General features: G+C 64.0%; 63 protein-coding genes and 2 pseudogenes (1 of these 65 running past the window's edge). 16 read left to right on the top strand and 49 right to left on the bottom strand.

Going from position 1 to position 53,627, the window contains the following annotated elements; all coding sequences use genetic code 11:
* Positions 1-792 carry the 3' portion of a Tm-1-like ATP-binding domain-containing protein gene (locus tag F8R15_RS17340; protein ID WP_152845412.1) on the top strand. Its footprint begins 441 nt before the window's first position, so the window shows 792 of its 1,233 coding nt (coding positions 442-1,233); its start codon lies beyond the left edge, outside the window; the stop codon is at positions 790-792.
* Between the two features lie 50 nt (positions 793-842).
* Here the strand turns inward: F8R15_RS17340 and F8R15_RS17335 are convergent.
* The 3 genes and pseudogenes from F8R15_RS17335 to F8R15_RS17325 all read right to left on the bottom strand — a co-directional run.
* A pseudogene (locus F8R15_RS17335) lies at positions 843-950 on the bottom strand (SDR family oxidoreductase); the annotation flags it as partial.
* Positions 951-1,665: 715 nt separating this feature from the next.
* Positions 1,666-3,408 carry a dihydroxyacetone kinase subunit DhaL gene (gene dhaL, locus F8R15_RS17330; protein ID WP_152845411.1) on the bottom strand — a complete coding sequence of 581 codons (1,743 nt, stop codon included), beginning with the start codon at positions 3,406-3,408 and terminating at the stop codon, positions 1,666-1,668.
* A 1-nt stretch (position 3,409) separates the two neighbouring features.
* On the bottom strand, positions 3,410-4,228 hold the full coding sequence (locus tag F8R15_RS17325; protein ID WP_078521205.1) for a sugar phosphate isomerase/epimerase: 819 nt from the start codon (positions 4,226-4,228) through the stop codon (positions 3,410-3,412).
* A gap of 227 nt (positions 4,229-4,455) precedes the next feature.
* Between F8R15_RS17325 and F8R15_RS17320 the strand changes: the two genes are divergently transcribed.
* The 6 genes from F8R15_RS17320 (at position 4,456) to F8R15_RS17295 (ending at position 10,082) form a co-directional block, all read left to right on the top strand.
* Positions 4,456-5,307 carry a transketolase gene (locus F8R15_RS17320; protein ID WP_078571298.1) on the top strand — a complete coding sequence of 284 codons (852 nt, stop codon included), beginning with the start codon at positions 4,456-4,458 and terminating at the stop codon, positions 5,305-5,307.
* Positions 5,304-6,332 carry a transketolase family protein gene (locus tag F8R15_RS17315; RefSeq protein WP_152845410.1) on the top strand — a complete coding sequence of 343 codons (1,029 nt, stop codon included), beginning with the start codon at positions 5,304-5,306 and terminating at the stop codon, positions 6,330-6,332. The genes F8R15_RS17320 and F8R15_RS17315 overlap by 4 nt, the downstream gene beginning before the upstream one ends.
* A gap of 33 nt (positions 6,333-6,365) precedes the next feature.
* A complete protein-coding gene (locus F8R15_RS17310; protein ID WP_078571295.1) occupies positions 6,366-7,121 on the top strand; it encodes an SDR family NAD(P)-dependent oxidoreductase in 756 nt (251 codons plus the stop codon).
* A 143-nt stretch (positions 7,122-7,264) separates the two neighbouring features.
* Positions 7,265-8,239, top strand: a complete 975-nt coding sequence (locus F8R15_RS17305; RefSeq protein WP_078542352.1) for a TRAP transporter substrate-binding protein — start codon at positions 7,265-7,267, stop codon at positions 8,237-8,239.
* Entirely contained in the window at positions 8,236-8,814 is a 579-nt protein-coding gene (locus F8R15_RS17300; RefSeq protein ID WP_152845409.1) for a TRAP transporter small permease, read from the top strand. Before F8R15_RS17305 ends, F8R15_RS17300 begins: the two co-directional genes overlap by 4 nt.
* 11 nt (positions 8,815-8,825) lie before the next feature.
* Positions 8,826-10,082: a TRAP transporter large permease gene (locus F8R15_RS17295; protein WP_152845408.1), complete on the top strand. Its 1,257-nt coding sequence runs from the start codon at positions 8,826-8,828 to the stop codon at positions 10,080-10,082.
* 56 nt (positions 10,083-10,138) lie between these two features.
* Here the strand turns inward: F8R15_RS17295 and F8R15_RS17290 are convergent, their stop codons facing one another.
* From F8R15_RS17290 to F8R15_RS17265, 6 genes are all read right to left on the bottom strand, one after another.
* Positions 10,139-11,128, bottom strand: coding sequence for a LysR family transcriptional regulator (locus tag F8R15_RS17290; RefSeq protein ID WP_083078242.1), 990 nt, complete (start codon positions 11,126-11,128; stop codon positions 10,139-10,141).
* 212 nt (positions 11,129-11,340) lie between these two features.
* Complete coding sequence (locus F8R15_RS17285) at positions 11,341-12,108, bottom strand: DeoR/GlpR family DNA-binding transcription regulator (protein ID WP_078571289.1); 768 nt, start codon at positions 12,106-12,108, stop codon at positions 11,341-11,343.
* Positions 12,109-12,130: 22 nt separating this feature from the next.
* Positions 12,131-13,066, bottom strand: coding sequence for a sugar-binding transcriptional regulator (locus F8R15_RS17280; protein WP_078521221.1), 936 nt, complete (start codon positions 13,064-13,066; stop codon positions 12,131-12,133).
* 95 nt (positions 13,067-13,161) lie between these two features.
* The gene (locus F8R15_RS17275) at positions 13,162-14,094 is read right to left on the bottom strand and encodes a sugar phosphate isomerase/epimerase (RefSeq protein WP_078600709.1); all 933 of its coding nucleotides are present in this window, start codon (positions 14,092-14,094) and stop codon (positions 13,162-13,164) included.
* On the bottom strand, positions 14,094-15,602 hold the full coding sequence (locus tag F8R15_RS17270) for a glycerol-3-phosphate dehydrogenase (protein WP_152845407.1): 1,509 nt from the start codon (positions 15,600-15,602) through the stop codon (positions 14,094-14,096). The genes F8R15_RS17275 and F8R15_RS17270 overlap by 1 nt, the downstream gene beginning before the upstream one ends.
* A 1-nt stretch (position 15,603) precedes the next feature.
* A complete protein-coding gene (locus tag F8R15_RS17265; RefSeq protein ID WP_152845406.1) occupies positions 15,604-17,205 on the bottom strand; it encodes an FGGY-family carbohydrate kinase in 1,602 nt (533 codons plus the stop codon).
* Between the two features lie 529 nt (positions 17,206-17,734).
* Between F8R15_RS17265 and F8R15_RS17260 the strand changes: the two genes are divergently transcribed.
* From F8R15_RS17260 to F8R15_RS17245, 4 genes are all read left to right on the top strand, one after another.
* Positions 17,735-18,376: a DUF2291 family protein gene (locus F8R15_RS17260; RefSeq protein WP_152845405.1), complete on the top strand. Its 642-nt coding sequence runs from the start codon at positions 17,735-17,737 to the stop codon at positions 18,374-18,376.
* Complete coding sequence (locus tag F8R15_RS17255) at positions 18,373-19,923, top strand: sugar ABC transporter ATP-binding protein (RefSeq protein ID WP_152845404.1); 1,551 nt, start codon at positions 18,373-18,375, stop codon at positions 19,921-19,923. The genes F8R15_RS17260 and F8R15_RS17255 overlap by 4 nt, the downstream gene beginning before the upstream one ends.
* A gap of 11 nt (positions 19,924-19,934) precedes the next feature.
* A complete protein-coding gene (locus F8R15_RS17250; protein WP_078521234.1) occupies positions 19,935-20,969 on the top strand; it encodes an ABC transporter permease in 1,035 nt (344 codons plus the stop codon).
* 92 nt (positions 20,970-21,061) lie between these two features.
* Positions 21,062-22,012 carry a D-ribose ABC transporter substrate-binding protein gene (locus F8R15_RS17245; protein ID WP_078542362.1) on the top strand — a complete coding sequence of 317 codons (951 nt, stop codon included), beginning with the start codon at positions 21,062-21,064 and terminating at the stop codon, positions 22,010-22,012.
* Positions 22,013-22,173: 161 nt separating this feature from the next.
* Here F8R15_RS17245 and fba read toward each other — a convergent pair whose 3' ends face one another.
* The 4 genes from fba to F8R15_RS17225 all read right to left on the bottom strand — a co-directional run bounded on the left by fba (position 22,174) and on the right by F8R15_RS17225 (position 25,485).
* Positions 22,174-23,205, bottom strand: coding sequence for a class II fructose-bisphosphate aldolase (gene fba, locus F8R15_RS17240; RefSeq protein WP_152845403.1), 1,032 nt, complete (start codon positions 23,203-23,205; stop codon positions 22,174-22,176).
* A 3-nt stretch (positions 23,206-23,208) separates the two neighbouring features.
* Positions 23,209-24,177 (bottom strand): class 1 fructose-1,6-bisphosphatase, encoded by a 969-nt coding sequence (locus tag F8R15_RS17235; RefSeq protein ID WP_152845402.1) that lies wholly within the window; start codon positions 24,175-24,177, stop codon positions 23,209-23,211.
* A gap of 61 nt (positions 24,178-24,238) precedes the next feature.
* Positions 24,239-24,703, bottom strand: coding sequence for an RpiB/LacA/LacB family sugar-phosphate isomerase (locus F8R15_RS17230; RefSeq protein WP_152845401.1), 465 nt, complete (start codon positions 24,701-24,703; stop codon positions 24,239-24,241).
* Positions 24,700-25,485, bottom strand: a complete 786-nt coding sequence (locus F8R15_RS17225) for a triose-phosphate isomerase (RefSeq protein ID WP_152845400.1) — start codon at positions 25,483-25,485, stop codon at positions 24,700-24,702. The genes F8R15_RS17230 and F8R15_RS17225 overlap by 4 nt, the downstream gene beginning before the upstream one ends.
* Positions 25,486-25,619: 134 nt before the next feature.
* Between F8R15_RS17225 and tkt the strand changes: the two genes are divergently transcribed.
* Entirely contained in the window at positions 25,620-27,626 is a 2,007-nt protein-coding gene (gene tkt, locus F8R15_RS17220; protein ID WP_152845399.1) for a transketolase, read from the top strand.
* A 116-nt stretch (positions 27,627-27,742) separates the two neighbouring features.
* On the opposite strand, the gene F8R15_RS17215 is transcribed toward tkt, so the two are convergent.
* The 15 genes from F8R15_RS17215 to F8R15_RS17145 all read right to left on the bottom strand — a co-directional run bounded on the left by F8R15_RS17215 (position 27,743) and on the right by F8R15_RS17145 (position 41,204).
* Positions 27,743-28,474, bottom strand: coding sequence for a hypothetical protein (locus tag F8R15_RS17215; RefSeq protein ID WP_152845398.1), 732 nt, complete (start codon positions 28,472-28,474; stop codon positions 27,743-27,745).
* On the bottom strand, positions 28,464-29,402 hold the full coding sequence (locus F8R15_RS17210) for a sugar kinase (protein WP_253732720.1): 939 nt from the start codon (positions 29,400-29,402) through the stop codon (positions 28,464-28,466). Before F8R15_RS17210 ends, F8R15_RS17215 begins: the two co-directional genes overlap by 11 nt.
* Positions 29,403-29,414: 12 nt before the next feature.
* Complete coding sequence (locus F8R15_RS17205; RefSeq protein WP_083078229.1) at positions 29,415-30,365, bottom strand: NAD(P)-dependent oxidoreductase; 951 nt, start codon at positions 30,363-30,365, stop codon at positions 29,415-29,417.
* A complete protein-coding gene (locus tag F8R15_RS17200) occupies positions 30,362-31,105 on the bottom strand; it encodes an amino acid ABC transporter ATP-binding protein (protein WP_078542369.1) in 744 nt (247 codons plus the stop codon). The genes F8R15_RS17205 and F8R15_RS17200 overlap by 4 nt, the downstream gene beginning before the upstream one ends.
* A 59-nt stretch (positions 31,106-31,164) precedes the next feature.
* Entirely contained in the window at positions 31,165-31,992 is an 828-nt protein-coding gene (locus F8R15_RS17195) for a transporter substrate-binding domain-containing protein (RefSeq protein WP_152845397.1), read from the bottom strand.
* A 35-nt stretch (positions 31,993-32,027) separates the two neighbouring features.
* Positions 32,028-32,684, bottom strand: a complete 657-nt coding sequence (locus F8R15_RS17190) for an amino acid ABC transporter permease (protein WP_078521256.1) — start codon at positions 32,682-32,684, stop codon at positions 32,028-32,030.
* Between the two features lies 1 nt (position 32,685).
* A complete protein-coding gene (locus F8R15_RS17185) occupies positions 32,686-33,354 on the bottom strand; it encodes an amino acid ABC transporter permease (protein ID WP_078600727.1) in 669 nt (222 codons plus the stop codon).
* 134 nt (positions 33,355-33,488) lie between these two features.
* The gene (locus tag F8R15_RS17180) at positions 33,489-34,478 is read right to left on the bottom strand and encodes a LacI family DNA-binding transcriptional regulator (protein WP_253732728.1); all 990 of its coding nucleotides are present in this window, start codon (positions 34,476-34,478) and stop codon (positions 33,489-33,491) included.
* A gap of 103 nt (positions 34,479-34,581) precedes the next feature.
* On the bottom strand, positions 34,582-36,030 hold the full coding sequence (locus F8R15_RS17175) for a DUF2252 domain-containing protein (protein ID WP_152845396.1): 1,449 nt from the start codon (positions 36,028-36,030) through the stop codon (positions 34,582-34,584).
* A gap of 83 nt (positions 36,031-36,113) precedes the next feature.
* On the bottom strand, positions 36,114-37,049 hold the full coding sequence (locus F8R15_RS17170) for an asparaginase (protein ID WP_368731088.1): 936 nt from the start codon (positions 37,047-37,049) through the stop codon (positions 36,114-36,116).
* Positions 37,050-37,059: 10 nt separating this feature from the next.
* Complete coding sequence (locus F8R15_RS17165; RefSeq protein WP_078542375.1) at positions 37,060-37,605, bottom strand: biotin transporter BioY; 546 nt, start codon at positions 37,603-37,605, stop codon at positions 37,060-37,062.
* 1 nt (position 37,606) lies between these two features.
* Entirely contained in the window at positions 37,607-38,221 is a 615-nt protein-coding gene (locus F8R15_RS17160; RefSeq protein WP_152845395.1) for an energy-coupling factor transporter transmembrane protein EcfT, read from the bottom strand.
* A complete protein-coding gene (locus F8R15_RS17155; RefSeq protein ID WP_253732718.1) occupies positions 38,196-38,942 on the bottom strand; it encodes an energy-coupling factor ABC transporter ATP-binding protein in 747 nt (248 codons plus the stop codon). The genes F8R15_RS17160 and F8R15_RS17155 overlap by 26 nt, the downstream gene beginning before the upstream one ends.
* A 105-nt stretch (positions 38,943-39,047) precedes the next feature.
* Positions 39,048-40,688 (bottom strand): BCCT family transporter, encoded by a 1,641-nt coding sequence (locus tag F8R15_RS17150; RefSeq protein WP_078521273.1) that lies wholly within the window; start codon positions 40,686-40,688, stop codon positions 39,048-39,050.
* Positions 40,689-40,727: 39 nt separating this feature from the next.
* A complete protein-coding gene (locus tag F8R15_RS17145) occupies positions 40,728-41,204 on the bottom strand; it encodes a universal stress protein (protein ID WP_246831750.1) in 477 nt (158 codons plus the stop codon).
* A gap of 155 nt (positions 41,205-41,359) precedes the next feature.
* Here F8R15_RS17145 and F8R15_RS17140 point away from each other — a divergent pair, with 155 nt between their 5' ends.
* Positions 41,360-41,938: a hypothetical protein gene (locus F8R15_RS17140; RefSeq protein ID WP_216644144.1), complete on the top strand. Its 579-nt coding sequence runs from the start codon at positions 41,360-41,362 to the stop codon at positions 41,936-41,938.
* Between the two features lie 91 nt (positions 41,939-42,029).
* Here F8R15_RS17140 and rpmD read toward each other — a convergent pair whose 3' ends face one another.
* The 11 genes from rpmD to rpmC all read right to left on the bottom strand — a co-directional run bounded on the left by rpmD (position 42,030) and on the right by rpmC (position 46,314).
* Positions 42,030-42,215: a 50S ribosomal protein L30 gene (gene rpmD, locus F8R15_RS17135; RefSeq protein ID WP_075773858.1), complete on the bottom strand. Its 186-nt coding sequence runs from the start codon at positions 42,213-42,215 to the stop codon at positions 42,030-42,032.
* A 12-nt stretch (positions 42,216-42,227) separates the two neighbouring features.
* Positions 42,228-42,797 (bottom strand): 30S ribosomal protein S5, encoded by a 570-nt coding sequence (rpsE, locus tag F8R15_RS17130; protein ID WP_078549280.1) that lies wholly within the window; start codon positions 42,795-42,797, stop codon positions 42,228-42,230.
* Positions 42,798-42,911: 114 nt separating this feature from the next.
* The gene (gene rplR, locus F8R15_RS17125) at positions 42,912-43,271 is read right to left on the bottom strand and encodes a 50S ribosomal protein L18 (RefSeq protein ID WP_075773856.1); all 360 of its coding nucleotides are present in this window, start codon (positions 43,269-43,271) and stop codon (positions 42,912-42,914) included.
* An 11-nt stretch (positions 43,272-43,282) separates the two neighbouring features.
* The gene (gene rplF, locus F8R15_RS17120) at positions 43,283-43,816 is read right to left on the bottom strand and encodes a 50S ribosomal protein L6 (RefSeq protein ID WP_078521275.1); all 534 of its coding nucleotides are present in this window, start codon (positions 43,814-43,816) and stop codon (positions 43,283-43,285) included.
* A gap of 10 nt (positions 43,817-43,826) precedes the next feature.
* Positions 43,827-44,225, bottom strand: coding sequence for a 30S ribosomal protein S8 (gene rpsH / locus F8R15_RS17115; RefSeq protein ID WP_152845393.1), 399 nt, complete (start codon positions 44,223-44,225; stop codon positions 43,827-43,829).
* Positions 44,226-44,235: 10 nt separating this feature from the next.
* Positions 44,236-44,541 carry a 30S ribosomal protein S14 gene (gene rpsN, locus F8R15_RS17110; protein ID WP_075773854.1) on the bottom strand — a complete coding sequence of 102 codons (306 nt, stop codon included), beginning with the start codon at positions 44,539-44,541 and terminating at the stop codon, positions 44,236-44,238.
* 19 nt (positions 44,542-44,560) lie between these two features.
* Positions 44,561-45,118 carry a 50S ribosomal protein L5 gene (rplE, locus tag F8R15_RS17105; protein ID WP_078549282.1) on the bottom strand — a complete coding sequence of 186 codons (558 nt, stop codon included), beginning with the start codon at positions 45,116-45,118 and terminating at the stop codon, positions 44,561-44,563.
* Positions 45,118-45,423, bottom strand: a complete 306-nt coding sequence (gene rplX, locus F8R15_RS17100) for a 50S ribosomal protein L24 (RefSeq protein ID WP_078521279.1) — start codon at positions 45,421-45,423, stop codon at positions 45,118-45,120. Before rplX ends, rplE begins: the two co-directional genes overlap by 1 nt.
* On the bottom strand, positions 45,423-45,791 hold the full coding sequence (rplN, locus tag F8R15_RS17095; protein WP_075773851.1) for a 50S ribosomal protein L14: 369 nt from the start codon (positions 45,789-45,791) through the stop codon (positions 45,423-45,425). The genes rplX and rplN overlap by 1 nt, the downstream gene beginning before the upstream one ends.
* 76 nt (positions 45,792-45,867) lie before the next feature.
* Positions 45,868-46,101 carry a 30S ribosomal protein S17 gene (gene rpsQ, locus F8R15_RS17090; RefSeq protein ID WP_078521280.1) on the bottom strand — a complete coding sequence of 78 codons (234 nt, stop codon included), beginning with the start codon at positions 46,099-46,101 and terminating at the stop codon, positions 45,868-45,870.
* A 12-nt stretch (positions 46,102-46,113) separates the two neighbouring features.
* Positions 46,114-46,314, bottom strand: a complete 201-nt coding sequence (rpmC, locus tag F8R15_RS17085) for a 50S ribosomal protein L29 (protein WP_078521281.1) — start codon at positions 46,312-46,314, stop codon at positions 46,114-46,116.
* Between the two features lie 188 nt (positions 46,315-46,502).
* Here rpmC and F8R15_RS17080 point away from each other — a divergent pair, with 188 nt between their 5' ends.
* Positions 46,503-47,138 carry a 2OG-Fe(II) oxygenase family protein gene (locus F8R15_RS17080; RefSeq protein ID WP_078549284.1) on the top strand — a complete coding sequence of 212 codons (636 nt, stop codon included), beginning with the start codon at positions 46,503-46,505 and terminating at the stop codon, positions 47,136-47,138.
* 82 nt (positions 47,139-47,220) lie between these two features.
* Positions 47,221-47,754 carry a flavodoxin domain-containing protein gene (locus F8R15_RS17075; protein ID WP_152845392.1) on the top strand — a complete coding sequence of 178 codons (534 nt, stop codon included), beginning with the start codon at positions 47,221-47,223 and terminating at the stop codon, positions 47,752-47,754.
* Positions 47,755-47,830: 76 nt separating this feature from the next.
* Here the strand turns inward: F8R15_RS17075 and rplP are convergent, their stop codons facing one another.
* The 5 genes from rplP to rplB are packed head-to-tail and all read right to left on the bottom strand — an operon-like array spanning position 47,831 to position 50,473.
* Complete coding sequence (gene rplP, locus F8R15_RS17070) at positions 47,831-48,244, bottom strand: 50S ribosomal protein L16 (RefSeq protein ID WP_078542381.1); 414 nt, start codon at positions 48,242-48,244, stop codon at positions 47,831-47,833.
* A gap of 14 nt (positions 48,245-48,258) precedes the next feature.
* Positions 48,259-48,966, bottom strand: coding sequence for a 30S ribosomal protein S3 (rpsC, locus tag F8R15_RS17065; RefSeq protein ID WP_078521288.1), 708 nt, complete (start codon positions 48,964-48,966; stop codon positions 48,259-48,261).
* Positions 48,966-49,346 (bottom strand): 50S ribosomal protein L22, encoded by a 381-nt coding sequence (gene rplV, locus F8R15_RS17060; RefSeq protein ID WP_078521290.1) that lies wholly within the window; start codon positions 49,344-49,346, stop codon positions 48,966-48,968. The genes rpsC and rplV overlap by 1 nt, the downstream gene beginning before the upstream one ends.
* A gap of 5 nt (positions 49,347-49,351) precedes the next feature.
* Complete coding sequence (rpsS, locus tag F8R15_RS17055) at positions 49,352-49,630, bottom strand: 30S ribosomal protein S19 (protein ID WP_078521291.1); 279 nt, start codon at positions 49,628-49,630, stop codon at positions 49,352-49,354.
* A 3-nt stretch (positions 49,631-49,633) separates the two neighbouring features.
* Positions 49,634-50,473, bottom strand: coding sequence for a 50S ribosomal protein L2 (rplB, locus tag F8R15_RS17050; RefSeq protein ID WP_078521293.1), 840 nt, complete (start codon positions 50,471-50,473; stop codon positions 49,634-49,636).
* Positions 50,474-50,728: 255 nt separating this feature from the next.
* Between rplB and F8R15_RS17045 the strand changes: the two genes are divergently transcribed.
* A complete protein-coding gene (locus F8R15_RS17045; protein WP_088722243.1) occupies positions 50,729-51,034 on the top strand; it encodes an SH3 domain-containing protein in 306 nt (101 codons plus the stop codon).
* Between the two features lie 131 nt (positions 51,035-51,165).
* Here the strand turns inward: F8R15_RS17045 and F8R15_RS17040 are convergent, their stop codons facing one another.
* The 5 genes and pseudogenes from F8R15_RS17040 to tuf form a co-directional block, all read right to left on the bottom strand.
* The gene (locus F8R15_RS17040; RefSeq protein WP_078521296.1) at positions 51,166-51,462 is read right to left on the bottom strand and encodes a 50S ribosomal protein L23; all 297 of its coding nucleotides are present in this window, start codon (positions 51,460-51,462) and stop codon (positions 51,166-51,168) included.
* Positions 51,459-52,079, bottom strand: a complete 621-nt coding sequence (gene rplD / locus F8R15_RS17035; protein ID WP_075773839.1) for a 50S ribosomal protein L4 — start codon at positions 52,077-52,079, stop codon at positions 51,459-51,461. Before rplD ends, F8R15_RS17040 begins: the two co-directional genes overlap by 4 nt.
* Complete coding sequence (gene rplC / locus F8R15_RS17030) at positions 52,076-52,942, bottom strand: 50S ribosomal protein L3 (RefSeq protein WP_078542383.1); 867 nt, start codon at positions 52,940-52,942, stop codon at positions 52,076-52,078. Before rplC ends, rplD begins: the two co-directional genes overlap by 4 nt.
* 10 nt (positions 52,943-52,952) lie before the next feature.
* Entirely contained in the window at positions 52,953-53,261 is a 309-nt protein-coding gene (rpsJ, locus tag F8R15_RS17025; protein WP_036639457.1) for a 30S ribosomal protein S10, read from the bottom strand.
* Between the two features lie 213 nt (positions 53,262-53,474).
* Positions 53,475-53,627 (bottom strand): annotated as a pseudogene (tuf, locus tag F8R15_RS17020) (elongation factor Tu); the annotation flags it as partial.

Here is a 53,627-nt window from a genome sequence, read left to right as displayed (position 1 = left end):
ATCCTCTGGGCGGGCGGGCTTTACGGGCTGAACTCGATCTGCAAAGCCTCGCTCAGTCAGGCGGCGGGCGCGGTTCTGGGCGCGGTCCGAGCGGTGGAACGGCCCGATCGTTCGAAACCGCTGATCGGGATGACGTCCTTCGGGAAATCCTTCCTGAAATACATGGTGACGCTGAAGCCCGAACTGGAAGCGCGCGGCTACGAGGTCGCGGTATTTCACGCCACGGGCATGGGCGGGCGCGCCTTCGAGAGCCTCGCGGCACAGGGCGCCTTCGCCTGCGTTTTCGACTTCGCGACGCAGGAAATCGGCAACCACCTGCATGGCTCTGCCATCAGCGCAGGCGCCGACCGGATGACGAATGCAGGCGCCTCGGGCACGCCGCAGATCGTCGCCCCTGCCTGTCACGATCTGGTCGATATGGTCGGCTGGCAGTCCCTGCCCGACAAATGGAAAGATCATCCGAGTCACGCGCATAACCGGCTGCTGACCTCGGTCGTGCTCGATAATGCGGAGCGCCGGGCGGTGGCGCGTGCGCATTGCGAGAAATTGGCTGGGGCAAAGGGACCGACCGCACTGCTGCTGCCTTTGGGCGGGGTGCACGAACTGGACCGTCCCGGCCACGATCTGCACGACCCTGAGGGGCTGGCGGGCTTTTTCGACGAAATCCGCGCCTGCGCGCCCGACAATGTCGCATTGCACGAGGTAAAGGCCCATATCAACGACCCCGACTTCCCCGCAGCCGCGCTTGAGATCTTCGACGCGTGGCGGGAGGAGGGTCTGATTAAGGGCTGAGTTAGAGCAGCATCCGCCGCAGGTTTCGTGAGATAGCTTCCTGGGTGAGGTCAGACGGACAGGAAACCACCATCGACCGGCAGCACAGCACCGGTGAGCAAACCGGCCTCGTCGGAGAGCAACAGCGCGATTGCATGTGCGACCTCCTCGGCCTCCGCAATAGCTCTCGCCGCTACGGTCATCTATTGGCTATGCGTCCTGAGCCTAATCGGGGAAGCAACATCGAATTGTCGACCCAGAGCGATGTCCAACTCGAGCGGAAACTTGTCGCCTGAAGGCGCGTTCCGGTACCGGTCACCGATCTCAGCCTCGATGCTAAACAGTTTTGCCGGGCGCGATACACCGAACATAGCCGATACCAACCCAATATTCGCTACAAGCCCGGGAGGTTTACAACTCGCCCTTTAAGTCATTGATATTCCAGCAAGCCAAACTCACTTAGTTTACAATAAAATTCAATGAAATCAGCGACAAAGCGCGGATTGCAAATCCGTGTACACCGGTTCGATTCCGGTACTCGCCTCCACTATTCAGCCGAAATTCGGAACACTGCATTGCAGGTTGGTTTCCAGAACCAACCCCGGTTTCCGGGTTTTCCGGCTGACATTTCAGATGCCCAATCGTAACCTGGCGCCGTAGCGGCAGCGGACTGGAATGAGGCGGAAAACGCCGCGATCATAGCGGATGGCTTCGCCATACTCGCAGACGGTCTTTACGGGAAAGCGCGCTCCGCGCCGCTGGTTGCGACAACCTCGCCCACGAAATCGTAGTGGTGGTGATGTGACCCTCGCAAACGGGACTATCCGAAACCGGGGATTTCGGACATTGAACGCGATGACGGGCGGGGCGCCCTTGAGAGCGCCCCGATCATGATCAATCGCGCAGGGCCTCGGTCATCGCGACCAGCATGACATGAGCCGAGGCCGCGCCCGGGTCCATGTGCCCGACAGAGCGTTCTCCCAGTTTGGCTGACCGGCCCCGGCGGCTTTCGATTTCAGCGGTGTAGTCGCGGCCGTTTTTTGCGCCAGCGCAGGCCGCCTCGAGGCAGGCGATCACGTCACCGCCCGATTGCAGGGTCTCGCGCGCTTTAGCCACCGCCGGAACCCATGCGTCGATCATCGTCTTATCGCCGACCTGTGCGCCACCGCGCGACTGGATGCCTGCGCAAATCCCTTCGATCCACGCGACCATCGCACCGGCATCGAGGTTGAGCCGATCGGACACAGCCTCGCCCGCCTTGCGGAAGGCGGTCGCATAAAGTGGCCCGGAAGACGCGCCGACCGCGTCGAGAAACGCCTTGGCCATGCGCGCGCAGGTCTCGGACACGGTTTCATCCGTCGGGTCTTTCAGCTCCTTGCGCACAGCGGTCCAGCCGATATCCATCGTGACGCCGTGATCGCCATCCCCGATGACCCCGTCGAGCTCCGACAGCCAGTCGCGGTTCGCGTGGATCGCATCTGCAATCGCCAGCATCATCTGGCGGAAACGCTCGGGGGTGACGGGGCCGTCGATAGCAAGGTCAGACCGCTCGATCCCGCTCGTGCTGGAGGCGGCGGCATGAGTGCGGCGGGTGCGCTTGCCCACCGGCTCGAGGCTTCCGGCGACCGTGAGTGCAGGCGTCCGGCACGGCATATCGAGCAGCGTCTTGAGGTCGTCGTCGAGCTTGAGCAGCGTGACCGAAGCCCCGGCCATTTCGAGAGAGGTGCAGTATTCCCCGACCCAGCTATGGTGGATTTTCACGTCGCGCTCGCCAAGAATCTGCGCGATCCGGCGGTGCAGAATGTAAAGCTCCAGCGGCCCAGTTGCGCCCAGCCCGTTGACCAGTACCGCGACCTCGTCGCCCTTGCCCAGCTCCATGTCGGTCAGGATGGCCTGCATCAGCTCGTCGCTCACCGCATCGGCGCTTTCGAGATGGCCGCGACGCATGCCCGGTTCACCATGGATACCCATGCCGATTTCCATCTCGCGCGGGCCGAGGTCGAAATTCAGCTTGCCGGTCTGGGGCAAGGAGCACGCGCTCAGCGCGACGCCCATCGAGCGGCAATTGTCATTGGCGTGCTGTGCTGCGGCATAGCAGGCTTCGAGATCGCGACCGGCCTCGGCGGCAGCGCCCGCGATCTTGAAGACGAAGAAATCCCCGGCGATGCCGCGTCTTTCTTTTTCGCGGCCCTTGGGCGCCGAGGCCACGTCATCGGTGACCTGAACCGAGCGGGCGGGAATACCCATCCCCTCGCATTCCTCGGCGGCCATGTCGAAATTCATCACGTCGCCGGTGTAATTCCCATAGAGGAACATCACGCCCGCGCCCCCTTCGACCGCGCGCGCGGCATCCATGATGTGCTCGGGCGAGGGCGAGGCAAAGACGTTCCCGACCGCCGCCGCATCCGCCAGGCCGCGCCCGACATAGCCCGCAAAGGCCGGTTCGTGCCCCGAACCGCCACCGATGATGATGCCCACCTTGCCGTCGCGCGGGCCGTCCTTGGCCACGATCGCGCGGCGCGTGGCACCCTCGACGGTCAGCAGGTCGGGATGGGCGGAAAGCATCCCTTCGATCGCCTCGGGGATGATGTCCTCGGGCGCGTTCATCAGTTTCTTGGTGCGAATGTCGTCGGTCATCTCAGCGCCCCTCGGTAAAAGTTTTCGCGGCTGCGGTGGTCTGTTCGATCCACGGCTGTTCCTTGGCGATCGCCGCTTCGAGGCCGTCACTCTCCAGCATCAGCCAATGTTCGAGGATGACGCTCATGTCGGCGGGGCAATGCGCCAGCTGGTCGAGGGTCCACGCGATCGGCGCGCGGCCCGTGCCTAAGGGCACGCCGTGGATGCGGAAACCGACGCCATAGGGGTCGGGCGTGATCTCGTAATCCTTCAGGTGCAGATTGATCGTCCAAGGCGCCAAAAGGCTGATCGTCTCTTCGGGCCACTCGTTTGCACAGATCGAATTCGCCACGTCGAGACAGACCCCGAGGTGATCGTCGCCGACCGCCTCCAGTAGCTCGACCATACGCGGGCTGGGATAGTTGAAGTGGTTCTCGATCGCGATTTTCATGCCTGCGGCACGCGCACGATCGACCCGCGGGCGCAATTGCTCGGCCAGCTCGGCCACCGGCATATGGCTGTCCTCGGCATCGAGGGCCACGCGCATGATCTTCGAATGAAGGCGCTGGCCGATCTCGATATAGCGGTCGACTTCATCGGCATCGAAACATTGCGTTCCCAGCTCGAGTTGAAGGCCCTTTTGTTGGGCGATCTCGTAGAGCTTGTGATGATCGTCCGCAGTGTAACGGTCCAGCGGCATGTTGTCCGCATATTGCACGACCTCAAGTCCGAGCGCTTCCGCACGATCCAAAAGGTCGAATGCCGTCAGCGGCTTAGAGGGGATCTGATCCTTGATCCCGATGGACCAGCGATAGGCGTAACTGCCCAAACCCAGTTTCATGATGTCCTCCCGTAGTCATGCTCTGCACACGACCTCCTCAGTGTAGCGCGCAGAGCTTCCCCAACAGGAGTAGCGGGGAAGCCACCGCTCGGACATCAAAACCAGCCGGGAAGTTGTGAAGAAATACTAACAACGAGTTTAAGTTTCCTTTCTTTTTTTGGAGCGCTCCTCGCGGCAGTGTTCTGGGCAGGATGCGGCTGATGGAGGATCGCCGCAGGGGAGGAACCATGCCAGAACTTACCGCAAATCTGCGGTCGAACGTCTCGTTGGCGCGCCGCGCCTGGGGCATCCGTCGCAAAGCCCTCCAGATGGGCGAAGTCCAGGGACAGGGCTATGTCGGTCAGGCGCTTGGTGTGGCTGACGTTCTCGCGACCTCTTACTTCCACGCATTGAATCTGCGCGCCGACGATCCCGAATGGGAAGGTCGCGATCGCTTCCTGCTGTCGATCGGCCACTATGCGATCGCGCTTTATGCCGCGCTGATCGAGGCGGGCATCCTGCCCGAGGACGAGATCGGCACTTACGGGATGGACGACTCGCGGATGCCGATGTCGGGCATGGCCTCTTACACGCCGGGGATGGAGATCACCGGCGGAAGCCTCGGCCATGGGCTGGGCATCGCGGTCGGCATGGCGCTCGGGCTGAAGGCGAAGGGCGGCGATCAGTTCGTCTACAACCTGATGTCCGATGGCGAACTGGGCGAAGGCTCGACCTGGGAGGCCGTGATGTCGGCCACCCAGCACCGTCTGAGCAACCTGATCTGCATCGTCGATTTCAACAATCAGCAGGCCGATGGCCCGACCCGTGACGCGCTCGCCGTCGGGGCCGAGGCACCGAAATGGGAGGCCTTTGGCTGGCACGCGCAGGAAGTCGACGGCAATGACCTCGATGCGCTGGTCGCGGCCTTTGACGCTGCCCGCACCTGCCCCGAGCCAAAGCCCCGCGTGATCATCTGCAATACCAAGATGTGCAAGGGCGTGCCGTTTCTCGAAGAGCGCGAGATCACCCATTTCGTCCGCGTCGAGCCCGATGAGTGGACGCGCGCACTGGACATTCTAGACGCAGAGGTGCCCGCATGACCGCCGCAGCCCGTGCCCGCAAATACGAACCCCGCCGCGTGCCCGAAACGAAGGTCGCGACGAGCGCGATGATCGCGTCGCTGGCGGCGGAAGGCTATGACACCGTCGCGGCCCCCTTCGGGCATGCGCTGGTCGAGGCCGCGAAGGATGATGCCCGCATCGTCGGCCTGACGGCGGATCTGGCGAAATATACCGATCTGCATGTCTTCGCGCAGGCTTATCCCGACCGTTTCTATCAGATGGGCATGGCCGAGCAGCTTCTGATGTCGGCCGCTGCCGGGATGGCGCATGAGGGCTTCATTCCCTTTGCGACGACCTACTCGGTCTTTGCCTCGCGCCGGGCCTATGACTTCATCTGCATGGCGATCGCGGAGGAGAACCTGCCGGTCAAGATCGTCTGCGGTCTGCCGGGCCTGACCACGGGCTACGGGCCCAGCCATCAGGCGACCGAGGATCTCGCGATCTTCCGCGGTTTGCCCAACCTGACCATTCTCGATCCCTGTGACGCGACCGATGTCGCGCAGATGGTGCCTGCGATGATCGCTCATGACGGACCGGTCTATGCCCGGCTTCTGCGGGGCAAGGTGCCATCGGTGATCACCCGCTATCGGCCCGACTACCAGTTCGAGCTGGGCCGCGCGCAGATGATCCGCGAGGGGCGCGACGTTTTGGTGGTCTCCTCGGGGATCATGACCATGCGCGCGCTCGACGCGGCGGAGTTGCTGGCCAAGGACGGGATCGACGTCGCCGTTCTGCACTGCCCGACGATCAAGCCACTCGATACCGAGACGATCCTCGCCGAGGCAGGCAAGGGCCGACTTCTCGTCACCGCCGAGAACCACTCCGAAGTCGGCGGACTGGGCGAAGCGGTTGCCCGCTCGCTCCTGCGCGCAGGGGTGACGCCGGCTTTCCGCCAGATCGCGCTGCCCGACCAATTTCTCGAAGCGGGCGCGCTGCCCACGCTTCATGACCTCTATGGCCTGAGCACCGCGAAGATCGCCCAACAGATCCGCGGCTGGCTCTGAGCGCCGCGCCAACGACACCAAGAAAGGAACACAATGGGACTTCTGGACGGTAAATTTGCCATCGTGACCGGGGCGGCCAGCCCCCGCGGGCTCGGCAAGGCGACGGCGACGCTTTTCGCACAGCATGGCGCGACCGTGGCGATCCTCGACCTCGACGCGGATCAGGCCGCTGCCGCTGCCGCCGATCTGCCCGGCGAGGGGCATGTCGGGCTTGCCTGCAACGTCGTCGACAAGGCTGCCTGTCAGGCCGCCGCGGACGAGCTGATCGCGAAATGGGGCGCGGTGGATATCCTCGTGAACAACGCGGGCATCACCCAGCCGCTCAAGCTCATGGACATCATGCCGGAGAATTACGACGCGGTGACCGATGTGAGCCTGCGTGGCACGCTCTACATGACGCAGGCGCTGACTCCGCATTTCCGCGAGCGCAAGACCGGTTCGATCGTGAACCTGTCCTCGGTTTCCGCGCAGCGCGGCGGCGGCATCTTCGGTGGCCCGCACTATTCGGCGGCGAAGGCGGGCGTGCTGGGGCTGACCAAGGCCTCGGCGCGCGAGCTTGCCCCCGACGGCGTGCGCGTGAACGCGCTGTGCCCGGGCTTCATCGCCACCGACATCACCGCAGGCAAGCTGACAGAAGAGATGCGCACGCAAGTCCTCGCCGGAATTCCGATGGGACGCGCGGGCACGGCAGAGGATGTTGCTGGTTGCGCGCTGTTCCTTGCCTCTGACCTCTCGGCCTACTGCACCGGCACCGAAGTCGACGTGAATGGCGGCTCGCTCATTCACTAGGCCGACCGAATAACGCCTGTTCGCGGTTGTGCCTGACCGCAAGGCAACTAATCTCCGGCCCGCAGTGAGGTGGGCCGGATGAAGCCGGAGCCAATCCGGCGGGACGGTGAGGAGACCGTCCGAACCAATCGGGAGAGAGACCAATGAAATCTATGTTGACCATCGCACTTCTCGGCGCGACGGCCCTTGCAGGGGCCTCTTCGGCGCAGGCTGACGAAGTGATCTTCGCGCATGGTGCGAACCCTGGAAACCCGCGCTACATCGCGGCGGAAAAATGGGCTGAAATCTTTACCCAGTGCACCGACGGCAAGGATACGGTGAACGTCGCGGCCTCGGCCACGATGGGCGACGACTCTGAGATGCTGACCTCGACCGCGGCGGGCGTGATTCAGGTCACGGCCAACAGCCAGGGTCCGATGGCGCAGATCGTGCCGCAGATCGGCCTGCTGGGCCTGCCCTTCCTGTTCAAGGATCTGCCGACCGCGTGGAAAGTGCTCGACGGGCCGGTGGGCGACTCGCTCGACGCGGACGCACAGAAAGCCGGGCTCAAGATCCTTGGCTTCTGGGATAACGGCATTCGCAACATCACCACGGTCAACAAGTTCGTCAAAGAGCCTGCCGACCTCAAGGGCCTGAAAATCCGCACCCCGCCGGATCAGATGACGATCGACATCTTCGACGCGCTCGGCGCATCGCCCGCGCCGCTGGCGTGGTCCGAGCTGCCCTCGGCGCTGCAATCGGGCGTGTTCGACGGTCAGGAAAACCCGCTGACCAACATCAACTCGGCCAAGCTGCAGGAGATCACGCCCTACATCACGATGACCGGGCACAAGTATGAAAGCACCCCGGTCGTGGCCAGCCTGTCGTGGTGGGAAGGCCTTGATAAGGCGACACAGGATTGCGCGCTCAAGGCGACCTCGGAAGCGGGCGCGATGGAACGCGACATGTCGCTCAAGGCGGACAAGGAGCTGATGCCGAAGATGGAGGCAGACGGCGCCAAGTTCGCTGAGGCGGACCGCGCGGCCTATATTGAGGCGACCAAATCGGTCTATGACAAATACGCCAAGGACTACCCCGATACGGTCGCCGAACTCAAAAAGGCTGCGGGGCTGGAATGATCGACTCTGACCGCAGCGACGCCGCGGGATCAGGCGAAGGGAGGGGGCGTACGCGCCCCTTCCTGCGCCTCGCGCAAGGCGTGATCGACCTGCTGGAATGGTCGGGAAAGCTGATCGCTGCGGGCACGCTTTCGGTGCTGTTCGTGGCGCTTTTGACAAACGTGATCCTGCGCTACGGGGCCGGCAAGGGCATCCCGTGGGCCTATGAAATCCATGCGATCCTGCTGCCGTGGCTCGTGGCTGGCGGCATCGTCATCGCCACCGCGCGCTCGCGCAACATCGCGATCACCCTGCTGCCGGAGTTGGCCGGAGCCCGGGTTCGGCGCGCCTTCATGCTGTTTGTCGAAGCCGCGATCATCGTGATTTCCATCTCGGTCCTCTGGTCAAGCCAGCCGATCCTGCGCGCCTCGACCTTCCAGACGCTGTCCACGCTCGGGGTCAAGGCGATCTGGGGCTATTCCAGCATGGTCTATTCATTCGGAGCGATGGCCATCATCGCCGCGCTCGACATCGTGTTGCTGCTGGGGGGCAAATCCGTGATGGATGACGATCCCGCCCATGCAAGCCTGAGCTGAGGAGACCCGCAATGGCCGGTGTCATGATCTTCGTCTTCTTCGTGCTGCTCGCGCTTGCCGTGCCGGTGGCACATGCGATGCTGGGCGGCGTCGCCGCTGCGCTGTGGCTCGACCACAAGCCGCTGGCGGTCATCGTTCAGCGTCTCTACACGCCCACCCAAAGCTTTCCGATGCTCGCGGTGCCGTTCTTTATCCTTGCCGGCAACCTGATGATGGCGGGGCGGTTCGGCACCTATCTGGTGAATATCGCGCGTCTGGTCGTGGGGAATTTCAAGGGCGGCCTCGGGCAGGTTTCGATCCTCGGATCGGTGATGTTCGGCGGTGTCTCGGGCTCGGCCGTCGCGGATGCAACCGCGATGGGCAACGCGCTGATCCCGGTGCAGAAAGCCGAGGGCTACCCGGGCGGTTTCTCGGGGGCGATCAACTCTGCCTCCTCGACCGTATCGGTGCTGATCCCGCCGTCGATCCCGCTCATTCTGTATGGGCTGGTCTCGGGAACCTCGATCATCAACCTGTTCGTGGCGGGTATTCTGCCCGGGGTGATGCTGGGTGTCGGCATGTTCATCGCCGTCGCGATCGTGGCGCGCCGCCGCAATCTGCCGCGCTCGCCGCTGGAAGGAGGCTTTTCCGCCTTCCGCAGCCAGATCTTCAGCGCGATCCCGGCCCTGCTGATGCCCGTCTTCGTGATCGGCACCCTACGCTTCGGCGTGGCGACCCCGACCGAGGTCAGCGTCATGGCGGTCGCATATGCCCTTTTGGTAAGCGGTGTCATCTACCGTGACCTCAACCCGAAATCCCTGTGGGAAGCGGTGGTCGACACGGCGATGATGACCGGCGCGGTCATGTTCATTATCATGGCATCCTCCACGATCCAGTGGCTGCTGACCGCAGAGCGCGTGCCGCAAGAGCTCGCCGCATGGGTGGCTGCGACCATTCAGGAGCGCTGGCTGGTGATCCTCGCGCTGAACGTGGTGATGTTGATCGTGGGCGCGTTCCTCGATCTGCCCGCAGCGGTGCTGCTGCTTGGGCCGCTCTTCGTGACGATCGGGCATACGATCGGTCTCGATCCGGTGCAGCTTGGCCTGATGATGGTCGTGAACCTGTCGATCGGTCTTTATACACCGCCTGTAGGGACGACGTTGTTCATCTCAGCCGCGATCGCACGGGTTGGCGTGATGGAGGTGGTGCGTTCGCTGGCGCCTTTCTACCTCGTGGCGATCCTCGTGCTGGCGCTGATCTCATACGTGCCAGCGCTGACGATCTACTGACCCGCATCCGGCATCAGCATCCATTGCGCGCGCCTTGGCAACGGGGCGCGCGCGTCTCATTCGGGCAGGTACTCTTCCCCCGGCAGCTGTCGCCCGCGCTGCTCCCGGATGCGGCAGCCCAAGCCAGTGATAAGCGCCGAGGCGCGCGCATCATGGGCAGCACCTTCCTCCCGCATCCAGTCCGAGAAGATCCGCACGATCCGGCGGCTGGTATGGCGCGCAGGAGAGACGAGCCAGTAAGCAGGAAAGCGGATCGCTTCGAAAGCGGTCGACAGCGGCACGAGGGCCCCGCGCTCCAGCTCGTTCAGGGCGAGCGTCGTACTTTCCAGAACGACCCCTGCCCCGTCGGTCGCCAGCTGAATCGCCATCGACGAGCGGTCGAACCGCATCGGGTAGATCATCCGCTCTCCCATGATGCCATGCCGCGCCAGCCAGAAATCCCAGCGGTAATGCGTCTTCACCGAATCGATCAGCCGCGCTTGTCGCAACTGTCCGATGGGATCGTCTGACAGGGTGTGCAACTCTTCCAGATAGCCGGGCGAGCACATCGGCAACACGAGGTCATGGACAACGGCTTCTTCGTGCAGCCCGGTCCAGCCGCCTTCGCCGTAGCGCAGGTCCAGATCGACGACCTCCGTCTCGAAGTCGGAGAAATCGGGCGCGGCATCGATCCGCATGTCCCAGTTCGGCGCAAGCTCGAGAAACGACTTGAGCCGCGGAGACAGCCAGCGCACCGCGAAAGAGGGCGACACCCGCAGGATGAAATGGCGCGTCTCGCGCTGGCGCTGGATCGCGGAGCGCACGTCGCGCATCATCCGGAATGCCTGCGTTGTCGTCTGGAACAGCCGTTCGCCATCCAGTGTCAGTGATAGTCGCCGCTTCTCCCGTTTGAACAGGCGCACACCCATTTGCTGCTCGAACTGACGGATCTGTTGGCTGACGGCGGAAGGCGACACGCCCAGCTCCTCGGCCGCCTTCGATATGCCGCCGAGCCGAGCGACGGCCTCGAAGTGGTTCATCGCGTTGAGATTGATGTCTTTGAGCATGTCCTGCGCCTTGGAAATACGACCGTACCGGATGCGATTGCGCGCAAGTCGTGTGGCGGAAGCCGTCACGGATGCTGCCCGGCATCGTGGCAATTCTTTCCATGATGTTTAATGGCAGATGCAAATCCTGTGAAGCGCTGCTTCAATTCACTGCGCTTTCCCAATGGCGCAACCGACCCGCCGTCGTGACAAAGGTCGCAAAAAGCGGTGCCCTACCCGCTCTTCGCCACTTTGAGCGCGGCCCCCGTGGCTTCGATCTGCGCCCGGGCTGCTTCCGACGGTTCGGCGTCGGTGATGACCGCCGCGAATTCCGAGAAGTCGGCCAGAACGTGCAGCGCCGTCCGGTCGAAACGCAGATGGTTGATCAGCAGCACCGACTGCGCGGCGGCGTCCATCATGCCCCGCTTCGCGCGCGTGATGTCGTCGTCCATGTGGTAGACGCGCCCATCCCCCGCCGCCGGCGTCGAGATGAAGGCCAGATCGGCGCGCAACGTCGCGAGCGCGCCTTCCGTGACCCGACCGATCCATGCGTTGTATTTCGCCGAATAGCGTCCGCCCAGCGCGATGACCGTCATCCCCGGCTCGGCTTTCAGGGCCTCCATCACCGCGTCATTGTTGGTGATTACCGTCAACGGACGCTTCTCCGGCAACAGGCTGCCCAACACGGACGCGGTCGAGCCATCGTTGACCATCACGGTCATTCCCGGCTCCACCCATTCGAGCGCGGCGCGGGCCATTCGTTCCTTGAGGTCATGACCCTGCAACTGACGGAACCGGAAATCGCTCTCGAATTGCGAGCCGGGCTCGATCGTGGCGCCGCCCCGGATCTTCCGCAGCAGCCCTTCCGTTTCGAGATCGTCGAGATCGCGGTGGATCGTCATCTTCGAGACACCGAACCGTTCGGCCAACTCGTCGAGCTGCACCGCCCCGTCGCGCACCAGTGCGTCGAGGATGCTCTGCCTCCGGTCGTCTCGTTTCATCAGGGTCGTCCTTTGCGTGCCGTCAGCTCAGTAGCGCGCGCGCGGTCCGCTCGTCGGTGATCAGCCCGGCCACCCTGCCAGACCGCAGAACCGCCCGGATCGCTTCGACCTTGTCCGGCCCGCCCGCGATGGCGACGATATCCTCTTCGCGCTCGGGATCGTAGCCCACTGCGAGCGTTCGGGCCGAAAGCGTGGTTTCTACAACATTCCCGGAGGCATCGAAGAAATCGCCAAGCATCTCGCCCTGCGCGCCCGCAGCCGCGATCGCCTCGATCTCTCCCGGTTCGATCATCCCCGAGGAGACGAGCTGCGCATCCGCCGTGGCAGTGCCGATACCGACGATCTTGAGCGTCGCGGATTGCGCCATGCGGAAAACCTCATCGACGCCGCGCTGCGACAGCAGCACCTCGCGGTCCTCGACCGTATTGGCGAAGAACGGCACCGGCATGACATAGGCGCGCGCGCCGGTCTTCTCCGCGATGCGATGCATCACGTCATGCGGGTTGGCGGCGAAGTTGCGGGTCAGCCCGCCCAGCAGCGAGACGAAATGCAGCCCCTTGGCATCGGTGCGCGGCAGTTGCCGGGTCACTTCGGCCAAGGTTCGGCCATGTCCCAACCCGATGATCGAATGTTCGCCCGCTTCGAACTGACGCTTGAGATAGGCCGCGCCCGCCAGTGCCAATGCGCGCAGCGGCAAGCCCTCTTCGCCGATATCCGGCGCGACTTCGCAAAGCTTGAGATCGTAGGTCTCGAACAGCCGCGTCTCCAGCTCGACGCATTCGACGATATCGCCCTCGATCGACACTTTCACCCGACCGTCGGCCACCGCCTTGGCGATCAGCCGGTGGGCCTTGACCGACGGCAGACCGAGCCGCTTGGCGACCTTGGCCTGCGTGAGCCCGCCCACGTAGTGCATCCACGCTGCGCGGATGGCGAGTGTTTCATCGGTGTCGTTCATGCTGTCCTTCGGTTCGGGCCGCGCAAGATCGTTGCGCGGCGTTATTGATAAGGCGCAGGCGAGACCTAGGGAAGCCCCGCCGCATTGCCCGGACCTCAGACCTTGAGGTCGGAGGCTCCGGTGTCGATATGCGGCGCCCAGAACGCCACGCTTTCGGCGATCTGCGGGATCACCTCGCGGTCGTTGGGCTCGCGCTCCTTGAAGGACAGCTCGAGGCAGATCTCATTGTCCGCCGCGCCACCCTCGGCAAAGGCCTTGAGCAGCGGCTCGGGCTGGATGCGGCCGCGCGCGTTGAACTCCGCCGTGAAGGGCCGATGCCCGCCCTTGTCCATCAGGCTTTGCTTGATGTGGATGATCGGAGAAACCTTCGGCACGGCCCGCGCCCAGGCGTAAGGGTCGAAGTCGTCCGGGTTCTCGGAGGTCACGTCGCCATGGTCGATATCGGCCATCATCCACATCGGGATCGCCATATTCGCCGCGGTCAGCCGGTCCTGCAGCGCCATGCATTCGGAGATGGTTTCGCCGAATTCGCGCGCCACGCTCATCGGCTCCCAGAAGACATAGTCCAGCCCGGCGGCTTTGCCGTGCTCGGCCACTTCGGCCCAGCAGTCGATGGCGATCCGGATCATCTCTTCGCGCTTGGCCGGGTCGTCCTGCTCGCGATAGGTCAGGATGGCGAACTGGGTGCCCACAGACGTTCCGCCGAGATCGGCGGTGATATCCGCGAAGGTCTTGAACCAGTCGACATAGTAGCGCCGCACGTCGCGGTCGGGATGGCCGAAATGGTTCAGCCGCCCGTAAGGCCCCGTCATCCCAGAGGTCACACGCACCCCGGTCCGAGACAGCGCCGCAGCCATCTGCCGGGTCAGGCGCCGGATCACCGGCGCGGGCCAGGACGGGTTGATGAATTCGTGCGTCAGTTGCAGGTCGCGGATTCGCAGATCGCGGGCGACGCAATCGATCAGGTCGTCCGGATCGGCAAAGCGGTTCACCAGCGGATTGGTGTTCAAAGACAGCGTCAGTCCCATCAGGCAGCCACCGCATGCGCCGTGTCGAACCATTCGGTGAAGGCCGCGATCTCGGCCTCGGACATGGTCAGCCGGTGCTTGGTGCGCCGCCAGAGGATATCCTCCGCCGTGGCCGCCCATTCGTTCTCGACCAGCCACGTCACCTCGGCCTCGTAGAGATGCCCGCCGAAATGGCGCCCGAGACCTTTGGGGTCATTGGCCGTGCCCACGATCCGATGCGTGAGGGTCCCGTAGCGACGTCCGTAATATTCGCGCAAGTCCCGAGACATCCACGGATATTCGGCCTTCAGCGTCTCGCGGAACGCGTCGTAATCCGCCCCCGGCATGTCGCCGCCCGGCAGCGCCGCCTCTTCGGTCCAGTCGCCGCCCATCTTCGGGAAGACATGGCGAATCTCGTGCATGCCCCGTTCGGCCAGCTCGCGGAAAGTGGTGATCTTGCCGCCGAAGATGTTCAGCAGCGGCGCGCCGCCGGTCTCGTCGAGATCGAAGACATAGTCGCGGGTCACCGCCGAAGGGTTGCCCTTGCCGTCGTCGAACAGCGGCCGCACCCCCGAGAAGGTCTCGAGAATATCCTCGCGCCGCAGCTTCTCCTTGAAGTAGCGGTTCACGCAGTCGAGCAGATAGGTGATCTCGCCGTCGTCGATCGAGACATCCTCGGCCCGGCCTTCATAGGCAATATCGGTCGTCCCGATCAGCGCCTTGTCGCCCTCGTAGGCGTTGATGAAGATCACCCGCTTGTCGGTATTCTGCACGAGGTAGCTATGCGGCCCCTCCCAGAATTTCGGCACGATGATATGGCTGCCTTTGACCAGCCGGACGTTGCGCGTCGAATTGGCCCCGGCGACCCGGGTCAGCACATCGGTCACCCACGGACCGGCGGCATTCACCAGACATTTGGCGAGGAATTCGCGTTTTTCTCCGGTCAGGCTGTTTTGCGTGGTCACGCGCCATTTGCCGTCTTCACGCCGCGCGCTGATCGCGGGCGAGCGGGTCATCACGATGGCCCCGCGCTGCGCCGCATCGAGCGCGTTGAGCGTCACCAGACGCGCATCGTCGACCCAGCAATCGGAGTACTCAAAACCGCGCGTATATTTGTCGAGGAGCGGCGCGCCCTCGGGATCGCGAAGCAGGTCGAGCGTGCGCGTCCCCGGCAGCTTCTTTCGCCCGCCGAGATGGTCGTAAAGGAACAGTCCCAACCGCACCAGCCAGGCCGGGCGATCCTGCGGCGAATGCGGCAGCACGAAGCGCAGCGGCCAAATGATATGCGGCGCGGCATTCATCAGCACTTCGCGTTCGATCAGCGCCTCGCGCACGAGCCGGAACTCGTAATATTCGAGATAGCGCAGCCCGCCATGCACCAGCTTGCCCGAGCGCGACGACGTGCCCTCGGCAAGGTCATCCTTTTCGCACAGCGCCACCTTGAGGCCGCGGCCCGCCGCGTCGCGCGCGAAGCCCGCGCCGTTGATGCCGCCTCCGATGACGAAAAGATCCAGTTCCTGCGTGCTCATGTCACGATCCTCCTTGCGCAGTGCGCGGCGCATCGATTTCGGGGGTGGTCCGCCGGTCGCGATGATCTGCGAGCCGGTCCCAGACCGGTTCGAGCGCCTCGCGGGCTTCGGCATAGGCGGGGTAAAGGTCTGCATAGGTGGTCTGAAGCGCCGGGTCCGGCGCTTCGGCCTCGCCCAGAAGCGGCGTGACCCATTCGGCGACGCAGCTTTCCATGTCCGGATAGGCGCCGATCGCGACGGCGGCCATCATGGCGCAGCCAGCGGCGCCCGCCTCCTCGCGCGCCGACACCCGCACGGGTGCCCCGACGGATGCGGCAAGAATTCCGCGCAACGCGCCGGAGCGCGCAGCGCCGCCGGTCAGTCGCAACTCCCGCGGCAGCTCTCCCATCGCGCCATAGCAGTCGCGCGCGGCCATGCCGAGGCTTTCGACCACGGCACGGATCATGTCCGGGAAACGGTGGCCTGCGGAGAGGCCGATAAACCCGGCGCGGGCATTGGCGTTGACCATTGGCCCGCGCTCGCCCGCCTCGGAGACATAGGGTTGATAGAGCAGCGCGCCCGGTTCGGATCGGGCCAGCCAGCCATCGATCCGCGCTACCAGATCGGCGTAGTCATGCGGATGGCCGGTCTCGCTCATCAGATCGGCCGCGACGCGCAGCGCCCAGTCGATGTTCAGCGTGGCGGCCATGTTCGTCTGCACCTGCGTGACCATGCCCTCTGCCGGAAGGCAGATCACATAGCCCGAACGTCCGTTCAGCGTTACGTCCTCGTCGCGCACGGCGCGCATATGCACCCCGGTCGAGCCGATGGTGGAGCACGCCGCCCCCGGAGTGCCGGTGTGGACGCCCGCGCCGAGCGCGGTCATCACCATATCCACGTAGCCGAGGCTGACCGGCGTACCGGCCAGCAGGCCCGTCGCCTCAGCCGCCGCGTCGCTCAGCGGATGGGTATCGCGGCTACCATCGAGGATCGGCGGCAAAAGATGGCTGCGCCCGCGCAATTCCAGCGCCTCGATCACGAGGTCGGAATAGCTGCGGGTGCGGAAATCGCCGAAGGTGAAGCTCGCCTCGGAGGGATCGGTCGCGCGGACGCCCGTGAGGTTCAGATAGAGCCAGTCCTTGCAATGCAGCGCCACCTCGGCGCGATCCAGAAGCTCGGGGCAATGGCGATCCATATGCGCCATCTGCGCGCCTTGCTGGCAGGTGTTGAGCGCGGTGCCCGTGGCGCGGAAGCGGGCCGCGTCCCGGCCATGACCGGCCAGCCTGCGGGTGGTCTCCGCCGCCCGCGCATCGAGCCAGAGCCAGGCATCACCGACCGGGCGATCGCCCTGCCCTACGAGCCACGTACCGTCGCCCTGCGCGGTCACCGCCAGCGCAGCGGTGCGGCTCGCCAGCCCTTCGACACGTTCGCCGAGGCTGCGCAGGGCGCTGGCGCAATCGGCCCATGTCCGGTCCATGTTCTGGGTCGCGGCCCCGTTCGGGCCGCTGTCGTAGCGGTTCGGCACGGCCGCCGCCGCGATCTGCCGACCCGCCAGATCGAAGGCCACGGCCTTGATGACGGAGGTCCCCGCATCGATGCCGATAATGATGTCGCGATCAGCCATGCTGCACCGTTTCGGGACGCAGATGGCGAGCCACGCAAGGCGCTTGTGCCATGCGACCTCCTCCCTTGATTTGCGACCGCGGCCCCTCCAGCCAATGCGGTCTTCTCGGGGACAAATCTGCCCTCGAGACGCATCAAGCATACCCAAGCCCGACCACATGTCGAGTGTATTTTTTTTCTTTCTTTGTAATTTTTTTCAGGTATGGTGATCAGCACGAACCGAACGCCACTGCCCGCCAAACGGAGGAAAAGGCTGGAAAATTCAGTGGATTCGGCGAGTGGCAGGCGGAACGGGCATCGGCACGATTCGTCTTGCGAAACGGGAGGATGGCGGCCTGCACTTTGGATAGGCCGCGCGAGATCTCAGCCGCGACACGCACCCTGACGACGCCGCCCGCGCGGCGCGCGACAGGTGCTGGTCTCAAGCGCGCCGGGATCGAGCGAGCCGGTGTCGTTTGGCGCCCGGGTCAACATCTCCCGACACAGGATCAACAGGCCCCGCCGGGGCCCGAGGGGAGGAGCGACAGGCCATGAATGCCACCGATATTTCCATGAAACCGCGTATCGGCCGGCGGGGCGTCATTGTCGGCGCCGTGGCGCTGTGCACCCTCGTCGCGATCGGGCTCGACACCACCGTCGTCACCATCGGCTCCGAGCAGGACACCCGCGTCGACGGGTTCTCCCCCGATGCCTACGGCACCAAGGAATTCCCCCGCATCCGCGACGATGTGGTCAAGCGCGCCGTCGACGCCAAAACGCTCGCCGCCGCACTGGCCGAGGACAAATCCGCGGCCGCCAAGAAATACGGCACCGGTGGCGCGATGCCTGTGCTGCCCGTACGCGTGACCGGAACGGTCGGCGAAGGCAAATCGGGCATCTACGATATCAATGTCGATGGGCTCGACAACGTGCGCATCCGCGTCCAGACCGGGCCCGCGATCAACGGCACCGACCTGCGCGACGCGCCCGGCGACATCTCCTTCGGCGCCTTCAAGAACCAGATCGAATACCAGGATGCGGGCGCGGGCATTAACCGCGCGATGAAGGCCGAGGTGCTCGACGGGATCGACACCTCCAACCTGACCGGCAAGACGGTGACCGTCACCGGCGCCTTCAAGCTGATCAATCCGAAGATGTGGCTAATCACGCCGGTCGAGGTGAAAGTCCAATGACCGTGCAGCAAAGCATCCGCCCCGAGGCACCGCGAGGGACCGGCGAGGTCGTCATGTCGGCCCGCCACGTCGCCAAGCATTACGGTGCGGTGAAGGCGCTCAAGGGCGTGAATTTCGACATCCATCGCGGTCAGGTGACGACGCTGTTCGGCGAGAACGGCGCGGGCAAATCGACGCTGATGAAGATCCTCGCGGGGATCGTGACGCCGACCTCGGGGCAGATTCTGCTCGACGGCGAACCGGTTACCTTCAACGGCGCGAATGACGCGCTGGCGCAGGGCATCTCGATCATCCACCAGGAACTCGCGCTCGCGCCGAACCTGAACGTGCGGGACAACATCTTCATGGGGCGCGAAATCCGCACCCGCCGCGGTGTCGATTTCGCCGAGGAAGAGCGGGTCACGCGCGCGCTGATGGAAGAACTGGAAGAAGAGATCGATCCCCTCACCCCGGTGGAGGAACTGCGTCTCGGGCAGCAACAGATCGTCGAGATCGCCCGCGCCCTGCAGGCGAAAAGCCGCATTCTGATCATGGACGAGCCGACCTCGGCGCTATCGGCCTCGGAAGTGGAAGTGCTGTTCAAGGTGATCAACGACCTCACCGCGAAGGGCGTCAGCATCGTTTATATCTCGCACCACCTCGAAGAGGCGCTGGAAGTGACCGATCACGCGGTGGTTCTGCGCGATGGCGAAATGACCGCCTACGCGCCGCGCAACGAAATCGACCTCGAATGGATCGTGCGCAACATGGTCGGCGAAGGGTTCGACCTCGGCACGCCTCCCGACAGCAAGATGGGTGAACCCTCGCTGATCGTCGAAGATCTCTGCGTCCCCGACCCGTCGGGTCACGGGCTGGTGGTCGATCACATGAGCCTGAGCGTGCGCGCAGGCGAGATCGTCTGCATCTACGGTCTGATGGGCGCCGGACGCACCGAAATGATGGAATGCGCCGCCGGGCGTTTGCGCGCGAAAAGCGGCGCGGTGAAGCTGCACGGGCGCGACATCTCGCATATGTCGATCGCCGAGCGGATCGAGGCCGGACTGGTGCTCGTTCCCGAGGATCGGCAGCGCGACGGGCTCGTGCAGACGATGACCGTGGGTCAGAACCTGTCGCTCTCCTCGATCGGTGCCTTCACGCGCGGCCTGTTCACCAGCCGCAAGGACGAGCGCAAGGTAATCGACGACTCGATCCGCGAAGTGACCGTGAAAACCGATGGCGGCGGCGCGATGATCGGCTCGCTCTCGGGCGGCAACCAGCAAAAGGTGGTCATCGGCAAGATGCTCGCCACCCGGCCCGAGGTGATTCTGCTCGACGAGCCGTCGCGCGGCATCGACATCGGCGCGAAGGCCGAGGTCTTCAAGCTGCTCGCGCGCACCGCGCAGGACCGCGGGCTGGCGGTTCTCTACTCGACCTCGGAAGTCGGCGAATGCCTGAGCATCGCCCATCGGATCATCGTGATGAACAGGGGCCGGATCGCGGCCGAGTTCGATCACACCGCAACCAAAGAACAGATCATGGCCGCCTCTGGCGAAGCCGTGCACCACTAAGGGAGGCCAACATGGCGGACGTTACGAATTCCAAGCCCGGATCGGGCGGCATGGGCCTGAACATCGGCAAGATCCTTCTGGAGGGCCGCGCATTCTTCGCCCTCGTCGCGATCATCGCCGTCTTCTCGATCCTGTCGCCGGTATATTTTAGCATCGGCAACTTCCTGATCATGTCGTCGCATGTCGCGATCTTCGGGCTGCTGGCAATCGGTATGCTGCTGGTGATCCTGAACGGCGGCATCGACCTGTCCGTGGGCTCGACACTGGGTCTGGCCGGGGTCGTCGCGGGCTACCTCATGCAAGGCGTCGAGATACCGGCCGCCGGTGTCGTGCTTTACCCGCCAGTCTGGGCCGTGGTGGTGCTGACGATTTGTCTGGGCGCCTTCGTGGGGCTGATCAATGGCGTGCTGATCGCGTTCTTCAACGTGCCCGCCTTCGTGGCGACGCTGGGGATGCTCTATGTGGCGCGCGGTGTCGCACTGCTTATGACCAACGGTCTGACCTACAACAACCTTGGCGGCGCGGAAGCTCTGGGCAATACCGGCTTCGACTGGCTCGGGTTCAACCGCATCGCGGGGGTGCCGATCGGGGTGATCGTGCTGGCGCTGGTCGCGCTGACGGTAGGCCTCGTGCTGGCGCGCACCGCCTTCGGCCGCTGGCTCTACGCCTCGGGCGGCAACGAGCGCGCAGCGGAACTCTCCGGCGTGCCGACCCGCAGCGTGAAAATCTCGGTCTACGTGCTGTCGGGCATCTGTGCCGCCATCGCGGGCCTCGTGCTGTCGTCGCAGCTGACCTCGGCAGGCCCCACCGCAGGCACCACCTACGAACTGACCGCCATCGCGGCCGTCGTGATCGGCGGGGCCGCCCTGACCGGCGGGCGCGGCAACGTGCGCGGCACGATGCTGGGTGCCTTCGTCATCGGCTTCCTGAGCGACGGGCTCGTCATCATCGGCGTCTCTGCCTACTGGCAGACCGTCTTCACCGGCGCCGTGATCGTGCTCGCCGTGCTGCTCAACAGCCTGCAATACGGCCGCGCGCGGCGCTGAGACTTCGAGGACGCGGGACAGGGAGGTCTCGCGCTCGAATACCCGCCGGACCTATCCGGCATCTACAACAACCCAACGGGAGGAAACCCAACATGAAATTCACCAGGCGCACCATTCTCGCGACCGTCGCAATGATGCCGTTGATGGCACAGGCCGCGATGGCTGACGGTCTGATCTCGATCATCGTCAACGATCCCTCGAACCCCTATTGGTACACTGAGGGCGAGGTCGCCAAGGCGACCGCCGAGGAGCTTGGCTATGACGCCAACGTCTCCGCTCACAAGGGTGACACCAACACCGAGAGCAACCTCGTCGACACCGCGATCACCAACAAGGCCAAGGCGATCATCCTCGACCCGGCGAACGCAGACGGTTCGGTCGGTGCCGTGAAGAAAGCGGTCGAAGCCGGTATCCCGGTCTTCATCGTCAACGCCGAGATCAACCAGTCGGGTCTGGCCAAGGCACAGCTGGTGTCGAACAACGCGCAAGGTGCAGCACTCGGCGCGATGAAATGGGTCGAGGCAATGGGCGAGAAAGGCTCCTATGTCGAGCTGTTCGGCGCCCCGTCGGATAACAACGCGCAGACCCGCTCGAACGGCTTCGAGACGGTGCTGAGCCAGTATCCCGACCTCGACAAGAAGGCGCAGGAAGTGGCCAACTGGGACCGTACGCAGGGCTATTCCAAGATGCAGTCGATGCTGCAGGCCAACCCGGACATCACCGGCGTAATCTCGGGCAACGACGAAATGGCGCTCGGTGCGATCGCCGCGCTCAAGGAAGCAGGCAAGCTCGACGGCATGGTCGTCGGCGGCTTCGACGGCTCGCCCGATGCGGTCGACGCGGTCAAGGCTGGCGAGATGACCTACACGGTCCTGCAGCCGGTCGCGATCTTCGCCGAGCAGGCCGTGCGTCAGGCCGATCACTTCATCCAGACCGGCGAGCTGGAAGTGTCGGAAGAGAAGCAACTCTTCGACTGCATGCTGATCGACTCGAGCAATGTCGGTTCCTACACCGGCCCGTTCACTCTGGATCAATCCTCCTGATCCGGCGCAACGGGACACTGGGAAAGGGGGCCGCGCGGCCCCCTTTTTCGTTTTGACAGACGCGTAGGGATTTCGGGGACGTCACGCCGAACGCGACCTCGCAACGAAGAAAGGGCGCCCGCGCGGGCGCCCTTTTTCTGTGTTCTGCAGACGGGACACGCTTAGCGCGCCGCCATCACCTCCAGCGGCAGCGGCGTGATGCGCGAGGCGTGACCGGCGGTGCCGAAGGCTTCGAACCGCGCCTTGCAGAGATCCTGCATCAGCGCCTTGCCCTCGGTGAGGTATTTGCGCGGATCGAATTCTCCGGGCGTCTCGGACAGGACCTTACGGACGCCTGCCGTCATCGCCATACGGTTGTCGGTGTCGATATTCACCTTGCGCACGCCCGAGCGGATGCCGCGCTGAATTTCCTCGACCGGCACGCCCCAGGTCGGGCGCATATCGCCGCCATAGCTGTTGATCATCTGCCGCAGATCCTCGGGGACGGAGGACGAGCCATGCATGACCAGATGCGTATTGGGCAGGCGACGGTTGATCTCTTCGATGACATTCATCGCGAGAATGTCGCCATCGGGCTGGCGGGTGAACTTGTAGGCGCCGTGGCTGGTGCCCATCGCGACCGCGAGCGCATCGACGCCGGTTTCGCGCACGAAGCGTTCGGCTTCCTCGGGGTCGGTCAGAAGCTGCTCTTCAGAGAGCTTCTCGGTCGCACCGTGGCCGTCTTCCTGATCGCCCATGCCGGTCTCGAGCGAGCCGAGCACGCCCAGTTCACCCTCGACCGAGACACCGCAGGCATGCGCCATCTCGACCACGCGCGCGGTAATGTCGCGGTTATAGGCGTAATCGGCGGGCGTCTTGCCATCGGCCAGCAGCGAGCCGTCCATCATCACCGAGGTGAAGCCATGCTGGATCGCGGTGGCGCAGGTGGCCAGATCGCTGCCGTGATCGAGATGCATACAGACCGGTACTTCGGGGAAGGTCTCGACCAGCCCGTCGATCAGCCGCGCCAGCAGGCGGTCCCCCGCATAGGCCCGCGCGCCCCGCGAGGCGGCAAGGATCACCGGCGCATCGGCCTCCCGCGCGGCGGTCATGATCGCCAGGCCCATCTCCATGTTCGAGATGTTGAAGGCGGGCACGGCATAGCGGTTCTCCGCCGCGTGATCGAGCAACTGGCGCAGGGTGATGCGGGCCATAGGTCAGGTCTCCTCCGAAAGATATGTCTTGATGATGTCGACCTCTTCCGCCGCGCCAAACACGAGCGGCACGTTCTGGTGCGGCGCGTCCGGCACGAGGTCGAGAATGCGCGTGGTGCCATCAGTGGCGCGCCCGCCTGCCGCTTCGATCAGGCAGGCGATCGGCACCGCCTCATAGGCCAGCCGCAAGCGCCCTTCGCGATAGCCTTCGCGCCGATCCGCCGGGTAGAGAAACGCGCCGCCCTTCAGCAGGATACGGTGCAGTTCACCGACCGCCGCCGCCAGCCAGCGCATGTTGAAATCCCGCCCGCGCGGGCCATCCGCACCGGCGCGCAGCTCGGCGGCCCAGCGTTGCAGCCCCGGGCTCCAGTGACGCTCGTTCGAAGCGTTGTAAGCGATGGTCGATGCCTTGGCCGACAGCCGGACATCCTGCGCCGTCATGCGGAAATCGCTGCCATCATAGGTCGCGATCTGCACCCCCTGCCCGGCCGTGAACCCGAAATCCAGAGAATGCCCGAAGGAGGCGTAGCCAGCCGCGACCGCCTCCGAGCCCGGACGCCGGAAATCGGCGGGGCCGGTCGGATAGATCGCAAACAGCATCCCCAACGGCGCACCGATACCGATGGAGCCCGACCCGTCGATCGGATCGATCGCGAGATCGAATTGGCCCTCCGGGTCGAGCAACTCGACCTCTTCGGCCTCTTCCGACAGCATGTGCCGCACGCCCAGCCCCGCGAGCGCCGCAAGGATGTGGTCATGCGCGCCGACATCGAGCGCCTTCTGCACATCGCCGCTCTCATTCTGACCGCAGGACGCGGCCGGATCACCGGGCAACCGGCCCGCCGCGAGCCGCTGCTCGATCGGGGGCAAGGCTGCGGCCAGCGCGGCGATAATCTCTCCAAGCCCGCCAGCAGGCAGGCAGTCACGCAGGTACGCCGCCTGCGAGGGACGGTCGTTCGGCAAGGTCAGCATGTGGGAATTCCGTCAGTGAGTTGGGACCGGGCGGCGAACCGCCCGACCCTCGGGAGTTCGCTCAGGCCGTCGTGTGATACTTGGCGTCGACCGCGTCAATGGCCTGCACGTTTCCCGCCGATTTCCCCTCGGGATCGAAGGACGAGGACAGGAAGGCATCGGCGATGTCTTTCGCGAGCTCCGCCCCCACGACCCGCGCGCCCATCGTGATGATATGCGCGTTGTTCGAGGTCGCCGCTTTGCCCGCCGAGTAAGTGTCGTGGGTCTGGGCTGCACGGATACCCGGCACCTTGTTGGCCGAGAGGCAGACGCCGATCCCGGTGCCGCAGCACAGGATCGCACGATCATATTGCCCGTCCTTCACAGCCGACGCGACGCGATCCGCGAGATTGGCGTAGAAATCGTCCGGCCCGGCCTCGGTGCGCGAAGCTTCGGTCACCTCGTAATCCGGGTTCTGGCTAAGATATTCGGCCAGGATCTTGGCGAGCGGTTCGCCGGCGCTGTCGCCGGCCACTGCGATTTTCATGACAGTTCCTCCGTTTTGACTTGTGCGTCCAGCGCGGCATTGCAGCGCGCGAGAATGTCGAGATATCCGGCCACGTTCCAAGCGGAGCGACCGATGAACAGCCCGTCGATATGCGGGCAGGCGATCAGCTCTGCGCAGTTGTCGCGATTGACCGAGCCGCCATAGAGGCAGGGCACGCGGCGGCCCGTCACCTCTTGTGCGACCGCGATGATCTCGGCCTGGCGGGCATCGGCGTAATCGGCCGTGGCGGGGATACCGTTTTCACCGATGGCCCAGACCGGCTCGTAGGCGAGCCAGATCTCGGCCTGTTTCTGTTCGTCCGACAGCTTCGAGAGCGCGCCGCGCACCTGCGTGGCCAGCACTTCAGCGGCCCGCCCCTCTTCACGATCCTCGAGCGTCTCGCCGATACAGATGAGCGGGATCAGCCCGTGGCGTACCGCAGCCTCCGTCTTGAGGCCGACCGTCTCGTCGGTCTCGCCGAAATGAGCGCGGCGTTCGGAATGGCCGAGCTCCACAATGTCGAGACCGCAATCCACCAGCATCGGCGCGGACACTTCGCCCGTCCAGGCGCCGGCATCGGCCCAATGCATGTTCTGCGCACCGACCAGCGCGGGCGTGTCAGCCAGCGCGGCCTTGACCTGCCGCGTCGCGGTGAAGGGCGGAATGACGAAGCTCTGGATACGCGGCGACAGGGTCGCAGCCGCGAGGCCATCCGCCCAGGCCAGCGCCTCGGACAGGATTTTGTTCATCTTCCAGCTGGTGCCGATCCAAACCTCGGGCATGTCGAACGCTCCTCCGTCGTGTTGAGGTTAAATAACATGCGTCACGTTAGTTTCAACATTATTTTTGTTACTTTGTGATTTTTAATTGTTAGAACCTGTGACCGCTGCTAGCGTTCGCGCCATAGGAGGATCCCATGCTCGATCACGCTCAAGTTGCGGCCAAAGCCGCTATCGACCCTGAAAACTTTGCCCTCGCCAATTGCCTGCGGGCGTTGGCCATCGATGCGGTGAATGCTGCCAATTCCGGCCATCCCGGTGCGCCGATGGGCATGGCCGACGCGGCCACCGTGCTGTTTCGCAACCATCTGAAATTCGACGCCTCGGCCCCCGACTGGCCCGATCGCGACCGTTTCGTTCTGTCCAACGGCCATGCCTCGATGCTGCTTTACGGGTTGCTGCATCTGACCGGCTACGAAGACATGACGCGCCACCAGATTCGCAATTTCCGGCAGTGGGGGTCGATCACCGCAGGCCACCCGGAATGGGGCCATGCGAAGGGCGTCGAGACGACGACCGGTCCGCTGGGACAGGGCTTGGCGACCGCTGTCGGCATGGCGCTGGCCGAGCGCGCGCTGGCCGCCGAGTTCTCCGGCCTCGTCGATCACCGCACATGGGTGATGCTGGGCGACGGGTGCCTGCAGGAAGGGATCGGGCAAGAAGCGATCTCGCTTGCGGGGCATCTCGGGCTGGGCAAGCTGAACCTTCTTTACGACGACAATGACATCACCATCGACGGGCCGACCTCGGTGTCCTTCTCGGAAGATGTCCCAGCGCGGCTTGCGGCCTGTGGCTGGCATGTGATCCGCTGCGACGGGCATGACGCCAAGGCGCTCGACGAGGCTATGGCGGCCGCGAAGGCCGAGACCGCGCGGCCCAGCTTGATCGCGATGAAGACAGTGATCGGCTTCGGCTCACCGAACCGGGCGGGCACGGCGAAGGCGCATGGCGCCCCGCTCGGGGACGAGGAAGGCGCGCTGGCCAAGCAGGCGCTCGGTTGGGACGCCGCGCCGTTCGATATCCCCGAGAACCTCGCTGCAGCCTGGGCCGCCATCGGAGCCCGCGGTGCGCAGGCCCGCGCGGAATGGGAGGACGCCCTCGCCGCCTCCGGCAAAACCGCCGAGTTCACCGCCCGCGTCGAGGGCAAGCTGCCCGAAGGCTACGCCGCCGCCGTCGAGGCTGCGCGCGCCGAGTTGTTCGAGAAACCGCAATCGGTCGCGACCCGCAAAGCCTCGCAGATCGCGCTGGAGCATCTCGCCAAGGCGGTGCCCGCGATGATCGGCGGCAGCGCCGATCTCACCGGCTCCAACCTGACGCGCGTTGCCGCGGTCGACTCTTCCTACACCGCCGCCCAACCGGGCCGCTATATCGGCTACGGTGTGCGCGAGTTCGGCATGGCGGCGGCAATGAACGGTCTCGCGCTGCATGGCGGCTTCAAACCCTATGGCGGCACGTTTCTCGTGTTCTCGGATTACGCGCGCAACGCGATCCGCCTGTCCGCCTTGATGGGGCTTGGCGTCACCTATGTGATGACCCACGACTCCATCGGTCTGGGCGAGGACGGCCCCACGCACCAGCCGGTCGAACATCTGGCCTCGCTGCGCGCGATCCCCAATCTCAACGTGTTCCGCCCAGCGGATGCGGTAGAGACGCTGGAGGCATGGGACCTCGCGATCCGGTCGACAGGCACGCCGTCTTTGCTGGCGCTGTCGCGGCAAGGGGTGCCGCAACTGCGGGGCGCGGGGGATGAAAACCTGACCGCGCGCGGCGCCTATGTGATCCGCTCCTTCGGGGAGGGCCGCGATGTAACGCTTCTCGCGACGGGGACCGAGGTATCGCTGGCAGTGGAGGCCGCAGAGGCGCTGCATGCGGACGGCGTTAATGTCGCCGTGGTCTCGATGCCATGCTGGGAGTTGTTCGACGCGCAGTCCGAGGACTACCGGGCCGAAGTTCTCGGCACCGCCCCCCGGATCGCTGTCGAGGCCGCATCGGCCTTCGGCTGGACCCGCTACGTCGCGCGCGAAGCGGATGTGATCGGCATGCCGGGCTTTGGCGCCTCCGCTCCGGCGGAGCGGCTCTATGCCGAGTTCGGTATCGCCAAAGATGCGATCGTTGCGCGCGCCAAGGCGCTGATCGCAGGCTGAAGGTGGCGCGGGCCTGAGCGACAGGCCCGCGCTTTTTCCTCAGCCGTTGAGGCGGCGCTCGATCCTTCGCGGCTGGCTTTTTTTTGCCGCCGACAAACCACAGCGTGCTTGGGCGTTCAGAGCGCCCGCGTGGTCATCGAAACCTGACAGCCCTCTAGCCCGCCACGTACCTCCGCGCCCGCGGGCAAAGGTTGCGGACCGATGCGCGCACCGGTGACGATGCAATGCTCCGCCCGCAGTCCCGGCCCGATGACGGCGGCCCGCTCGGCAAGGAAGCTGAGGAAGCACACGATCTCGGAGAGCGACATGCCCGCGGCCATCGTGGGCGGATCGGACGGCGTGCCGATCGCAAGCGGCAGGCGCGTCAGATCGCGGCTCTGCCAATCAGGAACCTCGTCGCCCAGAACGATCGCCTGGTTCGAGAACCGGTCCGCCATCTGCGCCAGCGGCGGCTGCTTTTCGAGCGCGGTGAAACGCGACTGCAGCACCTCGAAAGCGATATGAACGCTGCCGATCGCATCCAGAATCTCGGCGGGCTTGGCCTTGGGCGAAATATCGGCGCGCAGCCGCACCGCGATCTCCAGCTCAAGCCGGGCATGGGGTGCGACGGCGAGGGTCGTCCCCGACGGGTGGATCGCTCGATCCAGAACCGGCGCGCAAGAGAGGTCGCGCCCGCCCAGAAGCGCGTGTTTCCAGCCGCCCACCGGACCGAGATGGCGCAGGCTTTCGGCCTGCACCGCATAGGCCTCCGCCGGGCTTTCCGGGAGCGGGTTCAGCGCGTCGAGCGTCTCGCCGTCATTCGCGGCGGCCAGAGTTTCTGCTGCGCTTGCGATTTGGTCACGCTGCATGGTGTGCAACCTCTTCTTTCATAGCGTCGCGCGGGATAATCGCGCCGGGATAACGGACGACGCAGCTCGCGAGCCGTGCGCCATCGAGAATTGCCGCCTCCAACGGCATGCCGCGTTGCAGGGCCGAGAGAAGCGCGGCGTCGAAACTGTCGCCTGCGGCGGTGGTGTCGACGGCCGCGACGGGCTTGGGCAGCGCAACCCGTAGCGCCTTACCCGATGCGTCGCGCGCCAGCACGGTGCCGCCACCGGTCGTCAGCACGATCATCCCCGGCGCATGTGTCTCGCAGCGCGCCATGACCGCCTCGGGATCGGTCTCGTCCCACAGGGCCGCGAGATCGTCGAACGACGGCAACGCGAGGCTCGTCACCGCCAAGGCGCGCTCCGTCCACTCCGCCGCCTCGGCCCGGTCGCGCCAGAGCCGCGGGCGGTAATTCGTATCATAGGCGACCGTGACGCCACGCTGGCGCAGCGCATCGAGCTCCGCCAGCAGCCGCGCACGCGCCTCCTCGGGAAGGATCGCCAGAGTGATACCGGAGAACAGCAGAACGCGCGCCTGACCGAGCGCCGCGACCTCAGTCCCGTCGGCGCCGAACATCCGGCGCGCCGGCGCCTGATCGCGCCAATAGGTGAAGCTGCGCTCGCCCGTGGCATCGGTGGCGATAAAGCTCAGCCCCGGGCTGCCATTGGCCTCGGCCCCGATCCCCTCGATCTCGACGCCTTCGCGCGCAATCGTGTCGCGCATCCAGCGGCTCATCCCGTCTTCGCCCAGCCGCGAGAGATAGCCGACCCGCAGATCAGGCCGCAGCCGCGCGAGATAGATCGCCGCGTTGAGCGTGTCGCCGCCGAGGCGACGATGGAACAGATCGGGCGTTGCGGGATCGTTGGTGAATTCGGCGAGAGGCTCGCCGATGCAGAGAAAGTCCAGCATGTGAGGCTCCGGTCAGGCAGGCGTTACCGGGCTCGGAAGCGGGCTTCCGGCCAGATAGGCGTCGATATTGGCGATCACCAGCTCCGCCATCGCGCGCCGCGCCTCGTTCGTGGCCGAGGCGATATGCGGCGTGAAGAGCGTATTGGGCGCGCGCAGAAGACCGTCCTCCGCCCCATCGGGCGCGACAGGTTCGACCTCGAAGACGTCGAGCGCAGCCGAGCCCAGCGTGCCGCCATGCAAGGCCGCCGCCAGCGCCGCGCTATCGACGACCGAGCCGCGCGCGACATTGACCAAGGTGCCCTCGGAGCCCAGCGCCTCCAGCACCGGCGCATCGACGATATACCGCGTCTCGGGCGTGGCTGAGAGCGTGACGAACAGGACATCGCTTTCGGCGGCCAGCGTCCGGGCGTCGGGGCGCCATGCCTCGGGGGCGTCATCATGGGGCTTGCGCGCGTGGTAGATCACCTCGACCCCCAGCGCGCGGAGCATATCCGCCAGCGCCCGCCCGATCCGGCCATAGCCGAGGATACCCGCCCGGCAACCGGTCAGCGCCTGACCCAGCCGCGGTTTCTGTCCGTTCGACCAACCGCCGGAGCGCAGCAGCCGCTCGCCCTCGCCGATCCGGCGCCGTACCGAAATCGCAAGACCCAGGGCCAGTTCGGCCACTGCCTCCGACAGCACGTCGGGCGTGGTCGTCACATGGATGCCGCGCGCGACCGCCGTATCCAGATCGACCGCATCGGTTCCAACGCCATTGACCGCGATCAGGCGCAGGTCGGGAAATTCGTCGATCTCCTCGCCCGAGAGACCGCGCGCGCCGCTGGTCAGCACGACCTCGATGCCGTCGCGGGCCTCGGCATCGCGGGTGACCGGATGCTCGGCGCAGAACGCTTCCATCATGTCGGCGGGCTTCAACTCGATCAGCGCGAGGATCGACGGGTTCGCTTTGGCCTCGTCCTTCATGAGATCTGCCCCAGGAAGTTGCGCAGACGCTCGGATTTCGGATTGCCGAAGAACTCCGCTGGCGGCCCTTCCTCGATGATCGCGCCCTGCTCCATGAAGATCACGCGGTCGGCAACGGCGCGGGCGAAATCCATCTCGTGGGTGACGCAGAGCATCGTCATGCCTTCGCGGGCCAGATCGATCATCGTGTCGAGCACTTCCTTGACCATCTCGGGATCGAGCGCCGAGGTCGGCTCGTCGAACAGCATGATCCGCGGCTCCATGCAGAGCGCGCGCGCAATCGCGACTCGCTGCTGCTGGCCGCCGGAGAGTTGGGCGGGAAACTTGTCGGCCTGCTCCGGGATCTTCACGCGCTCCAGATATTTGCGCGCGGTCGCCTCTGCCGTGGCCTTATCCGCACGTCCCGTTTTAAGCGGAGCGAGCGTGCAGTTCTGCAAAACCGTCAGATGCGGGAACAGGTTGAATTGCTGGAAGACCATCCCGACATCGCGACGCACCTTGGCGACGTTCTCGCCGCCAGCCGTCAATTCGATCCCGTCGACGGTGATCTTGCCGTCCTGAATCTCTTCGAGCTGGTTGAGCGTGCGGATCAGGGTCGATTTGCCGGAGCCGGACGGACCGCAGACCACGATCCGCTCGCCTTGTTCGACCGTCAGATCGATCGACTTCAGCGCCTGAAACGCACCGAAGAACTTGGTGACGCCGCGCATCTCGACGGCGGGCTGCTGTGCTTGTGTCATGGGATGCCTTGTAGGGTGATCCGGCGCAGCGCGGGGGCTGCGCCGGATATGAAGTGAGATCAGTTCGTGGCAGATTTCGGCGTCGCGGCTTCCTCGACCGAGCCGTTGCGGACGAAATCGGGGATGTCCGTCGCGAGCCACTGCTCGGAGATCTTGTCCATCGTGCCGTCTTTCATCGCGGATCCGACGAACGCGTTGATCTTCGCCAGAAGCTTGTCTGCGCCCGGCTCGACCGCGATACCCTGAACCTGGCTCGAGAGCGGGAACTTCTCGTCGAAGCGACCCGGCGCGGCCTTCTCGATCTGGGCGGCCACGACGTTCGATACGCCGATCAGCGGCACCTGACCCGAAAGCAGCGCCTGCACCGCACCCGCATCGTCATCGAAGCGGCGGATCGTGGCGTCATCGGGGGCGACCTTGGTCACGCCCGCATCCTGCGTCGAGGCGCGCACGACGCCGACCGACTCGCCCGACAGATCAGCCGGCTTGGAAACCTTCTCATCCTTCTTGCCGTAGACCATGATCTCGATCCCGGCATAGGGGCGCGAGAAATCGACCCGCTTGGCGCGCTCGGGCGTGATGCCCAGCGAGGCAACCAGCACGTCAACCTGACCCGAGAGCAGATAGGGGATGCGGTTCGGGCCGGTCACCGGAACGATCTCGATCTTGGTGCCGAGGTAATCGGCGAGCGCCTTGGCGGTGTCGGCGTCATAGCCCTCGGGCTTGCCACTGGTGCCCATCAGACCGAAGGGCGGAAAATCGACGAGCATGCCGACCTTGAGAACGCCAGCCTTCTCGACCTGATCGAGCGTGGTGGCTTGCGCGTGGCCTGCCATCAATGCGCCGACCGTCAGGGCCGCCGTTGCAACTGTCTTGAGAAACTTCATGGATTACTCCTCCTAAACCTGAAGCGGGTGAAAAATCAGCGGGTGAATGCGAGGCGCATCCGCCCTTCCAAACGGCGCGCGTAAAGCGACAGCGGCCAGCAGATGATGAAGTAGATCGCGGCCACCAGCCCGAAGACGACGAACGGGTCGAAGGTCGCGTTGTTGACGATCTGACCGGCGCGGGTCAGCTCGGTGAAGCCGATGATCGAGGTCAGCGAGGTGCCCTTGATCAGCTGCACGAGGAAGCCGACGGTCGGGGCCACGGCGATCCGTGCCGCCTGCGGCAGAACCACATGCTGCATCCGGTCGCGATAGCTCAGCGACAGCGCGGTGGCGGCCTCGGTCTGGCCGGACGGCACCGCCTCGATGGAGCCGCGCCAGATCTCGCCCAGATAGGCGCTCGCATGGAAGGTCAGCGCGATCGCCGCCGCCAGAAGCGGATTGATCGGCAGGTTCAGCACGGTCAGCCCAAAATAGAACAGGAACAACTGCATCAGGAGCGGCGTGCCCTGGAAGATGCGGATGAACCCGGCGCTGATCCGGCGCAGCGCTTTCGAGCCCGAGCTGCGCGCGAGTGCCACGAAGAGCCCGCCGATTGCGCCGCCGATGAAGGCGATGGCTGACAGCAGAAGCGTCCAGCGCACGGCCTCGATGATGAACAGGATGTCGGAAGGTCCGAATTGGCGGATCATGTCAGCGGCTCGCAGGATAGTTGAATACGGCGTTCTGGATGAGCTTGAAGAGCCCCGAGAACAGCAGCGAAAGGACAAGGTAGATGCCGGTCACGACGAGGTAGATCTCGAAGCTGGCGAAGGTCTTGGCGTTCAGATCCGCGCCGATGGAGGCCAGATCGTTCGCCGAAATCGTCGAGACGACCGACGAGGTCAGCATCAGGTAGATGAACTGGCTCGTCATCGCCGGATAGACGTTGCGCAGGGCCGGTTTCAGGATCACGTAGCGGAAAATCTGGATCGGCCCGAGCCCCAGCGCACGCCCTGCCTCGATCTGGCCATGGGGTACGGATTCGATGCCGGCACGCGTGATCTCGGTCCCGTAAGCGCCGACATTGATCACCAGCGCGATCAGCGCCGCGACATTGGGATCGAGCGAAATCCCGATCGCGGGCAGCCCGAAATACAGAAAGAAGATCTGCACGAGGAAAGGCGTGTTGCGGATGATCTCGACATAGGCGCCGACAATCGCGTGCAGCACCTTGGAATGCGAGGTGCGCGCGGCAGCCCCCAGAACCGACACGATCAGCCCCAGGATCATCGCCGCGAAAGACAGGCGGATGGTCAACCATGCGCCATAGAGCAGCAGGTCGAAATTCTCGAATACGGGCGTGAAATTGAAGTGATACACGTCGCCTCCCCTGCGTGTAACCACATGCCTGCTCGCTCCTCAACGATCGGACATATGTATTTTAGATCGATCTAATTAGAACGATCTAAATCCTGAGTCGCAAGTCACGGATGCGTGATGGTCTTTGTTGGATATCAGTCGACGGGGCCGGTGGTGTCTCGTACCCGCAGGCGGGGCGTCACGATCTCGGATTTGAGCTCTGCGCCCGGGTCCTTGATCCGCCGCAGCAGCAGCTTGGCCGAGGCCGCCCCGATCTGGCGCGGGAAGACCTGCACCGTCGTTAGGCGCGGCGGCGCGCCGAGATCGATGAAGGACAGGTTATCGTGTCCCACCACCGAGAGGTCGCGCCCCGGCATCAGGCCAAGGTCGAACAGCCCCCGCAGCAGACCCGAGGCGAGAATATCGTTGAAGCAGATCGCGGCGGTCGGGCGCGGCTCCAGCGCCATCAGCATCGCGGCGGATTGCGGCGAGCCATCCCATTCCAGCGGCACGTCGATCACCCCGGCATTGACGAGCCCCTGCGCGCGCAACTCCTCTTCGAAGGCCCCGAGACGTTCTTCCCGCGTCGACACCTTCCCGGCGAGCGAGACAAAGGAAATCCGCCGGTGGCCGAGATCGCGCAGATGCCGCACGCTCAGCCGCACCGCGAGGCCGTGGTCGGACCCTGCGAAGTCGCTCAGATCGCGCCCGACATGGCGCATCGCCTGCACCAGCGGCACGCCTGCTGCAACCAGCTTCTCTATCGTGTCCGGCTCGGTCCCTTCGGCGGGAAAGAGGATGATCCCTTCGGCATCGTGCTCACGCAACCGGCGCAGCAACCCTGACTGCCGCTCGGGATCATCGCGCGAGCTCGCGAGCATGACCTGATAGCCTTGCTCATCCAGCTCCGCCTCGATCCCCTCGACGAATTCCGAGAAGAAGCTGTTCACCAGGTTCGGGATGATGACGCCAACCGTGCGGCTTTTCTGGCCGCGCAGTCGGGCTGCCCCGCTATTGGGCACGTAGTCGAGCTCGGCGATGACCTTCTCGACCTTCTCGCGCGTCTTGTCGGCAACCAGATCGGAGCCACGAATGACAAGAGAGGCGGTCGCGCGGGACACGCCCGCCGCCCGCGCCACATCCATCAATGTCGTACGCTTGACCGCCATAATCGCGGAGTAACGACACGAAGCCGATCACGCAAGCACGACAGATTCGCCTCGCCAACCGCAACCCAGAGGCGAGACCCTAGCGGTAGTGCTTCTGCGTCATGTCGAAGGCGCCGCGCTTCAGATCCATCTTGAAGAACTTGTGGTCGCGCTTGAGCCGCTTGACCGCCTCGCGTCCGAAACACAGCAGATCATCGACGAACAGGTCGAAGGGCTGCATCGCCTCGATGATGCGCGGCTCGATCCGGTAATCCAACTCGCCCGCATCGTCAGAGCGCGCATGGGCCTGCGCCAGCGCCTGACCGCAGGCATGGGCATAGTCTCGCCAGCTCCCCTTCGAAAGATCGTCGAGGTCGATATCGTCGCGGAACGGCGCGCGCTCGCGCGACATGAAGCTCATCTCGTCGATCTCGACGCTTCCGTAGAACACATCGCCCTGCGCCAGATGAACCCGCTGGCCATGCGCGATCCGGTCGCCCTTGTCGCCGGCGACGAAATCATTCTCCGGCACGAGGCCTTCCAGCGCGGATTGGCGGGCGCGCTTGAACTCGATGATCAGATCGTCGCTCGCATCCTTGCTCGGCCCTTCGATCAGGCAATAGTAGCGCGGCAGCCCCAGCGACGCGGTACCCTGCCCGTGGCGGATGCAGACATCCTTCACCTTCAACTCGCCCGCGCGACCGCCCGGATCGATCCCGTTCTGTTTGGCCACGTCATTGATGTAGCCCTGAAACTCCGAGATGCGGCTGGAGATCGGCGTCAGTTCGTCATTCGCCCGGAAGCCCCGCCCGGTCTCGTTGAGATAGCGATCCCCGAGCCATGTCTTCCGGCTCTTGCGCGCCTTCTTGAACATCCGCTGGATCACCTTCGGGCTGTTATCCGGGCGCATCTGCTGGCTCGCCTCCTTGTCGTGGCGGGCGTAGAATTCCATCCCGTCGCGATAGCCTTCGACGAATTTGCGCACGATCTTCTCGCGGTGCTTTTTCTTCTGATCGCCCTCTTCCTTGGCCGCGATCAGGAAGCCTGTGATCCCGCGCTTCAGATCCCAGGTGAAAGGCCCGTACAGCACGTCGTCGAAATCATTCACGCCGAAGATCGGCACGTTGTCAGCATTGGGCATGATCCCGAAATTCTCGGGGTGGACGTCCCCGAGCGCCAGCACCGTCGGCATCCGCTCATCCTCGCCCAGCATGTCGCGGTGGAACAGAAGCGAGGTGCCACGGAAGAAGGAGAACAGCGAATCCGCCAGTTCCTCGAACTTCTCGCCGGCGCCCTCGGCCTTCTCGTCGATACGCACCGCGTGATCCTCGATAATCGTCGAGCGCACATGCAGGCGACGCGCGAGCCCGGTCAGATCGCCCGGACGCATCACGCAGGGGTATTTTACATAGGCCTCGGCAAGCTCGCGATAGGCCTCGACCCGGCTCTGGAGCTGTTCGACGGGCGCGACCCCGGTGGCCTTGCGCGACCGCTTCGGGCTTTGCGCTTTCGAATTGGAAGATTTCGGCTTGTTGTTGCCTTCGGCCATGGGAGGTGCTCCTTTTCGGGGTTCGCTCTCCCAACGGAAGGACGAGCGAAAGCGTTCCGAAAAACCGGCGTGAGCCCCTCAGATCAGGGCGTGTATTCCCCGCAGAGCGCGCGGGACAGGCGCGCGACCCGCGCCTGCGGATCGTCGAGCGAGAGGACATGGGCGAGCTTGGTATAGGCCGCCTCCGGCGTCATGTCGCGCCCGTCGATCACCCCGTGATCGCGCAGGATCGCCCCCGCCGCATAGGTGCCAAGCGCCATGCCACCCTCGGGGCATTGGCTGACCGCGATGACGGGGATCGCGCGGGCCTGCGCAGTGGCAAGCGCTGCGCGCACGCCGGGCGTATCGGGTGCAGTCCCCGAGCCGTAGCAGCGCAGCACCAGCCCGTCGCAGGTCTTGGCGGCATGCTCCAGAAGGCTCTCCTCCGCCCCGGGCGCGACGGCCAGAACGGCAACCCGGGCGGGCCGGATCGGGTGGCGCGTCAGGCGCGGCCCCGGCTGGCAGGGCGGGATGTCGGATGGATCGGCGGCAAAGGCGTCGAAGGCGCGGGAATGACTTTTGCGGACCCGCGCGCCGTGCAGCAGGCGTCCTGCGAATTGCACCCAGACGCCGGGCGCCGCCTGCCCTGCCGCCGTGATTGCGTCGCGCAGGTTGCGCGCGCCGTCATTGCCCTCGACCGACAGCGGCAGCATCGAGCCGGTCACGATCACCGGCTTGCCCAGCCCTTCGAGCGCGAAGCACAAAGCCCCCGCCGTATAGGCCAGCGTATCGGTGCCGTGGGTCACGATCACGCCGTCGTAGCGGTCGTGATGCGCGGCGATGGTCTCGGCAATCCGGTCCCAGTCAGCGGGCGTGGCATTTGCGCTGTCGATCAGCGGATCGAGGCGCAGGGTCTCGACCGCGCGCCCCTCGGGCAAGGTGGCGAGGAACTCCTCGACCACGCCCTGCTGCGGCACGAAGCCCGCATCCGAGGCGACCATGCCGATCGTCCCGCCCGTATGGATCAGAAGCAGCGCCACGCCACGCGTCTCAGTGCCGCGACAGGACGCTGGAAGGCCGCGCGCGCGACAGCGACACCGTAAGCGCAGCCACGATCAGCGCCTTGATCATGTCACCCGGGATGAAGACTAGCATCAGCGAGGTGCTCTCGATCAGGCTCTTGCCGAGCGCCAGCGACAGCCCGACGATCCCCATCGCGTAGGACAGCACGATCCCGCCAAGGATCGCCCCCACGAAGACCGAGGCACCCAGCGGCACCGAGCGCCACTTCTCGACGATGAAGCCGGTCAGCCATGCGGCGAGCGGCCAGCTAAACAGGAAGCCACCCGTCGGGCCGAAGAAGACGCCAAGCCCCCCACGACCACCGGCCAGCAGCGGCAGCCCCACGGCCACCAGCAGCAGGAACAGCAGGACCGCCAGCGCACCGCGCTTCGATCCCAGCACGGCCCCCGCCAGCATGATCCCAAGGCTCTGCGCCGTGATCGGCACCCCGAAGCCCAGCGTGATTTTCGGGATCAGCGCGAGCACTGCAATCAGGGCCGCAAACAGCGCGATCAGCGCGACATTCTTTTCCATCTCAAGTCTCCCTCTCGGATGTGAGCCCTCCCCGGGCCCGTAGCGCATCGCCGACATGGTCGGCATCGTCAAGCGCAAGAAGCGTGAAGGGCAGCACCAGCCGCCAGCTTGGCCGCCGGGTTGCCCGGGCGCGCCAGCTCTCGGTGAGGCGCCCGCCCTTGTTGGTCAGCACCGGCACCATGCGGATCACCAGCGCGATTGCGATCTCCAGCGCAGCGGTCGACAGCCCGAAGCGGCGCAACGGTGTCGTCAGCCAGCGCACGACCGCGATCATATCACTGAGCCGCGTCGTCATCGACACGAGGTTCGCCAGAGCCACGGCCGAGACCATCCGCATCACGATCACTGCGCCCTGCACCAGCTCGCCGATCACCGCCTGCCAGATCGCGACGATCACGATGAAGGGCCAGAGCAGTTTCAGCGCCGCCAGCCCCGCGCGCAGGAAGGCGCGGCCCGGCAAGGTGTAGGCGATCAGGATCGCCGTGACGACGCCCGCAAGGATCAGGGGGCTCTCGATATAGAACAGGCCCACGGTCGCCACGCAGAGCGCTGCGAGCTTCAGACCCGCAGGCCAGTCATGGGCGGCTGTCTTAACGGGAGAGCTGAGCGATATCATCGGCCTCTCCCGCGCGGGTCATCTCTTCGACGTAGACGGGCAGCACCTCGCGCGCCGCGCCATGCATCCGCAGCCGTCCTTGGTCGAGCCAGAGGATTTCGTCGTAATGCTCCAGCTCGCGCGGGTCATGCGTCACCTGCATCAGCGTCCCGCGATAGAGCGTCAGCGCCCGGCCCAGCTGCGCCTTGGTCGGGATGTCGAGGCCCGAGAAGGGCTCGTCGAGTATCAGCAGGTTCGGGGCCATCGCGCTCACCGCCATCAGACACAGAAGCTGCTTCTGGCCCTGGCTGAGCGTCGTCACATAGGCATCGCGCCACGCCGCCTTGCCGAACTGCTCCAAGGTGCGATCGGCCGCAGCTTCGGCCTCGGGCTTCTTCATCCCCTGCTGACGCAGCCCGAAGGAAATCTCTTCGATCACGGTCGGGAAGATGATCTGGTGATCGGGGTTCTGGAACAGGATACCGACCTCGTGCAGCGCGGCCTTCCGGTCAGCGGCCAGATCGTGCCCGTTGATCCGCAGGCTGCCCCGGCTCGGCGCGATCAGCCCCGCCATCAATCGCGACAGGGTGGATTTGCCCGACCCGTTGCGCCCGACAACGCCGATGCGGCGGGCGCGGGTCTCCAGCGAAATCCCCTCCAGCACCGGACGACCGTCAAGATCGTGGCCGAGATCGGAAATCGCGATATGGCTCGCGGAGGTTTGGGTCGCACCGTCAGACATGCGCCGGGTCATATACGCAGACGCGCCGCGTTTCCAGACGCCCTGCACATAGCGAAAGGCGCGCGAGGTTTCCCCCGCGCGCCTTCGTCTCAAAGCTTGGTCAGCTTACCGGGGTTCGGTCCGCAGACCCTTCCAGATCGCCCAACACATCACCAGCAGAACCAGCGTGAAGGGCAAACCGGTCGAGATGACCATCGCCTGTAGCGCACTCAGACCGCCGCCGATCAACAGCACGATCGCGACCGCGCCCTCGAAAGTGGCCCAGAACACACGCTGCGGGACCGGTGCGTCGACCTTGCCGCCTGCGGTGATCGTATCGATCACGAGCGAGCCGGAGTCCGACGAGGTCACGAAGAACACGATGACCAGGACGATCGCGATGACCGAGGTGATCGAGGCCAGCGGTAGCCCCTCCAGCATCGCGAAGAGCGACAGCGGCGGGTTGTAGCTATCGATGACCTGCGCCTTCACCAGCGAACCGGACGGATCCGAGATCACCTGATCGATCGCGACACCACCGAAGACCGCCATCCACAACACGCAGACGAGCGACGGGATCAGCAGAACGCAGATGATGAACTCGCGCACGGTACGGCCCCGCGAAACGCGGGCGATGAACATGCCGACGAAGGGCGACCAGGAAATCCACCACGCCCAGTAGAACGCGGTCCAGCCGTCGCGATAGCTGTCATCCGTGCGCCCGATCGGGTTCGACAGCGGGATGATGTCTTTCGCATAGGCCAGAAGACCCTGACCGAAATCGGTGAAGATCATCAGCGTCGGGCCCGCGAAGAGCACGAAGAGCAGCAGCAGCGCCGCGATGCCCATGTTGATCTCGGACAGAAGCTTCACGCCGCCATCGAGGCCGCGCAGCACCGAGAACAGCGCAACGCCGGTGATCAGGGTGATCAGGATGACCTGCACCGTCGTGTCGATCGGAACGCCGAACACGTGGTTTAGACCCGCATTCGCCTGCTGCGCGCCAAAGCCGAGCGAGGTCGCAAGGCCGAACAGCGTCGCGAACACCGCGATGATGTCGATGATATGGCCGGTCCAGCCCCAGACCTTCTCGCCGAAGATCGGATAGAAGGCCGAACGGATCGTCAGCGGCAGACCCTTGTTATAGGAGAACAGCGCCAGCGCGAGCGCCACAACCGCATAGATCGCCCAAGGGTGCAGACCCCAGTGATAGATCGTCGCGGCGAGGCCCATTTCCTTGGCCCGTGCGACATTCTCCGGGATCAGGTTGCCATCCGCATCGAAGGGCGAAGGCGTGCCCAGAGGCTGCGAGACCGCCATGTGATAGACCGGCTCGAGCACGCCGAAGAACATCAGGCCGATGCCCATGCCGGCCGCGAAGAGCATCGCGAACCACCCCATATAGGTGAAGTCCGGCTCCGCATCCGTGCCACCCAGACGGACTGCGCCATAGGGCGAGACGATCAGGGCAAGGCAGAAGATGACGAAGATGTTCGCGGCGCTCATGAAGAACCAGTCGAAGGTCGAGGTCAGCCACGGGCGCATCGCGCCAAACAGCGAACTCGCCTGCTCCGGCAGAGCCAGCGCATAGAAGACGAAGGCCACGATGGACAACGCCGAGATCATGAAAACAGGGTTGTGAATGTCGAAACCGAAGGGCCCTACCTGCCCTTCGAGGTTGTCTTGACCGATCTCATAGTCGGTCTCGATCAGTTGTGTGTCCCCTTCGGGGGCAGGGATGCCCTGAACTTCTTCAGGTTCGGCCATATGCCGTCCTCCTGTCCTTATTGGTTATATTGGTCCGCGTTATCCGCGTACGAGAAACACCGACGCATCGCTGTGCGCGGCGAGGTGGCCGCCATGCGACGCAAAGAGATAGTTGGCCGCGTTGGGCACATGCGTGGCCATCACCACCAGATCGGCCCCAAGATCGTCAGCCGTCTTCAGCAACGTCTTGTCGAGATCAACGGCCGGGTCGGGCACGATGACTGCCTTCGACGACCCCTTATGCCCAAACTCGTTGGCATGGCTCTGCGCGAAATCGTCCAGTTTCGCGGCATATTCCTTGGCATTGTGGCCGAATTCGCTCGGCTCTTGGCTAGTGACACCTATGAAAACAACTTCTGCGTCGTGTTTCGCTGCGATTTCCGAAGCGACTTTCAACGTCTTGCCCATCTTCTCGACATGACGCAGGTCGACCGGAACCATGATTTTTTCAAACATATCGATCCGTCCCTCAGTCTTGAAGCGCAGCACCCTATTGCAGGATGCAACGATATCCAACCAACCCAGTGTGTCACATTCGGTTCCGGATTTCGTGAAGAAAAATTAAAGAAATGACATGCCTGCCTCGGGGCCTGCGGCGCGCGGTCACATCGGCGCCGGATTCCGTCCTACGTCGCCGTATGACTTCCAGTTGGCTCAGGAAGGAGAGACCGATGCGTTTTCACAGCTCACTTGGAACAAGACTTGGCGCGATCGTTGCCGTGATAGCGGTCGTCGCAGGCACGGCATTGCCCGCGCACGCGGCGCTCACCTCGGCGGAACATAGGGCGGTGCTCGCGGCGCTGGATGACGAGTATCACGCGCAGGCCACCTATCGGGCGATCATGGAGAGGTTCGGCGCCGTGCGCCCCTTCTCGAATATCGAGCGGGCCGAGATCTCGCATGCTGCGGCGCTGATCGGAGTGCTGCGGCAGAACGGGCTACCCGTCCCCGCGAACCCTTATCTGAGCGGGGCGAAGCCTCTGGCCCCGGTGCCGGGCACCCTGGCCGAGGCTTGTGCGCTTGGCGTGCAGGCGGAGATGGCGAATTCCGGGCTCTATGACGGGCGGCTCCTGCCGGCGGTCGCCGGGAATGGCCAGCTTACCCAGATCCTGACGCGCCTGCGCGATGCCTCTCAGAACAAGCACCTGCCCGCCTTCCAGCGCTGCGGAGGCGGTGGGCAGATGCAGGGGCGCGGCATGGGCGGCCAAGGGCGCGGCTATGGCGGCGGCAGAGGCCCCGCCTGGAACTGAGGCGCCCTGCCCCCGAAGACGCACCCCCACGAATGCAAAACGCCCCGGCCTTTCGGTCGGGGCGTTTCGTTATTCAGACGAACCGGTCGGCTCAGCCGCGCTCTTCGACGATTTCGACGAGGTGCGGGATCTTCGCAACCATACCGCGGACGGCCGGAGTATCTTCCAGCTCACGGGTACGGTTCATCTTGTCCAGACCCAGACCTTTCAGCGTGGCACGCTGGATGGCGGGGCGACGGATCGGCGAACCGATCTGCTTGACGACGATGGTAGCCATTGATCGCTCTCCTTACGCTTCCGTGGCTTCGGCAGTTGCCTCAGCCTCGGGCTTCTTGAGGATGTCGGCCACTTTCTTGCCGCGGCGCGCAGCCACCTGACGGGGGCTTGCTTCGCGGGTCAGACCGTTCAGCGTGGCACGGATCATGTTGTAGGGGTTCTGGGTGCCGGTCGATTTCGACACGACGTCCTTCACGCCCAGCATCTCGAACACGGCACGCATCGGACCACCGGCGATGATCCCGGTACCTTCCGGTGCGGTGCGCATCACGACCTTACCAGCGCCGTGACGGCCCTCGATGTCGTGGTGCAGCGTGCGGCCATCGCGCAGCGGGACGCGGATCAGGTTGCGCTTCGCTTGCTCGGTGGCTTTGCGGATCGCTTCCGGAACCTCTTTGGCCTTGCCTTTGCCGAAGCCGACACGGCCACGCTGGTCGCCGACGACCACGAGGGCTGCGAAGCCAAAGCGCTTACCACCCTTCACGGTTTTCGACACGCGGTTGATCGCGACGAGGCGATCGGCGAATTCCGGGTTTTCGTCGCGGTCGTCGCGGCGGCCCCGGCGGTTGTCACGTTCTGCCATGAGGCATTCCTTCTCGTGATGGCGTGGTTTCACGCCGTTTGTCTCAATCCAGGTGCCCCGCCCCGAAGGGCGCGGCCCGGATCATCGGGGGGACGCGAACGTCCCCCACCAGTCTTAGAACTTCAGACCGCCTTCGCGGGCTGCGTCGGCGAGCGCCTTGATCTTCCCGTGGAACAGGAAGCCACCGCGGTCGAAGTAGCAGGTTTCGACACCGGCCTTCTTCGCACGCTCGGCGATCGCGGCGCCAACTTTGGCTGCCGCTTCGACGTTGTTCTTGCCGACCACACCGAGATCCTTCTCGAGCGTGGAAGCGGCGGCCAGAGTGCGACCGTTGACGTCGTCGATCAGCTGAACGCTGATGTTCTTCGACGAACGATGCACCGAAAGACGGGCGCGACCAGCGGCCATCTTGCGAAGCTTGTTCCGGACGCGCAGGCGGCGCTTGAGGAACAGATCCCGTTTGCTGTTTGCCATTTTCGCGTTCCTTACTTCTTCTTACCTTCTTTGCGGAAGATATACTCACCCTTGTAGCGGATGCCCTTGCCCTTATAGGGCTCGGGAGCACGCCATTCGCGGATATTTGCCGCGACCTGGCCCACCTGCTGCTGGTCAGAACCTTCCACAACGATCTCGGTCTGCTTCGGAGCGGTGACAGTCACGCCCTCCGGAACCTCGAAGTTGACTTCGTGCGAATAACCGAGCGACAGCTTCAGGACGTTGCCCTGCATCTGCGCACGATAACCAACACCCTGAATCTCCAGCTCCTTCTTGAAGCCTTCGGTCACGCCCTGGACGAGGTTCGCGACCTGCGAGCGGGTCATACCCCACTGCTGGCGCGCGCGCTTCGACTGGCCACGCGGGGTGACGGTGACGGCGTTGTCCTCGACAGCGAGGGTCACGTCGTCGGTCGCGGTGAAGGTACGGGTGCCTTTCGGCCCCTTCACTTCGATGGTCTGGCCCGACAGCTGCGCAGAAACGCCGCTGGGAAGCTCGACCGGTTTCTTACCAATACGAGACATTGAGCCCTCCTTAGAACACGGTGCAGAGCACTTCGCCGCCAACATTGGCGGATCGTGCGTTTGCATCCGACATCACGCCCTTCGAGGTCGAGACGATCGAGACGCCAAGGCCCTGACGGACCGACGGAACGTCTTTCGCGGCCATGTACACGCGGCGACCGGGGGTCGAGACGCGCTGCAGCTCGCGGATGACCGGGGTGCCCTCGTAGTACTTGAGGCTGATTTCCAGCTCCGGATGGCCGGCAGCAGACGTCGCCTGCTCGTAACCACGGATGTAGCCTTCGTCAGCCAGCACGTCGAGAACCCAAGCGCGAAGCTTGGAGGCCGGGGTGCGGACGGTGGATTTGCCACGCAGTTGTGCGTTGCGGATGCGGGTCAGCATATCGCCGAGAGGATCATTCACAGACATGTCGCCCTCCTTACCAGCTCGACTTCACCATGCCGGGGATCTGACCGTAGGAGGCCAGGTCACGCAGCATGATCCGCGAGAGTTTGAGCTTACGGTAGTAAGCGTGGGGACGACCCGTGAGCTGGCAACGATTGTGCAGCCGGACCGCCGACGAGTTGCGCGGGAGTTCCGCGAGTTTCAGCGACGCCTTGAAGCGCTCTTCCATCGGGCGCTCCTGGTCGTTGATGATTTCCTTGAGCGCGGCCCGCTTGTCAGCGTACTTGTTCACAAGACGCTGGCGCTTCGCTTCGCGCGCAACCATGGATTTCTTAGCCATAAGTTTCGTTCCTCCGCGATCAGGCGTTGAAGGGCATGTTGAAATGCTTCAACAGCGCCTTCGCTTCGGCATCCACGTCAGACGTGGTCACCATGATGATGTCCATACCCAGAACCTCATCGACCTTATCGAAGTCGATCTCGGGGAACACGATGTGTTCCTTGAGGCCCATTGCGAAGTTGCCACGACCGTCGAACGACGGCTTCACGCCGCGGAAGTCGCGAACGCGCGGCATAGCAACGTTGATCAGGCGATCGAGGAATTCGTACATCCGGTCACCGCGCAGGGTCACTTTCGTACCCAGCGGCATCTCTTCCCGGACGCGGAAGCCAGCGATCGACTTCTTCGCCTTGGTCATCACGGCCTTCTGACCAGCGATGAGCGAGAGCTCTTCGGCGGCCTGCTTGACCTTCTTGGTGTCTTTCACGGCTTCGCCGACGCCCATGTTCAGCACGATCTTGTCGAGCTTCGGGATCATCATGTCGTTCTTGTAGCCGAACTCTTCTTTCAGCGCCGCCTTGATGGTGTCGCGGTAAAGAGCGCGAAGACGCGGAGTGTAGGTTGCTTGATCGAGCATCAGATCGCATCCCCCGTGGTCTTGGCGAAACGCACCTTCTTGCCGTCTTCCTCGCGGAAGCCGACGCGGGTGGCTTTGCCGTTTGCGTCCATCAGAGCCAGGTTCGACAGGTCGATCGGCATAGCCTTGGGCTGGCGACCGCCCTGGTTGGACTGGGTCTGACGCTGGTGGCGGATCGCAACGTTCACGCCGTCGACGACAGCTTTGCCGGCTTTCGGGTCAACAGAGGTGATCTCACCCTGCTTGCCCTTGTCCTTGCCAGCGAGAACGACGACCTTATCGCCTTTGCGGAGCTTAGCAGCCATTACAGCACCTCCGGAGCAAGCGAGATGATCTTCATGAAGTTCTTCGCACGCAGCTCACGCACGACCGGCCCGAAGATACGGGTGCCGACCGGCTCGCCCGCGTTGTTCAGGATGACGGCGGCGTTGCGGTCGAAACGGATGGCGGTGCCATCGTCGCGACGAACTTCTTTGGCGGTGCGCACGACGACGGCCTTGCGGACGTCACCTTTCTTCACGCGGCCGCGCGGGATCGCTTCCTTGACCGACACCACAATGATGTCGCCCACGGATGCGTAACGGCGGTGCGAGCCGCCGAGGACCTTGATGCACTGAACCCGGCGAGCGCCGGAGTTGTCAGCAACATCCAGATTGGTCTGCATCTGGATCATGGGGTTACTCCCGACCTTTGGGGACGCCTATGCAGTAAGGGCCCCAGGGTTTCGAATACTGACGGATGGCCCCGGCTTACGCCGAAACCACAACCCGCCAGCGCTTGGTCTTCGAGACGGGTGCGCACTCTTCGATGCGAACAATGTCACCGGTCTTGAACTGGTTTTCCGCGTCATGGGCGCGGTATTTCTTGGACTTCCGGATCGTCTTCTTGAGAACCGGATGCGTGAAGCGGCGCTCGACCGAAACGGTTACGGTTTGGTCGTTCTTGTCCGACGTCACGGTACCTTGCAGGATGCGTTTGGGCATAGGAAGCTCTCCTTACTTCGCGGCTTCAGCGGCTTTTTGGTTCAGCACGGTTTTGATACGTGCAACGTCCCGACGAACAGAGCGCATGCGCGCGGTGTTCTCGAGCTGGTTCGTGGCCTGCTGAAAGCGGAGGTTGAAGGCTTCTTTCTTCAGCGAGACGAGCTGATCACGCAGCTCATCAGGCGTCTTCGCCTTGAGTTCTTGGGCGTTCATCCCGGGTCCTTTCTTGGCATCAGAGGGCCCCTCGCGGGTGACCCTGCTTTCTGATGGGTTATGTCGGTCCTGATTTCAGGAACTTGCGGCCAATATCAGAGCGAATCGAATATGGCAAGGATTGTTTGGCCTTCGGGCCGCTTTGGCGTAACAGGGGGATAAATCCACGCCCAGTTGCGAGAGCCCTTATGTCCGAGCCCAAGACCCAGATCGAGTCCCTCTTCGTCACCCGACTCTACCGCGCCTCCCTATCCGCATTCGGCCCCAAGGTCGATACGGGCGAGCTGGAGGCCTCGTGCTATGCCATCGCCGAGGATGACGAGGCCGGTCAGGACTGGTGCGAGGAGAACGGCTATCCGGGTTACACCTCCTACGCCTCGCTCACCGACCTGCCCTGGCGCTTCCCGATCTTCGCGGACATGGTGAAGGCGCTCGACAAGCACGTCGCGGCCTTCGCCGAAGATCTGCAATTCGATCTGGGCGAGGGCAAGCTGGTGCTCGAAGATCTCTGGATCAACATCCTGCCCGAAGGCGGCACCCACAGCTCGCACCTGCACCCGCATTCGGTGATCTCGGGCACGACCTATGTCGCGATGCCCGACGGCGCCTCGGCGCTGAAGCTGGAAGACCCGCGCAGCGCGCGGATGATGGCGGCCCCTACCCGCCTCAAGACCGCCCGGCGCGAGCTGCAGCCCTTCATCTACATCGCCCCCGAACCGGGCGAGGTTCTGCTCTGGGAAAGCTGGCTGCGCCACGAGGTGCCGATGAACATGGCCGAAGACGAACGCATCTCGGTGAGCTTCAATTACAAATGGGTGGATTGAGCCCGGCGCTTTGATCGCAATCATAGCCAAACCGCGTCTCACATGATTTCCTTGCTGCGCAACCAGATAACGGGAGCGCAGCATGAAAACACTCGTCGCCTATGCCTCCAGCGAGGGGCAAACCCGCAAGATCGCGCGGCACGTCGCCGACCGGATTTCGGAATTGGGCCATTCCGCCGAATTGATTTCCACGAAGGAAGCCGAGGGGATGGACCTCGACCGGTTCGACCGGATCATCCTCGCGGCCTCGATCCATGTCGGACATTATCAGGGCCGCTTCGCCGATTTCGTCGCAGAGCAACGCGACATCATCCGGACCCGCCCGAGCCTCTTTCTCTCCGTGTCCCTGGCCGCCGCGGGCCACGACGCGGAGGATTGGCGCGCACTCGACAAGATCCTCAAGGACTTCGAAGAGGCGACCGGCTGGACGCCGGATCTGACCGAGCAGATCGCGGGCGCCTACCTGCCGTCGAAATACGATATCTTCCGCCGGTTCGTGATGCGCCGGATCGTGGCGAAGAAGGACCCCGATGCCGATCTCGACGCCGATATCGAATATACCGACTGGGAAGCGCTCGATGCGCTGATCGACGGCTGGATTTCCGACGGAGCCTAACCGTCACGCCCTTCCAAAGCAAAAGCCCCGCCATCTCTGGCGGGGCTTTCGTTTGTCTTCAGCAGTCAGACCGGGATTACCAGTCCTGACGCTCGACGATACGGCAGGCGACCGGAAGCTTGGCCGCGCCGAGGCGCAGAGCCTCGCGAGCGGTCTCTTCGTTGACGCCGTCGATCTCGAACATCACGCGGCCGGGCTTGACCTTGGCGGCCCAACGGTCGACCGAACCCTTACCTTTACCCATACGGACTTCGGTGGGTTTCGCGGTGATCGGGGTATCCGGGAAGATCCGGATCCAGACACGGCCTTGACGCTTCATGTGGCGGGTGATCGCACGACGCGCAGCTTCGATCTGACGGGCGGTGACGCGCTCGGGCGCCTCTGCCTTGAGGCCGAAGTGACCGAAGTTCAGGTCGAAACCACCTTTAGCTTCACCGTGAATCCGGCCTTTGTGCATCTTGCGGAACTTCGTCCGTTTCGGTTGCAGCATAACTATCTACTCCCTCAGCGATCGCGACGCGGGCCGCGCGGTGCCGGGCCCTCTTGGGCTTCAGCGTGCTTGCGGTCACGAGCTTGCGGATCATGTTCCATGATCTCGCCTTTGAAGATCCAGACCTTCACGCCGATGATCCCGTAGGGGGTCGACGCTTCGGACAGCGCATAGTCGATATCGGCACGCAGGGTGTGCAGCGGCACGCGACCTTCGCGATACCACTCAGTACGTGCGATCTCGGCGCCGCCCAGACGGCCAGCGACGTTCACACGGATACCAAGACCACCCATACGCATCGCGTTCTGCACCGAGCGCTTCATGGCGCGACGGAACGAGACACGACGCTCGAGCTGCTGTGCGATCGACTCGGCGACGAGCTGCGCATCGAGTTCCGGCTTGCGGACTTCGACGATGTTCAGGTGCAGCTCGCTGTCGGTGAAGTTCGCCAGCTTCTTGCGGAGCGCTTCGATGTCAGCGCCCTTCTTGCCGATGATGACGCCCGGACGTGCTGCGTGAATGGTCACACGGCACTTCTTGTGCGGACGCTCGATGATGACACGGCTGATGCCGGCCTGCTTGGCTTCCTCGTGGATGAACTCGCGGATCTTGATGTCCTCGAGCAGCAGGTCGCCATAGTCTTTGCTGTCGGCGTACCAGCGGCTATCCCAGGTGCGGTTGACCTGGAGGCGCATGCCGATCGGATTAACCTTCTGACCCATTACGCTTGCTCCTCAACCTGACGCACCTTGATGGTGATTTCCGAGAACGGCTTCATGATCTTGCCGAAGCGACCACGTGCCCGCGGACGGCCACGCTTCATCACCAGGTTCTTGCCAACCCAAGCTTCCGCCACGACGAGCTCGTCCACGTCCAGGCCGTGGTTGTTCTCAGCGTTGGCGATTGCCGACTGAAGGCACTTCTTCACGTCGAGCGCGATGCGCTTCTTCGAGAAGGTCAGGTCCGAAAGGGCCTTGTCGACCTTCTTGCCACGGATCATCGCGGCGACGAGGTTCAGTTTCTGCGGCGAGGTGCGAAGCATGCGGGTCTTCGCCATCGCTTCGTTCTCCGCCACGCGGCGCGGATTCTTTTCCTTACCCATGACGATTACTTCCTCTTGGCTTTTTTGTCGGCCGCATGCCCGTAATAGGTGCGGGTCGGCGAATATTCACCGAACTTCTGACCGATCATTTCCTCGGTGACGTTCACCGGGATGTGCTTGTGGCCGTTGTAGACCCCAAAGGTCAGACCAACGAATTGCGGCAGGATGGTGGAGCGACGCGACCAGATCTTGATGACGTCGCCTTTGCCCGACTCGCGAGCCTTCTCTGCTTTTTTCAGCAGGTAGGCATCAACGAAGGGGCCTTTCCAAACAGAACGAGACATATGTTAGCGACCCTTCTTCTTCGCGTGACGCGAACGCAGGATATACTGGTCCGTCTTCTTGTTGACGCGCGTGCGCTTGCCCTTGGTGGGCTTGCCCCACGGCGTAACCGGATGACGGCCACCCGAGGTACGACCTTCACCACCACCGTGCGGGTGGTCGATCGGGTTCATCGCGACACCGCGGACGGTCGGACGGACGCCCATGTGGCGCTTACGACCGGCTTTACCGAGGTTCTGGTTCGAGTGGTCGGCGTTCGACACGGCACCGATGGTCGCCATGCATTCCTGACGCACGAGGCGCAGTTCGCCCGACGAAAGACGCAGCTGAGCGTAGCCACCGTCACGGCCGACGAATTGGGCGTAGGTGCCCGCGGCGCGTGCGATCTGGCCACCCTTGCCGGGCTTCAGTTCGACGTTGTGGACGATGGTACCGATCGGCATGCCCGAGAACGGCATCGCGTTGCCCGGCTTGACGTCGTGACGCGAGCCCGAAACGACCTTGTCACCGACAGCGAGACGCTGGGGTGCGAGGATGTAGGCCTGCTCACCATCTTCATAGTTGATCAGCGCGATGAAGGCGGTCCGGTTCGGATCGTATTCGATCCGCTCGACGGTGCCTTGAACATCGAACTTGCGACGCTTGAAATCGACGATGCGGTAGAGACGCTTCGCGCCACCACCCTTGTGCCACATCGTGATCCGCCCGGTGTTGTTCCGGCCACCCGACTTGGTCAAACCCTGCGTGAGGGCTTTGACCGGACGGCCTTTCCAAAGCTCCGAACGGTCGATCAGAACCAGCCCACGCTGGCCCGGCGTCGTCGGCTTATACGACTTGAGTGCCATGCTTTCTGTCTTCCGTTGGTTTGCGGCGAGTTGCCCCGCCTGTCTGTGTGTATAGGGCCCCGAAGGTCCCCGAATTCAAAAATCACGGGCCCCGGAACGAATCCGAGGCCGCGAGACTGGCGCGATGTAGCAGGGATGCGGGGGTGAGTCTATAGGCTTGGCCTGTTTTTGCGCGCGATGGTCCAAGCAACTGGCGCTTCGCGGTCAGGGCAGGCAAAATGGCTGCCGAGGCAGAAGACATAACAGGAGCAACCAATGCGTCCAACCCGAGCAATCCTCCTTGCAGCCACGCTCTGCGCGGCAGCCACCCTCGCCACCCCCACCCTCGCCGACGCGTGGCGCGGCACCTATGAGGTCGCCGGGGTGAAAGGGCAGGACATGCTGAAACTGCGCGCAGGCCCCGGCACCGGCTACAAGGTGATCCTGGGGCTTCCCAACGGCGCGATCGTCCATGTGCGCAGCTGCGAGCGCAGCGGCAATACCCGCTGGTGCAACGTCTCGCTCGACGTCGCCCGCAACCTGCGCGGCTATGTCTCGGAGAGCTACCTGCGCGAGAAGTGAGGCGCTGGCGCTGCCCGGGCTGGCCGCCCGGCCACTCCATGAGCGGCAAGCACCCCCTCCCCTAGCGATCACGCAAACGAAAAGGCCCCCGCGGATCGCGAGGGCCTTCTCAATTTCTCTGTCCTACCGGATTACAGGCCGGTGGTGACGTCGATCGTGTTGCCTTCTTCCAGCGTCACGTAGGCTTTCTTGAAGTCCGAGCGACGACCGGGGGTGCCCCGGAAGCGCTTGGTCTTGCCTTTGGTGATGGTGGTGTTGACCGCCTTCACCTTGACGCCGAAGAGAGTCTCAACAGCTTCTTTGATCTGCGGCTTCGAAGCGTCTTTCGCCACTTCGAAAACAACAGCGCCGTTCTCCGAGGCCATGGTGGCCTTCTCGGTGATGATCGGCTTGACGATCACGTCGTAATGTTCGGGTTTCGCGCTCATTTCAGACGAGCCTCCAGAGCTTCGACACCCGCCTTCGTGAGCACGAGCGTGTCACGCTTGAGGATGTCATACACGTTGGCGCCCATCGAAGGCAGCACATCGATGCCGTCGATGTTGCGCGCGGCTTGGGCGAAGTTCTCGTTCACCTCGGCCCCGTCGATCACCAGCACCTTCTTCCAGCCCAGCTCCTTGGCGGCTTTCGCCAGCAGCTTGGTCTTGGCTTCGGCGAGCTGCGCGTCCTCAAGGACGATCAGTTTGCCAGCGGCGGCTTTCGACGACAGCGCGTGCTTCAGACCCAGAGCCCGGAACTTCTTGGGCAGGTCGTGAGCGTGGCTGCGCGGGGTCGGGCCTTTGTAGACACCACCCTTGCGGAAGATCGGCGCCTTGCGGGAGCCGTGACGTGCGCCACCGGTGCCCTTCTGACGATAGATCTTCTTGGTCGAGTAGCTGACCTCCGAGCGGGTGAGAACCGAGTGGGTGCCCTGCTGAGCCTTCGCGCGCTGCCAGCGCACGACGCGATGCAGGATGTCCGCACGCGGCTCGAGCCCGAAGATCTCGTCGGCGAGGTCGATCGAACCGGCTTTGCCGGCGTCGAGCTTGATCACATCGAGTTTCATTGCTTGTCTCCTTCGGGCGCTTCGCCGCCGTCTTCGCCTTTGTCGGCTTCGATCGACTCTTCAGCTTCCTTCAGCGCAGCAGCTTCCTGAGCGGCCTGCTCCTCGGCGAGACGCTGAGCTTCGGCTTCAGCCTCGGCAGCAGCAGCGGCAGCGGCTTCTTCAGCAGCTTTCGCAGCGGCTTCGGCAGCCGACTTCAGCGCGGCGGGGTAGATGATGTTCTCGGAGAGCGGCTTCTTGACCGCATCCTTGACCGTCACCCAGCCACCTTTGGCGCCCGGCACCGAACCCTTGACCATGATCAGGCCACGGTCGGCATCGGTCTTGACGACCTGAAGGTTTTGGGTCGTGACGCGCACGGCACCGAGGTGACCGGCCATCTTCTTGCCCTTGAACACTTTGCCCGGGTCCTGACACTGACCGGTCGAACCGTGCGAGCGGTGCGAGATCGACACGCCGTGCGTGGCGCGCAGACCACCGAAGTTGTGACGCTTCATAGCACCGGCGAAACCCTTACCGATCGAGGTGCCCGCGATATCCACGAACTGACCTTCGAAATAGTGGTTCGCGGTGATTTCCTCGCCCACTTCGATCAGGTTTTCTTCAGCGACGCGGAATTCCGCGACTTTGCGCTTCGGGGCGACATTGGCTTTCGCGAAGTGACCACGCAGAGCGGCGGTCGTACGCTTGGCCTTGGCTTCACCAGCGCCGAGCTGAACGGCCGTGTAGCCGTCGAGTTCGGAAGTGCGCTGAGCCACCACCTGAAGCTTGTCGAGTTGGAGAACGGTCACAGGAACCTGCTTGCCGTCCTCAAGGAAGAGCCGGGTCATGCCCAGCTTCTTGGCGATAACACCAGTCCGCAGCATAATGCCCTCCTTACACCTTGATCTCGACGTCGACGCCCGCTGCGAGGTCGAGCTTCATCAGCGCGTCCACGGTCTGGGGGGTCGGATCGACGATGTCGAGAAGACGCTTGTGCGTCCGGATCTCCCACTGGTCACGCGACTTCTTGTCGATGTGCGGACCACGCAGAACCGTGAATTTCTCGATCTTGTTCGGGAGCGGGATGGGCCCGCGAACCTGAGCACCCGTGCGCTTCGCGGTGTTCACGATTTCCTGGGTGCTGGCGTCCAGCACGCGGTAATCGAACGCCTTGAGCCGGATGCGGATATTTTGGCCGGTCATATGTCATGCCTCTTCGCATGGCGTGAAGGTTGAGAGGCAGACGGCACCGAATGTAGCGCCTGCATCGAACCTGAAAATCTTGGCAGATCAGGCGCGTCCTCTATGGCGTCACCCTGAGTCTGTCAAGAGCGAATGGCGCGCCTTTCGGCGCACCATTCAAATTCTTTCCAACTGTCGTTTTCGGGGCCCCGGAGAGGGCCCCGAAACCATCGATCACGCGATGATTTTGGAGACGACGCCGGCGCCGACGGTGCGGCCACCTTCGCGGATTGCGAAGCGCAGACCGTCTTCCATCGCGATCGGAGCGATCAGTTCAACTTCGAACTTCAGGTTGTCGCCCGGCATGACCATCTCGGTGCCCTCGGG

Source organism: Thioclava sp. JE_KL1 (assembly GCF_009296265.1).
GTDB lineage: Bacteria > Pseudomonadota > Alphaproteobacteria > Rhodobacterales > Rhodobacteraceae > Thioclava.
Note: the sequence above shows the minus strand (reverse complement) of the source record. Positions and strands in the feature narration are given on the sequence as shown.

Excerpts from the sequence above, each read along its gene's own strand:
- F8R15_RS17265 (WP_152845406.1), bottom strand. The coding sequence starts at position 17,205 with ATGGCTGATCGCGACATCATTATCGGCATCGATGCGGGGACCTCCGTC.
- F8R15_RS17255 (WP_152845404.1), top strand. The coding sequence starts at position 18,373 with ATGACCGTGCAGCAAAGCATCCGCCCCGAGGCACCGCGAGGGACCGGC.
- rpsC (WP_078521288.1), bottom strand. The coding sequence starts at position 48,966 with ATGGGTCAGAAGGTTAATCCGATCGGCATGCGCCTCCAGGTCAACCGC.
- F8R15_RS17180 (WP_253732728.1), bottom strand. The coding sequence starts at position 34,478 with ATGGATGTGGCGCGGGCGGCGGGCGTGTCCCGCGCGACCGCCTCTCTT.
- rplB (WP_078521293.1), bottom strand. The coding sequence starts at position 50,473 with ATGGCACTCAAGTCGTATAAGCCGACGACGCCGGGCCAGCGTGGGCTG.
- rplX (WP_078521279.1), bottom strand. The coding sequence starts at position 45,423 with ATGGCTGCTAAGCTCCGCAAAGGCGATAAGGTCGTCGTTCTCGCTGGC.
- rpsE (WP_078549280.1), bottom strand. The coding sequence starts at position 42,797 with ATGGCAGAACGTGACAACCGCCGGGGCCGCCGCGACGACCGCGACGAA.
- rplN (WP_075773851.1), bottom strand. The coding sequence starts at position 45,791 with ATGATCCAGATGCAGACCAATCTGGATGTTGCTGACAACTCCGGCGCT.
- F8R15_RS17160 (WP_152845395.1), bottom strand. The coding sequence starts at position 38,221 with ATGATATCGCTCAGCTCTCCCGTTAAGACAGCCGCCCATGACTGGCCT.
- rplE (WP_078549282.1), bottom strand. The coding sequence starts at position 45,118 with ATGCTCGATCAAGCAACCTACACTCCGCGTCTTCGCGCTCTTTACCGC.
- rpmD (WP_075773858.1), bottom strand. The coding sequence starts at position 42,215 with ATGGCTACCATCGTCGTCAAGCAGATCGGTTCGCCGATCCGTCGCCCC.
- rplD (WP_075773839.1), bottom strand. The coding sequence starts at position 52,079 with ATGAAACTCGATGTGATCAAGCTCGACGCCGGCAAAGCCGGTTCGATC.
- F8R15_RS17275 (WP_078600709.1), bottom strand. The coding sequence starts at position 14,094 with ATGGGACTGACGCTGTCTTTGAACACCAATCCGCTGGTGAACCGCTTT.
- rpmC (WP_078521281.1), bottom strand. The coding sequence starts at position 46,314 with ATGAACGCCCAAGAACTCAAGGCGAAGACGCCTGATGAGCTGCGTGAT.
- F8R15_RS17325 (WP_078521205.1), bottom strand. The coding sequence starts at position 4,228 with ATGAAACTGGGTTTGGGCAGTTACGCCTATCGCTGGTCCATCGGGATC.
- rplF (WP_078521275.1), bottom strand. The coding sequence starts at position 43,816 with ATGTCTCGTATTGGTAAGAAACCGGTCGAGCTTCCCAGCGGCGTTTCT.
- rplP (WP_078542381.1), bottom strand. The coding sequence starts at position 48,244 with ATGCTGCAACCGAAACGGACGAAGTTCCGCAAGATGCACAAAGGCCGG.
- F8R15_RS17270 (WP_152845407.1), bottom strand. The coding sequence starts at position 15,602 with ATGAGCACGCAGGAACTGGATCTTTTCGTCATCGGAGGCGGCATCAAC.
- F8R15_RS17320 (WP_078571298.1), top strand. The coding sequence starts at position 4,456 with ATGCCAGAACTTACCGCAAATCTGCGGTCGAACGTCTCGTTGGCGCGC.
- F8R15_RS17040 (WP_078521296.1), bottom strand. The coding sequence starts at position 51,462 with ATGAGCGCGAAACCCGAACATTACGACGTGATCGTCAAGCCGATCATC.
- F8R15_RS17230 (WP_152845401.1), bottom strand. The coding sequence starts at position 24,703 with ATGAAAATCGCAGTGGCCGGCGACAGCGCCGGCGAACCGCTCGCCAAG.
- rpsQ (WP_078521280.1), bottom strand. The coding sequence starts at position 46,101 with ATGCCCAAACGCATCCTGCAAGGTACCGTGACGTCGGACAAGAACGAC.
- F8R15_RS17045 (WP_088722243.1), top strand. The coding sequence starts at position 50,729 with ATGCGTCCAACCCGAGCAATCCTCCTTGCAGCCACGCTCTGCGCGGCA.
- F8R15_RS17305 (WP_078542352.1), top strand. The coding sequence starts at position 7,265 with ATGAAATCTATGTTGACCATCGCACTTCTCGGCGCGACGGCCCTTGCA.
- F8R15_RS17285 (WP_078571289.1), bottom strand. The coding sequence starts at position 12,108 with ATGAAACGAGACGACCGGAGGCAGAGCATCCTCGACGCACTGGTGCGC.
- F8R15_RS17215 (WP_152845398.1), bottom strand. The coding sequence starts at position 28,474 with ATGCAGCGTGACCAAATCGCAAGCGCAGCAGAAACTCTGGCCGCCGCG.
- F8R15_RS17175 (WP_152845396.1), bottom strand. The coding sequence starts at position 36,030 with ATGGCCGAAGGCAACAACAAGCCGAAATCTTCCAATTCGAAAGCGCAA.
- fba (WP_152845403.1), bottom strand. The coding sequence starts at position 23,205 with ATGGCCCGCATCACCCTGCGCCAGTTGCTCGATCACGCGGCGGAGAAC.
- F8R15_RS17205 (WP_083078229.1), bottom strand. The coding sequence starts at position 30,365 with ATGAAGGACGAGGCCAAAGCGAACCCGTCGATCCTCGCGCTGATCGAG.
- F8R15_RS17080 (WP_078549284.1), top strand. The coding sequence starts at position 46,503 with ATGTCCGAGCCCAAGACCCAGATCGAGTCCCTCTTCGTCACCCGACTC.
- rplV (WP_078521290.1), bottom strand. The coding sequence starts at position 49,346 with ATGGGTAAGGAAAAGAATCCGCGCCGCGTGGCGGAGAACGAAGCGATG.
- F8R15_RS17155 (WP_253732718.1), bottom strand. The coding sequence starts at position 38,942 with ATGTCTGACGGTGCGACCCAAACCTCCGCGAGCCATATCGCGATTTCC.
- F8R15_RS17210 (WP_253732720.1), bottom strand. The coding sequence starts at position 29,402 with ATGCTGGACTTTCTCTGCATCGGCGAGCCTCTCGCCGAATTCACCAAC.
- F8R15_RS17190 (WP_078521256.1), bottom strand. The coding sequence starts at position 32,684 with ATGATCCGCCAATTCGGACCTTCCGACATCCTGTTCATCATCGAGGCC.
- rplR (WP_075773856.1), bottom strand. The coding sequence starts at position 43,271 with ATGGCAAACAGCAAACGGGATCTGTTCCTCAAGCGCCGCCTGCGCGTC.
- F8R15_RS17200 (WP_078542369.1), bottom strand. The coding sequence starts at position 31,105 with ATGACACAAGCACAGCAGCCCGCCGTCGAGATGCGCGGCGTCACCAAG.
- rpsS (WP_078521291.1), bottom strand. The coding sequence starts at position 49,630 with ATGTCTCGTTCTGTTTGGAAAGGCCCCTTCGTTGATGCCTACCTGCTG.
- dhaL (WP_152845411.1), bottom strand. The coding sequence starts at position 3,408 with ATGACCGACGACATTCGCACCAAGAAACTGATGAACGCGCCCGAGGAC.
- F8R15_RS17225 (WP_152845400.1), bottom strand. The coding sequence starts at position 25,485 with ATGCCCGAGGTTTGGATCGGCACCAGCTGGAAGATGAACAAAATCCTG.
- rpsJ (WP_036639457.1), bottom strand. The coding sequence starts at position 53,261 with ATGACCGGCCAAAATATCCGCATCCGGCTCAAGGCGTTCGATTACCGC.
- F8R15_RS17165 (WP_078542375.1), bottom strand. The coding sequence starts at position 37,605 with ATGGAAAAGAATGTCGCGCTGATCGCGCTGTTTGCGGCCCTGATTGCA.
- rpsH (WP_152845393.1), bottom strand. The coding sequence starts at position 44,225 with ATGTCTGTGAATGATCCTCTCGGCGATATGCTGACCCGCATCCGCAAC.
- rplC (WP_078542383.1), bottom strand. The coding sequence starts at position 52,942 with ATGCTGCGGACTGGTGTTATCGCCAAGAAGCTGGGCATGACCCGGCTC.
- tkt (WP_152845399.1), top strand. The coding sequence starts at position 25,620 with ATGCTCGATCACGCTCAAGTTGCGGCCAAAGCCGCTATCGACCCTGAA.
- F8R15_RS17280 (WP_078521221.1), bottom strand. The coding sequence starts at position 13,066 with ATGAACGACACCGATGAAACACTCGCCATCCGCGCAGCGTGGATGCAC.
- F8R15_RS17245 (WP_078542362.1), top strand. The coding sequence starts at position 21,062 with ATGAAATTCACCAGGCGCACCATTCTCGCGACCGTCGCAATGATGCCG.
- F8R15_RS17235 (WP_152845402.1), bottom strand. The coding sequence starts at position 24,177 with ATGCTGACCTTGCCGAACGACCGTCCCTCGCAGGCGGCGTACCTGCGT.
- F8R15_RS17075 (WP_152845392.1), top strand. The coding sequence starts at position 47,221 with ATGAAAACACTCGTCGCCTATGCCTCCAGCGAGGGGCAAACCCGCAAG.
- F8R15_RS17140 (WP_216644144.1), top strand. The coding sequence starts at position 41,360 with ATGCGTTTTCACAGCTCACTTGGAACAAGACTTGGCGCGATCGTTGCC.
- rpsN (WP_075773854.1), bottom strand. The coding sequence starts at position 44,541 with ATGGCTAAGAAATCCATGGTTGCGCGCGAAGCGAAGCGCCAGCGTCTT.
- F8R15_RS17300 (WP_152845409.1), top strand. The coding sequence starts at position 8,236 with ATGATCGACTCTGACCGCAGCGACGCCGCGGGATCAGGCGAAGGGAGG.
- F8R15_RS17295 (WP_152845408.1), top strand. The coding sequence starts at position 8,826 with ATGGCCGGTGTCATGATCTTCGTCTTCTTCGTGCTGCTCGCGCTTGCC.
- F8R15_RS17150 (WP_078521273.1), bottom strand. The coding sequence starts at position 40,688 with ATGGCCGAACCTGAAGAAGTTCAGGGCATCCCTGCCCCCGAAGGGGAC.
- F8R15_RS17315 (WP_152845410.1), top strand. The coding sequence starts at position 5,304 with ATGACCGCCGCAGCCCGTGCCCGCAAATACGAACCCCGCCGCGTGCCC.
- F8R15_RS17260 (WP_152845405.1), top strand. The coding sequence starts at position 17,735 with ATGAATGCCACCGATATTTCCATGAAACCGCGTATCGGCCGGCGGGGC.
- F8R15_RS17250 (WP_078521234.1), top strand. The coding sequence starts at position 19,935 with ATGGCGGACGTTACGAATTCCAAGCCCGGATCGGGCGGCATGGGCCTG.
- F8R15_RS17310 (WP_078571295.1), top strand. The coding sequence starts at position 6,366 with ATGGGACTTCTGGACGGTAAATTTGCCATCGTGACCGGGGCGGCCAGC.
- F8R15_RS17290 (WP_083078242.1), bottom strand. The coding sequence starts at position 11,128 with ATGCTCAAAGACATCAATCTCAACGCGATGAACCACTTCGAGGCCGTC.
- F8R15_RS17195 (WP_152845397.1), bottom strand. The coding sequence starts at position 31,992 with ATGAAGTTTCTCAAGACAGTTGCAACGGCGGCCCTGACGGTCGGCGCA.